This window comes from Brevibacillus laterosporus (assembly GCA_007833815.1).
In the GTDB taxonomy this organism is placed as follows: Bacteria; Bacillota; Bacilli; order Brevibacillales; family Brevibacillaceae; genus Brevibacillus_B; species Brevibacillus_B laterosporus_D.
The window spans coordinates 972,501-1,030,171 of the sequence record CP033464.1 but is presented as its reverse complement, the minus strand read 5'-3'; the positions used below and the strand labels follow the sequence as shown (position 1 = coordinate 1,030,171).

Sequence of the window (57,671 nt, the reverse complement as noted above, 5' to 3'; positions counted from 1 at the left end):
CATTTCATGGTGTTCCCACAAAACAGAAAAAGCCCCTCTGTACATCCACTAGTAACTGTAAACACAGTTCTTGGATTACATGAGGGGCTACACTGTCTTTATTTATTCGTTTCAGGAGCTGGTGCTTTTACCTCTGGTATAGATTTTTTTGTAATAATCTTGTCCAGATCTTTGGTAACATATTGCTCAAATTTTTGCTCCAATGCCTGTTGCTTCAACTGAGCTTTTGCTTCATCAAAAGTTTTCACTTTACGATCTTCTACTTTAACGATGTGATAACCATACTCAGTCTTCACTGCTGGTTCACTGAGTACTCCAATCTTTTGAGTTAGAGCGGCCTTCTTAAATTCTGGTACCCAGTTGTTTACGTCAGCATTTTCGTACAATCCACCGTTTGCTTTACTTCCCTCGTCCTCAGACACTTGTTTTGCAAGGGTAGCAAAGTCTTCTCCTTTTTTCAGACGGGCAAGATAATCTTTTGCCAACTTATCCGCTTCTTCTGGCTTACGGTTTTCGAATTTAACCAGAATATGTCGCACAGAAGCTGTTGTATACGCAGATTTATCTTCTGCATCGTATACTTTCTTCACTTCTGCATCGTTTACTTCACTTTCCATGACCTTCACAGAAGCATTGATACTCGTTAATTGTTTCACAATCGCTTCTTTTGTGAGATTATGATTCTTCAACAATTGGTTAAATTTATCTTCGCTACCAAGTACCTGAACGTACTGGCCTTTTAGCGATTCAAAAGCTTTATCCGCTTCTGTAACTGATGCTTTCTTGATTGCTTCATCAGCCTTTTCCGCTTTTAGCTTAGTAGCTAGATATTGACGAGCATAGTTGTCCACCATCTCTTGTGTGGAAACCCCAATCGCATAGGCTTGCGGAGGATTCATAAAGCCAAGTGCACGCAAGAAATCTTCAAACTCCTGACCTGTTAGCTTGCCACCTTGATATTCAAAAATAGAAGCATTCGGATCAATGGTAAATGGCAATTTAACCGGCGGGAATTGCGCTAGAGCATCTTCATTATCAGCAGGTTGTTCTGCCCCCGGTTTATCTGGTTGTGCTGTTTCAGCCTTATTAGTCGTTCCGCAACCACTCAGAATCGCTAGCGTTAATGCCGTGGTGGAAAGTAGGGCCAACACACGTTTACCCTTCTTAAATGTAGTTTTTTTCATGAAACAAAACTCCCTTCTCGGCACCTTTAGCACCTAGTGGATTTAATGTAATGAGGGATCAGGGTTCTTACTCTTTTCAACCAAATGGAACTCATCAATTAGGTCTATTACCATCTTGACCCCAGCCTCAATTTTTAACCCCTTAACTTTAACAGTTACGATGATCTGTTGTCCACCTGGGGTAGTAGAAAGACCGATACGGCGATCATATTTGCTAGATAGCCCAAATAGAGCCCCTCCATCAATATTGGAGGTTTGATGTTCTGCCAAAATGATTTTAATAACATCAGGATCTTTCTGATTAATCTCAACAATATGATGCTTCATCGCTTGAATACGTAGACGAGAGATCATTAGTAAATTTTCTACTGGATATGGGATATTACCGAAACGGTCGATCAACTCATCAGCAAGATCATCGAGCTCTTCTAACGTTGAGGTTGCTACAAATTTTTTGTACATTTCGATTTTTTGACGGCTATCTGTAATGTAATCAGAAGGTAGATACGCATCAATTTGAAGATTGATTTCGACTGGAGGAGCAGGAGCGATCTCTTCTGTCCTCACTTCACCACGTAAATCATCAATTGCTTCCTTCAGCATTTGTGTGTACAAATCAAACCCAACAGTATTGATGAAACCATGCTGCTCAGCTCCCAATAAATTACCCGCTCCACGAATGGATAAATCTCGCATGGCAATTTTAAAACCAGATCCGAGTTCCGTAAATTCCTTAATAGCCTGTAAACGTTTCTCAGCTACCTCTGTTAGCACCTTGTCACGTTGGTAGGTGAAGTAAGCATAAGCAATCCGATTGGAACGACCTACACGCCCTCGTAGCTGATACAACTGGGACAGACCCATTCGGTCTGCATTGTATATGATTAACGTATTTACGTTAGGAATATCAACACCAGTCTCAATAATTGTTGTACTCACCAACACATCATAATTCCCATCTAAGAAGTCGAGGATAATTCTTTCTAGTTCGCTCTCATTCATTTGTCCATGCGCAACAGCTACCCTTGCATCAGGAACCAAAGCTGAAATATGCTCAGCCATTTGTTCAATGCCCTGTACCTGATTGTAAAGGAAGAACACCTGTCCTTCACGAGCCAATTCGCGTTCAATCGCTTCTCGAACCAAAGCTGGACTATAATCTAAAACATAAGTTTGTACAGGGAAGCGATTCTCTGGCGGTGTCTCAATAACAGATAAATCACGTACTCCAAGCATTGACATATGAAGCGTACGAGGAATTGGAGTAGCTGTCAGCGTTAGTACATCTACATTGGTTTTTAGTTGCTTCAATTTTTCTTTATGGCTTACACCAAAACGCTGCTCCTCATCAACAATCAATAACCCTAGGTCACGGAATATAATATCTTTAGACAGCAATCGATGCGTACCGATTACCACATCTACCGTTCCTTCTTTTAAGCCCTTCATTGTTGCAGTTTGTTCCTTTCGAGAACGAAAGCGGCTCAAAACTTCCACTTTAATTGGGAAATCAGAAAAACGCTCTTTAAAAGTTTCAAAATGTTGTTGGGCCAAAATCGTGGTCGGTACAAGTAAAGCTACTTGTTTACCATCCATAACCGATTTAAAGGCGGCACGTATCGCTACTTCCGTCTTTCCATATCCTACATCCCCGCAAACCAAACGATCCATAGGGCGCTTGCTTTCCATGTCAGCTTTCACTTCTGCGATAGCCCGCAATTGATCCACAGTCTCCTGATACTGGAACATGGCCTCAAATTCTCTTTGCTCCAAGCTATCTTTGTTAAAACCATATCCTACTGCTTCTTCCCGTTGCGCATAAAGCTTGATTAAATCCTCGGCAATATCTTTTACCGACGTTTCTACCTTGCTCTTAACGCGCTTCCATTCATTACCGCCCAAATTATAGATCTTAGGCTGAGCTTCTTCACTTCCTACATACTTTTGTACATGATCGATTTGATCAATCGGTACAAACAAGCTATCGCCGCCTGCATATTGTACATGTAAATAATCCTTGTGGATGCCTAGAATTTCCTTTGTTTCAATCCCTAGATATTTACCAATCCCATGATTAATGTGTACAACATAATCGCCAGGCTTTAATTCCATGTAATTCTTGATGCGCTCCGCATTGCTCATGTTTTGATTTACTTTGCGAGCCTTGCGTTGCTTTGCTGTAAAAACTTCCCCTTCCGTAACGACAACCATTTTGCTTAATGGCATTTCAAAACCGCTTTGAATATTTCCAATAATAATAGTAGGTCGACCTGGAGGAATCACGCTTACTTCTTCTAACAGCAAATCAGCTTCCATCTCATAGTCATCTAAAACTCGTTCCAGACGCTTGGCCCGCTCCGCATCGGCAGCAGCAAAGATAATTTGATACTGGCCTTTTATCCATCGCTGTAACTCGCTTTTTAATACGTTCATTTGACCATGAAAATTTTGCATCGTGCGACAGTTACTATTGACGATATTTTGTGGATGAGTCTTCGGTGTTTGACGCAAAAATAACGACAAATAGACAATCTGTCTCTTCTGCCCATGAACTAACTCATCATACGACCGTGACAGAATTAAATTAGACATAAAATCGCCCTGCTCAATACGACTAGTGATCCATTCGGATTCGTCCTTTTGTAGTTGAACCGCAGTGTCAATTACACGGGACGGCTCGTCGACAATCATCAACGTATCGGCAGGCAGATAATCTATTATGGTTTCCATCTCAGGATATAGAACCGATAAATAGCTGTATAAATTAGCTGGTCGGCTACCTTGGCGCATGATTTCAATATCACGCCCAATTTGATCCATCAATCTTTCCTTTACTACATCATCCTTGGTGTTACCTAAGGTTTCACCCAGCTTCTTCTCTAAATAACTAGCACTCTCGACTAATTGGGACGAAAAGACGATCGTTTCTTTTACAGGACCGATCACATATTGTTCCAAATGTTCTTGAGAGCGCTGGGTACCCATATCAAATGTTCGAATGGAATCGATCTCTTCATCAAATAGCTCAATTCGAATCGGCCAGTCCGAATCAACGGGGAATAGGTCAACAATACCACCACGAATGCTTAAATCACCTTTGCGCTCAACCATCTCTACCCGTTCGTAGCCTAATTCAACCATTCTCTGTAAAAAGTCATGTAAATCTAAGGTTCCTCCACGATTTACGGTAATTTGGGCCTCTTTCCACACTCCGTGAGGTACAGTTAGGCGGCGAATACCTGCAAAAGGAACAACCAAAATACCCGTGAAGCCATTCGCTAAACGGTTAAATACTTGAATGCGTTGTGCTAACGTCTCTGGACTCGCAATCGCCATTTCTGAGCCAATTAGCTCATTCCCCGGATAAAGCATGACTTCCTCTGGGGAGAGTAGCTCTGCTACGTCCTCATAAACTTTTTGCGCTTGAAACATATTATGTGTCACGATACACAAGGGGCGTTTGCTCTCTTGATAGACAGCCGCCATAAAAATGTGACGCGCGGAACCAGATAGTCCCGCCATCAACTGTTCATGTAAACCTTGTGATAAACCAGCAAGAATGGTTCCGAAATTGGAATCTTCTTTTATACGATTAATGATGACTTGCATCCCTAATCTCCTCTCCAACCTTACTCTCCTATTACTACATAGGTTACAGCACTAAAACTGCGGCGCGGTTCAACCTTCCCACATCGCAGTTTGTACAAAAAAGTTATTTATTTATTCAATCGACAAAAATCCACTCAAGTAGCCTTAGCTACTCTAAAAGCTAAGGCTACCTAGTTCGCATGCCTTGTCATTTGTGAAAAAGTAAGAATGCGTGAGAAATACATTTGCTATTGCAGAGGATTTCCTACAACGGACAAATCAGGATTTTGATCGAGGGCTTCTTTACAATAATCACAAACCACACGAACAACTGTATTGCCTATCTCATCCTTGGATATTATATGTTGGCGCTCTTGTTGGGTCAAGAATTGAAAGCCTAGCTGCCATTCAGATACATCCGATTGATGGATTTCCCCCACCTTCATTCCACAACAACGACATACATAGCGGTAACTCATATCATTACCCCCTAAGTGAAAATATAGTACTTTCTTCCACTTAGTATGGGCATCTTATAGATATTCGATACTGTGGCTACCCACGTGTTGGATTATAGTGATTCATAACAGTCAGGAAGCTATCACCTTTAATCCAATCCTCACAGGCCTTTGTTGCCGATTGAATTGCATCCTGAATATGTGGCCAATCACTTTTTGGAAACGAGTGTAACACGTAGTCACTTACACTTCTGCCTGCTTCAGGACGATCAACACCAATTTTGATGCGACTAAAATCTTGTGTACCTAAATGTGCAATTAATGATTTAATTCCATTATGTCCACCTGCACTGCCTTTTTCCCGCAGTCTTAGCTTGCCTACCGGTAAGTCAAGATCATCATAAATGACAACTATATCTTTTGCTGTCAATTTATAAAAGGAAACAATCTGTCCAACCGTTTCTCCAGATAGGTTCATGTACGTTTGCGGTTTTACTAATAAAACCTTTTCTCCTTGTACATTTCCCTCCCCTATGATGCCACGGAATTTCATGGTGTTTAACGGGATTTGTAATTCTTTACTTAATGTATCTATTGCAAGAAACCCTACATTATGTCTGGTATCCTCATATTGTTTGCCAGGGTTTCCTAACCCAATGATGACTTTCAATGCAATTACCTCCAAAGCAAAATAACCTACTTACTCCATTGTACATGAATGTAAGCCTTTTAAAAAGGAAGGGAAGTCGACTTCTTCCGTCAAAAAACGGCATGTCCATACATAGAAAGAGCCTCCCAAAAGGTTTGGGAGGTCGTTGGTCACACTTTTTTCGCTTCGGCTATGGGTGCATTTGCTTGTTCTGCTACTTCCATTGCGCTTTGCTGAGCTTCAATTGATTCATCCGATTTTGCTTTTGGTGCAAGTACGCTGATCACTACTTCCAGCCCATCAAGATGTACTTCTACATTCGGAGGAATTTGTAAATCTTCAACAAGTATAACGTCTCCTATATGTAGCCCATCTGTATCTACAGATAATGTTGCTGGGATATCGGTAGGTAAGCAAGAAATTTCTACACTGTGTCGTACCAATGTAGCTACTCCTAATTCAGGATCTCCGGTCATAGTAACAGGCACCGATGTATGAATTTTTTCTTTCATATTGATCTGTTTAAAGTCAGCATGCAGAATCCTACCCTGGACCGGGTGTCTCTGAAGCTCATACACCATCACATCATACTTTTTTCCTTCTACTTGTAATGTAAAGGGGATGTTGGTGTTTTGCTCACGCAAGGCTTGATCTAACTCAAGCGCCAGCACCTTCACTTCCTTATTTCCCACATCTGTACCGTATAACACAGCAGGAACCCATCCAGCACGACGAATTGCTTTGGCTGTCATGTTATCTTGAGTGTTACGTACTTCTGCTTTAATCGCTACCATAGAAAAACCTCCTCTGACCAAGTAGATCTAAGACAGTTCTAGCTTGTCCAGAGGAGGTAATGATTATCAATTATACTGTAATTTTAATCAAACAATTTACTGATCGACAATTCCTCGTGAACGCGGATAATCGCTTCTCCAATTAATGGAGCCACAGATAATACCTTCACCTTATCAATCAATTTTTCTGTTTCTAAAGGAATCGTGTTGGTTACGATTAACTCCTTAATCATGGAATTCTGAATACGCTCCATGGCAGGGCCAGAGAGAACAGGGTGTGTGCAACATGCATACACTTCACGAGCACCTGCATCTACCAAGGCATTAGCAGCTAGAGTAATCGTTCCGGCTGTGTCAATGATATCGTCAATAATGATAGCAGTTTTACCTTCAATGTTACCAACAATATTCATAACCTCAGCTACGTTCGGTTCAGGACGGCGTTTATCAATGATGGCAATCGGTGCTTCTAATCGTTCAGCCAGTTTACGGGCACGTGTAACTCCCCCGTGATCTGGTGATACAACAACAACGTCTGAGAGCTTTTTCTCTTGGAAATATTTAGCCAAAATTGGAACTCCCAACAGATGATCTACAGGGATATCAAAGAAGCCTTGAATTTGCGTTGCGTGCAAGTCCATTGTAATCACACGCTGTGCTCCTGCTGTTTCGATCAGATTTGCAACTAATTTCGCTGTGATTGGATCACGAGAACGCGCTTTGCGATCTTGTCTTGCATATCCATAGTAAGGAATTACAACGTTAATGCTTTTGGCAGAAGCACGTTTTAGAGCGTCGACCATAACCAGTAACTCCATCAGGTGTTCGTTTACTGGTGCGCAAGTAGGTTGGATAATGAATACGTCTGATCCACGCACACTCTCATTTAGCTTGATTTGGCACTCACCGTCACTGAATCGTGCTGTCTCCATGTTGCCCACGTTTAAGCCGATATGTTCAGCAATCTCTTGAGCCAATTTAGGGTTGGCACTGCAAGTGAATACCTTCAGCTTCGGGTCACGATAATTAGCCATCTTGTTAAAAGCCTCCCGTTATTCTTATTCGCTTTGTTTACGTGGTAGTTTCACCGCGTAGTCCAGTTTATTGGTTTGGCGTTCACGCGCAATGGCAAACGCTCCATCTGGTACATCTTGATTAATGGTCGAACCAGCAGCTACATAAGCATCATGACCTACCGTAACAGGCGCAACTAGGTTAGAGTTGCATCCAATAAAGGATCGATCGCCTACTATCGTCTTATGCTTTTTCGCTCCATCATAGTTCACGGAGATTGTCCCACATCCAACGTTAACACCTTGGCCGATCTCAGCATCTCCTAGATAACTGAGATGAGGAACTTTACTTCCTGCACCAATTTTAGCATTTTTGAGCTCCACAAAATCTCCAATTTTTACCTTAGGACCAATATGGGTCTGCGGACGGACATACGCAAACGGACCAACTGTAGCCTGTTCATCCACTTGGCTGTCCACTAGTACGGAATAAGTGATACTTACACAATCCGCAACTTGCATATTAGTTAGTTCGGTCTGTGGGCCAATTTTGCAATCTGTGCCAATAACCGTTTTTCCACGCAAATAGGAATTCGGCTCAATTATTGTATCGGCTCCAATCACCACATCTGCTTCAATATAGGTAGAAGCTGGATCAATGATAGTAACACCGTTTCTCATGTGTTCAATAGCAATACGTTTACGCATATAAGCTTCTGCCTCGGACAGCTGAACGCGATCGTTAACCCCCATAGTCTCATCTGGATCTACGGCAGCGTAAGCCGACACTTTCTCGCCTGCTTCTCGTAGAATACCCACACAATCAGTGATATAGTATTCACTTTGAACATTATCATTCTTCACTTTGGATAATGTTTCCCAAAGCTTCTTATTGTCAAAGCAATAGATACCTGTGTTGATTTCAGCAATGTTACGTTCTACATCCGTCGCATCCTTATGCTCTACAATGCGTAACACTTCATTTGATTCATTCCGAACAATACGACCATATCCAGTTGGATCGGCCATCAAAGCGGTTAAAACTGTAGCAGCAGCGTTCTGCTCCTCATGGTAAGCCAATAATTTAGCAAGTGTTTCTTTCGACAGCAATGGCACGTCCCCATATAAAAGAAGGGTCGTTCCTTCCTGGCCTTGTAAGAAATCCTTGGCTTGTAAAGCTGCATGAGCTGTTCCTAATTGTTCTGCTTGCATCGCATATTGAACACGGTCTTGTAGCGTATCACGAACTTTATCAGCCCCGTGTCCTACTACTACAACCACATCGTTCACTTGCATGGAAGCCAAAGTATCCACCACATGCTGAACCATTGGCTTGCCGCATACAGGATGCAGTACCTTATATAATTTGGATTTCATCCGTGTTCCCTGACCAGCAGCAAGAATTACCGCATGTATAATAGACATGTTAACCCTCCAACATACTGAAGTTCCATCATGACTATATCTTAAAATAGGTGTTCATTTCAAGACATGACGAAACTTTTCCTATTTGATAACTCTCAACAAAACAATTACTATTTAGGTAACATACTCTATTTTATTCAAAACACAAGGAGGATGAAATGAGTACAGATGTATATATATTGACAGGTTATCTAGGGAGCGGGAAGACAACTCTTCTGCAACAACTACTAGCCTATCTGCGTGATCAAAGCAGCAATGTCGTTGTCATGATGAACGAAATGGGCGAAGAAGATGTAGATGGGGAGCAATTAGAGGGATTTGGCTTTCCGGTTAAAAAAATGCTAAATGGCTGCATCTGCTGCTCCATTCGAGGTGAGCTTACAGACAATTTAAAAGAAATGATGCAAAATATAAAACCGGAGCACCTGATCATTGAGACAACAGGAGTAGCCGATCCTATTGAAGTAGTTGATGCCATGACGCATCCCGAGCTTTATGACAAAATGAATTTAAAAGGGATTATTAGCGTTGTAGATGCTTCGAGATACCTAGAGCTCACTTCTTTTTTTCAAGCTGGCGGAGCTTTGGTCAAAACGATTCGTAATCAAGTAAAATATGCTGACCTATTAATCGTGAACAAAGTCGATTTAGTGGAAGAAGATATATTAACAAAAGTAAAAGCAAGGCTTCAGGAAGTAAATACCCATGCACCCATGCACGCGACGATACGTACAGAAATGGATTTAGAGAAGTTGCTACAAGTAAAACGGCTTGCCCAAAACAGTGAAATATCAAATGCAACCTCCACCATTCCTGTACAAAAAACCATTGGACGCTTTTCCCCATTAGATAAATTAAAACAATCACTTGGGCTGAAATCAAACCAACCTTCCCTTTTCCATACTATTGATACATTTTCTTATCATTTTAAGGGTCCAGTTGATGCTCAGGCCTTTGAAGACTTTTTATATGATCTTCCCAAAACGATCTATCGGGCAAAAGGCTACGTGCAATTTAATGGACAAGACGAGTTGATTTCTTTCCAGCAAACCCAAACTCAGGTACACTTATTCCCATTTACCAATTTTGGACCAAAAATGGTGGCTGTTTTTATTGGTGAGGGATTCGATAAAGACAATATTATAGAAAACCTAGAAAAATGCTATCGTAAGTAATCAATGAACAGTATACGCCGAAAAAATAAAAAAGCACCTACTGAACGGGTGCCTTTTTATTTCATTTTTCATTAATTTCAGAATTATGGCGAGTGTAAAATGCCTTGGCATTCACCATTTACAGGGCGAATGCCAGCTCTTCTTAATCATGCCCCCGCTTCGATCTGTGCTTCCTCTTCAATTCCGACACGTTCATATTCAGATAGGACTGCTGCCTGAATTTTTTCGCGGGTTGTTGAAGAAATTGGGTGGGCAATATCTCGGAATTCCCCGTCAGGAGTGCGTTTGCTAGGCATCGCCACAAACATTCCGTTGTTCCCATCAATTACGCGGATATCATGAACCACAAATTCGTGGTCGATGGTAATTGAGGCAATCGCTTTCATTCTACCGTCCGTATTAACACGGCGTAGTCTTACATCAGTTACTTCCATCATGTTCACTCCCTTTATCTATGTCGGATAGCCTATATTTTCAACGTGATGGTTAAATATTCCTGCTTTGTTTTCCGAAAAATTGTAAAAAATATTTTTATCTGTCTTTTCTTTATTTTGGTATAGAAAAGGATCCCATTTATAGCTAGGCTATAAGGACCCCCTCTTTTCTAGTGTATTATTCTTCTCTACTTGAAAAATAACTACCTAGCTCTATCATAATCTGTTTTTCTTTTACATCTACATCTTGTAGTTTAGCGAGTGAAATGTAATCTTCAATCAAGCGATCTTCATCATCTGCTGTTTCTACAAATACGCCACATCCCACTACCGTGGCCTTAAACTCCTGCAACAAATCCATCATACCTTGAATGGTTCCGCCTGCCTTCATGAAATCATCCACAATCAGGACACGAGACTGTTCTGGAAGTGCTCGTCTGGCAAGAGACATCGTCTGAATGCGTTTACTGGAACCTGAAACATAATTAATACTTACAACTGAGCCTTCTGTTACCATATTGTTTCTTCTTACTACAACCACAGGGACATTCAAAAAGCTTGCGGTCGCATAAGCAAGTGGAATACCTTTTGCTTCTACCGTCATTACCACGTCTACATCACTTTGACGGAACGCTGAAGCAAGTAATTTCCCAATATGATTTAGGGTTTTAGGGTCGCCAAGAATATCGGACATATACAAATATCCCCCTGGCAATAAACGCTCAGGTTTAGCCAATTCCATAATCAATGTTTCCATGAAAGCTACGGCATGTTCTTGAGTGGTTCGTGGGATGTATTTAACTCCCCCAGCCGCACCTGCTACCGTACGTAAGTCGCCGATTCCCTGAGACTCAAATGCTTCTTTGATAATGGACAAGTCTTCACTGATAGAGGACTTGGCCGAACCATATTCTTCTGAGAAATATGTCAGGGGAATCAATGTGTGTGGATGAGCTAACAGATGTTGTGTCATATCCACTAACCTCGCGCTTCTGCGCAATTTTCTCATCAATTCTTCCTCCAAACAAAAATCCGTATATTATTACCATAATGTAACATTAATGTACGTGTTTAATCAAGCATTTCCAACTCTGATTCGCCTAACATTCGGACTGCATACACATCTTTGACAAAACCTCGCAATGCATTATAGATCCGATGCACCTTAGCTTCTTTTTGTACCAATGCAAATACTGTGGGTCCACTACCTGACATTAATACACCATCTGCCCCTGATTCGAGCATGAGCTCTTTAATTTGACGGACTTGAGGATAACGATTGAGAGTTACCTCCTCCAACACATTACACAACGATCTTGCCATCAAAGAAAAATCCTGCTCACCTATAGCCTGTAGCATCTTTTCCGTCTTCGGATGTTTCTTAATCTGATCAACCCGCAAGTTTCCATACACATCTGCTGTGGAAACACCAATCGGTGGCTTGGCCAATATCACCCAGCAAGGGGTTGGACTTATCATATGTCTTAGTTTTTCTCCTCGGCCTTTAGCCAAGGCTGTACCCCCGTATACACAGAAAGGTACGTCAGAACCGATCTCTTCCCCAATCAAGGCTAATTCATCCAGACTTAGCCTCAAATTCCACAAACGGTTCAAGCCTCTTAGCGTAGCAGCTGCATCACTGCTTCCTCCTGCCAATCCTGCTGCAACAGGAATTTGTTTGTCTATATAGATATGGACACCTTTATTGACCGAATAACGCTCTTGTAATAGCTTGGCTGCCTTGTATGCATGATTTCGCATATCATTTGGAACAAAGCTTGCGGAACAATCGATTAGGATATCTCTTGACTCCAACAATGTCAGGTCAACGCGATCAGCCAAGTCAACCGTAGTCATAACCATCTCAACTTCATGGTAACCATCTGGTCGCTTGGAGAGTACGTCCAATGTAAGATTTATTTTTGCGGGAGCTTTGATTGAAATTCGCACCGTGTTCACCTCAGCTTATCCTAATCTCTTCTTCTGATTTTATCACAGGCAGAAATAAGCTTGCCACTTGCGCGAGTGAAAGTCAATAAGAAACCAAAAAGCCGAAGGGGATTCCCCTCCGGCTTTTCTTTGTCAGTAAGTTATTTTGACGATTGTCTAGCTAATGCTTCTTCGGCAATTTGAATTGCTCGTTTCACCATGTTACCAGCATCGCGGGTCGTGATGGCGCCCCATCCTTCGCTTTTGACGGTGTCGTAAAAGCCCAGTTCCTTGGCTAATTCATATTTGAACTCCTCGGACATGATGCCTCTTCTTCGACTCATTGCGCTTCAGCCTCCCTTACTTACTGACCATGTTAGTATGATCAATAAAGGGTAAAACAAAACAGTAGAACATAGGCTCTACTGTTGAATAAAGGTAATCTTTATGTGTGTATCGTCTCGACATACCATTAGTTCTACGGTTTCTGTCAAAATGTCAGCATAGCTGTAAGAAACACGTTCAAATAACTGGTCGTCATCAAGCTTAACTACAAATACTGAGGGGTATGTCTCTTCTAGGATGCCAGTCCGTTCGACGGTCTTACGTCGACCGCCATTGGCCTTCAGCATGATACGTTCTCCAATGTGTCCGTCCAAACTGCGCTTAATATCAACTAACGCGTTCCTAGCCATTCCAATTATCCACCTCGCTTAAGTACAAGTATAACAGTCTATGCTTAGTTTGTCAAACAAACGAAAAATTATATCAACCAAATGAGCTTTTTGTCAATGAATTTTTTAGGACATTTGTGTCATTTCTCATCGAAAAATATCTCGCTTCAAATAAAAAATACCCTATCCTTTTCGCGGAGGATAGGGCATACACTTATTTTACCTATAAACGGTGAATTGTATTAGCTAATGTAGCAAATTCTTGAATAGAAAGAGTCTCTCCACGTCTGCTTGGCAGGATGTTAGCTTCTTCCAACGCCTGCAACGCCTGTTCTTTCTTTTCTTTGCCAAAATAGTTGCTTACCAGGTTATTAAGCAATGTTTTGCGTCGTTGGGCAAAGGAGGCCCTTACAATCCGGAAGAAAAGCTCTTCATCTGCCACCTCTACGATTGGTTGCTTACGAATAGCCAGCTTAATGACCGCAGAGTCAACATTTGGTCTCGGAATGAATACGCTGGCCGGCACGATCATCTCTACGCTTGTTTCCGCATAGAATTGAGCTGCTACACTTAAAGAACCATAATCCTTCGTACCAGGTTTAGCAGCAATGCGCTCTGCTACTTCCTTTTGAATCATGACAACGATATGATCTAGCTGGATACCTGACTCCAACAACCCCATAAGAATTGGTGTCGTTACGTAATAAGGCAAGTTAGCTACCACACTTACACCGGTACACCCAGATAAGTGTTGTTCTATAAGGGCAGCCACGTCCAGCTTCAATACGTCACCGTGAACGACAGTGATGTTATCGTAAGGTGAAAGCGTCTCCTCCAAAATTGGCAAAAGTCGTTGGTCGATCTCAATCGCCATTACTTTCCCTGCCGCTCGACAAAGCTGTTCCGTCAAAGCTCCAATACCTGGTCCAATTTCAATAACAGCTTTATCTTTAGAGAGCTCCGCTGCATCTATTATGTTATGCAAAATGTTTATATCGGTTAAAAAGTTTTGTCCCAAGCTTTTTTTCAGGGAAAAGCCGTACTTCTCAATGACCTCCCGCGTTCTGGTTGGAGTTGCGATATCTTTGTGTCCAGCCGTCATCTACTAGCTTCCCCCTTGTTCTGAATCAATCTGATCCACAGCAGCATCAAATTCCGCCTTACTGATTTGAAACATGTTTAGTCGTTTACCCAGTTGTTTTGCATTAGAGTAACCGATACCCAGTATCTCGCCTAATCGAGTACGACGATGCTTAGTATCCAGACCGGCTACCATTCCCGCTTGTACGAGGTGCTCTAAGCTAATTTCTCCCTGCCCCTCTAGGAATTCTGTTTTCACATCAGCAAGAGCTTTTTGGATTACTTCTGGTGTTGCATGCTCCACACCCAGATTTCTTCCCTTTTTCCTAGCATCCTCTTTTTTTATAAAAGCATGCTTACATCCAGGCACATATTGACTAACAATTTTTCTGATGCGTTCACCTGGATAATCTGGATCAGTAAACACGATCACGCCGCGTTTTTGTTGTGCCATCTTTATTTTTCGAAGGGTTACCTCGTTGATTGCAGAACCACCCGTTTCGATGGTATCAGCATCGACTGCCCGCTTGATTGCGGCCGTATCGTCTCGTCCTTCCACCACGATAACCTCTTTGATTTTCATGCGTTAATCCATCCTTCGTTCTTGTGTACTTGCTTGTAAAAAAAGTTTTTTTATTTGTCCCAAAATAGGAAACGAAAGCAAGCCTACTTGCGTATAAGAAGTATAGAGATTCAAACAGCTTACCACATTTGTGAACAAAACAAAAGACAGGAGAGACTCCTGCCTTTTTCCTAAAGTAATCGTTACGGCAACTTTGGTCCGATTACATGTACTTTGTATCCTTTTTTTCTACCGAATTTCATTGCTTCTGATTCGCTACCGAGATATACATCCATCTTGTGTCCTTTGATGGCCCCCCCGGTATCTTCCGCACGACGATAACCGATGCCCTCAATATAGACCCACCAGCCTAATGGAACCAATTTTGGATCGACTGCCACTGTTTTTCCAACTGTAGCTTTTACACCCATTGCTGTTCTTCCGTAACCGCCGCCAGCGTTCGGAGCATAGGCTGTAAGAGTTACATTATTCAAGACGCGTTTTGAGCGGATATCTTTTCCACCACGCGAAGGCAGGGAAGCCGCCATAACTTCTTGTTTCTTCGTACCCACTGCCAAAACGCGGTCTTGTTTTTCTGTTACCACGTCGGTTTTGACCAATTTGCGGGATACTTCTTTACCATTCTCAAGCACTACACTATAGTGCAAAACTGCTTTCCCAGCTTGACCTTTTTTTAATTCACGCACTTCTCCTTTACTGAGGGAAGTGTCGTTTTGGCGTATTTCTCGAAAAGCGATATCTTTACTGACTTTAACCGCCTTTTCTTCTACCCTAATGACAGAAATTTCCGTATCTTTTGTCAGCTTTGAGTCTACAGATGGATTTATTTTATCCTTCTGGCTTACATTAACACCGGCGTCTTCCAAAACACCGGCTACTGTACGTTTTGCTGTATGAACCACAGTCTTCTGTCCGGCAATTTGGACAGGTATTGCCCAGCTCGTTTGCAAATCAACGGTCATGGCTTTTTCAACAGATGTCTCCAAGCCAGGTTGGATAATATCTTTATCTTTAAGTTGAATTTGTTTTTCCTGTAATAATTGTTCAACCGTTTTTGCCGTAGTCATGATTTCCTGTGGTACCCCATCAATGACAAACGTCACTTGCTTTGGCTGGGTAGATAGGTTAAAGAAGTAGATACCCACTGATAACAACACAAAGGTTGCAGCTCCTAATATTGAGAGGAACAATCGATTGTGCGGTACCCAGATTTTACCTAATTCCATTCCCCACACTCCTTTTTTAAGCCTGAGAAGGATATTATATCACTTTTTTTCTTTTGTCAAATTCTCCCCCTTTTCCTCTCCTGATTGTGCAGCTGATTTTTTTACGTAAAATCCAGCTATTTCTATGCCTCTCAACATGTCTAATACCTTACCAAATTCGCCACGGAGAATGAAAGCAGTTTTCTGTCGATCAATTCTGTCGATTCCTCTCTTTCGTTCGACAGGACACTAAACACACCTAAAAAAAGGTGTAAGAAAGAAAACCTATGAAAACATATTATGTCTAAATATAGATCGATAGAACGTATTTATCTTTTTCTCATCGCCTTGCTATCATGTGACAATCCTGTAACAAAAAAATAAAAGCACATTAAAAGTTTATATATAGTTATAATTTTTTAAATATTAATAAAATATCTTCTTTTATATGCCTGTTTAAATTTGGTCATCCTATGTTTTGTTTACCAATACTGGAAAATACAGATGAAGAAATCTCTTCGTTAATTTTAAATATATTAAAAATTCACCTATACTAATCAATCGATTTCATAACACTTTTTTTTACAAAAATAAGAGAATTTGTATGATATTTTTTTCCAAACATTCTATATAAAGCACTTACTAGAAAGCTATTTTCTGCCATCAAACATCACTCTTCATTAAAAAAAGCCCGACTGATTTCTAATTGAAATCAATCAGGCATACCTGTTCCTTCATTATAATATAATTTCCCTTATGTTGAACAAACGGCGCGCATTATCAGCCGTAATCTTTGCCAATTCCTCAAATGAAAGTCCATGAATCTGAGCCATCTCTTCTGCAACATATTTGACATAGGCAGACTCATTTCGTTTACCTCTAAATGGATGAGGAGTCAAATATGGACAGTCAGTCTCAATCAATATACGATCCATTGGAATCTGTGCTGCAACTTCTTTTGGTTTTTTAGCATTTTTAAAAGTGAGGGGTCCGCCAAAGGAAATGTAAAAATTCATATCCAATGCCATTTTTGCCAATTCATAGCTACCAGAGAAGCAATGCATAATGCCACCTACTTCTCCAGCTTTTTCTTCTCGTAATATGTCGATAATATCCTGATGTGCATCTCGGTCGTGAATAACTATAGGCATTTGTAATTTACGAGCCAGACGGATCTGTTTACGGAACACCTCTGCTTGTACATCACGTGGTGACGTGTCCCAGTAATAATCCAGGCCCATCTCACCTAATCCTACGACCTTAGGATGTTTAGTCAACTCTTCTAACCACTCCAGGTCCTGTTCCTTCATATTAATAGCATCTTGTGGATGCCAGCCGACAACCGCATAAATAAAGTCGTACTTCTCAGCAAGCTCTAGTGTAGTAGGGATTGTTTCGCGGTTAAAACCGACGTTCACAATCGTACTTACTCCATTTTCCCGCGCGCGAGCAATCACTTCATCTCGATCTTCATCAAATTGTTCTGCATTTAAATGTGCATGTGTATCAAACAGCATATGTTTCCCTCCTTTATTCCACAACCTGTGATGATACCATTTAGGGATCATGACTCAAAAAGGCAAGCAGTGCGAACGCCCAAAAAGGCTCCCGCACTGCTTTTAGACAGATACTCTTTTTATCTATCAGCGTAAAGACCTATTTTACAACAGCACCATTAGGCATGCTGGCATCAACAGTAGAAACTGTTAATTGATCCCCTTGAGAAGCTGCTAAAATCATACCTTGGGACATTTCACCACGTAATTTTACCGGCTTCAGGTTCGTTACTACGATGACCTTTTTACCAACCAAGTCTTCTGGTTTGTAGTATTTTGCAATTCCGGATACGATCTGGCGTTGTTCATCACCTAAATCAACTTGCAAAATTAATAATTTATCTGCATTTGGATGCGCAGCACATTCCTTTACTTCTGCTACACGCAATTCCACTTTAGCAAAATCATCAATGCCGATCAATTCTTTTGCTTCAGAAGCCTTTTCTTTTGTTTCAACCGTCTCTTTTTTCTCTTCGTTCACTTTGCCTTCCTCTTTCCAAGCATCCTGCTTCTTTTTATTTTCTTCTGCTTGCTTGCGAGCCTCCGCCGTGCTTGCATCTATAAAGGAGAGTTCCTGTTCAACATCAAGGCGTGGGAACAACAATTCTCCACCACGATTTACTTTTACCCCAACCGGTAGCTTACCCCATTCACCAGCTTGTTCCCAAGTCAGTACATCCTCTTGTTCTGCAATACCTAGCTGCGCCCAAATTTTAGCCGGAGTCTTGGTCATGAATGGTTGCAACATAATAGAAGTAATGCGGATACTTTCCGCTAAATTATACATAACAGTTGCTAAACGCTCTTTATTTTCTTCTGATTTAGCCAAAGCCCACGGTTGAGTTTCATCAATATATTTATTCGTACGGCTAACCAAATCCCAAAGATGGCTAAGTGCATTACTAAAGCGCATTTCGTCTAAATGTTCTTCCACATTCTTTTTCGTTTCAAGTGCTTGTTTTATTAATTGGTCATCAAATTCACCTGGTTGACTCGGAGCTGGAATGACGCCGTCGAAATATTTTTCAATCATGGCAATCGTACGACTAACCAAGTTACCTAGATCATTTGCCAAATCGTAATTTAAGCGTTGAATAAAGCTTTCTGGTGTAAATACTCCATCTTGGCCAAAGGCGATCTCACGAAGCAGGAAGTAACGAACACCATCAGAGCTATAACGATCTATTAAGAATTTAGGATCGATAACATTACCTTTAGATTTGGACATCTTACCATCCGGCATTAACAGCCAACCATGACCAAAAATTTGTTTAGGCAATGGTTGATCTAATGCCATCAAGATAATAGGCCAATAAATCGTGTGGAAACGTAGAATATCTTTTCCTACCAAATGAACATCGGCCGGCCAATAGCGTTGATATTTCTCATCGTTATCAGATAAGTAGCCAAGTCCTGTAATGTAGTTAGCAAGCGCATCAATCCATACATAAATCACATGTTCTGGATCGGTTGGTACCTTCACGCCCCAATCAAATGTACTGCGAGACACACTCAAATCCTGCAAGCCTGGTTTTAAAAAGTTATTTACCATCTCATTACGACGAGATTCAGGCTGGATAAAGTCAGGATTTGCCTCAATATGAGCAAGCAGTCTGTCTTGGTACTTGGACATACGGAAGAAATAATTCTTTTCCTTTACCATTTCAACAGGGCGTCCACAATCTGGGCAGAAGTAGCCTTTATCTGTTTTCGCTTGGGTCTCTGTCCAAAATGCCTCATCTGGCACACAGTAGTACCCTTCATATTCCCCTAGATAAATATCACCTTGGTCGACCAAGCGTTTAAAAATCTTTTGAACGATATCTTTGTGGCGATCCTCCGTTGTGCGGATAAAATCATCATAAGAAATGTCTAGTTTTGACCACAAATCTTTAATCCAATCAACTACCGGGTCAATAAACTGCAAAGGAGCTAGCCCTTCTACAGCAGCGCGTTCTTGCAATTTTTGACCATGCTCGTCTGTACCCGTCAAATAGTATACATCGTATCCGCGCAATCTTTTGTAACGCGCCATCGCATCTGCAGCAATTGTTGTGTATGCATTTCCAATATGTAGCTTATTGCTTGGATAGTAAATGGGCGTTGTAATATAAAATGTTGGCTTTTTCGTCATGTCATGCACCCTCCTAATTATGTTTTTTAGCATACAAAAAAGACTCCTCCCCTAATTGGGACGAGTCTATTACTCGCGGTACCACCCAAATGCTCCGTTTCCTCACAGAAACGGACTCGGCAAGTAGTCAACAGCTACTCTCCTATAACGCAGGAATACGTCGTCCCTTATCAGCCGTTTACTGCATTTGCTGTTCATGAACGAAACTCAAGGACCATCTTCCACTTCTTTTGCTTAACTGGCTTTCACCTTCCCCAGCTCTCTATGTAAGCTATGTAAGTGTACTCTTCCCATCAACGTTTACTATAAAAGTCATACTTCTATTGTATACTAAATTATCGGTTCATAAACGTAATGTCAAGGGCTTTCCGATTGCTTTCTTTTTCGCCAAAGATATGTCGAATATTTACACATAATTCGACATCTTTCTTTGTTAATATCCATTATTAGGTTAATTTGTCGGATGACATTTTCCATATTTTATGATGGGAAGATTTCTGACAGATTCATATACAAAGGGCTTTTTAGCCTCTAATTTAATAAAAATGTTACTGGAACTTCGTTATTATCACGTTTTATTCATGCTAATTGCAATAAATGTAAAAATGCCATTGACACCTTTGGGAATCACTGGTATTATAAGCTATAATAAATTGTCGAATATTGACGATTAATAGGTAAATATTCGGTATTCATCGATACAGGATCCACCCACTTTTTTAAGAGTTTGAGAGGAGCTTGAAGGGTATGAAATCAACTGGTATTGTAAGAAAAGTAGATGAATTGGGACGTGTAGTTATTCCAATTGAACTTCGTCGTACACTTGGGATTGCAGAAAAGGACGCATTAGAAATCTTTGTTGACGGCGAACGCATCATCCTTAAAAAATATGAACCTGCTTGTATCTTCACAGGAAACGCTGAAGACTTGGTTTACTATAAAGGGAAAATGATCAGCAAGTCATGTATTGAAGAGATGGCATCTTTGCTTGACGATAAATCCCAAGCGCAATCCTAATATAAAAAGGCTATTGCTCCCAACATGGTGAGTAATAGCCTTTTTCTTTATATAGAATTGTCTGTAGCAATCTCTATTAATTATTCTTGGTGATATTCATTATAGACTTCTCTGCGGGTCAGCTTTCGGTCTTCTGCTGTTTTTTTGCATGCCTCTTTAATCGACATTCCCTGTTCTGCATAATGATCTACATGTTCCTTGAGACTAAAAGTATTCCACCAAATCTCTAAATCTTCTTCAGCTAAAAATGTACCATCATAGCCAGAAACGATAACACAAAACTCTCCTCGGATCTCTTCTTGCTCTAACCACTCAATTAGCTCTGACATCGTCCCTCTGGCAAACTCCTCATATCTTTTTGTCAACTCTCTTGCCAGCACCGTCTCACGATCCCCCAATACTTCCTGCATAGCACCTAACGTTTTGGTAATACGATGGGGAGCTTCATAGAACAACAAAGTTTCTGGGTAAAGTGCTAAACGATCCAGTTCTACCTTACGTTGTTTTTTATCACGTGGTAAAAAACCGCAAAATACGAATTTTTCAGTGGGTAAGCCAGAAGCAATCAATCCTGTTAATGCTGCGTTAGCGCCAGGTATAGGTACTACCGTGCAACCAGCGTCAATTGCTTCTCGCACAAGATCAGCACCAGGATCTGAAATAGCAGGTAATCCCGCATCACTAACTAGAGCAATGCTTTTTCCATCTAACAACCAGTTAATCAATTCTGGTCCACTAGCTACTTTATTGTGTTCATGGTAGCTAAGTGTACGTTTTTCTATTTGAAAATGAGTAAGGAGCTTTCTGGTTTGGCGTGTATCTTCACAAGCAATAACATCCACTTCTCGCAGCGTCTGCAAGGAGCGAATCGTAATATCATCCAAATTCCCGATAGGTGTTGCCACCAGGTATAGGGTTCCTGCGCTTTTATCCTGAGCAAAACTCTTTTGTATGTTCATCTATCGTAACTCCTAAACGGTTATTTCATCAATCAAAGTAGATTGAACGGACGGATCGCCAAACATAATCAATCTTTCCTTAGTGGAACGTTGGAGGCGTTTAATTTGTTCCTCCCGTTTAAGTCCCCATGAACGATCTGCGCCTTCCTCCCAATACACCAATTCAATTGGACAACGACCTCTTGTATATTTGGCGCCCTTTCCTTCTCTATGCTGCTTGAGTCTACGCTTCATCTCCGTTGTATATCCCGTATACAAGGAGCCATCTGCACATTGCAGCATATATACATAATGACTTTTATGTGAGGGAATCTCGCTTTCCATAATATATTTCATATAATTCATCGCAGTACTCTTCCCCTTGCTTATAGACGATCAGTGGAGGTTGTATGCGCAGCTCCGGTTTTCCTCCTCGCATGCCTTCCACGAGTACCATATTAGGTTCGCTGTCTTGTCGGGAATGTACGAATCTCATACGCTTAGGCTCAATTCCATACTTTCTCATTCCCGTAACGATATCTATCAGACGAGTAGCACGATGCACCAATGCCAGCTTACCGCCGTTCTTAAGTAGCTTACTTCCAACCCTGAGGACATCATCTAACGTAAGATGAATTTCATGGCGAGCTATGGCACGATGATCATTTTTGCTTACTTCTCCTGTGATCGGAGGCATATATGGTGGGTTGCAGGTGATGAGATCATATTGACTATCTCCAAACCTCTCCACTGCCTCACGTACATCTCCATGATGCATGGTAATACGTGTTTCTAACCCATTCATGATCACATTACGCTCTGCCATGTGAAACAACCGCTCTTGTAGTTCAATGCCTTCAAACTCAGCAAACGGCGTCCTTGTAGTCATTAGCATTGGAATAACTCCATTGCCTGTGCAAAAATCTAGCACTTTTCCCCTCTTGGGTACCTGTGCAAAACGGGCAAGCAACACCGCATCCATAGAGAAACAAAACACTTCATGGCTTTGAATGATTTTTAATTCGTAGGTTAACAAATCGTCAATCCGTTCTGTATCATACAAGGGAACTTGCTGTTTTTCTGTCATATTGTATCCTCTCTTACCAGTCAACATGTAACATGTACTATACCATTTTATCAGTAAAAAGCGACCCGTCTGTGTAGACATCAGGTCGCTTTGTTTTTAGTATCACTTGTGTCCACCGCTTAAAAAAGATAAGCAGAACAGGCAATCGCCTTCTTTTCTTATGCTACCATAATGTACGTTGCAAATATGAAACCCTTCCGCATATAATCGCGCAAGGTTATCGTATCCTTCGCCCACTATTTTTTGATTGCCTACTATCTTTTGACTGGTCGCTACTCTTTTTTGTTGGCCAGCACTTTGCTTTTTCGAAGCAGACTGATCGGCTCTTTTCTGGAATCGGTTACGCAAGTGTTCATTTTCAATGAGAAGCTGAGCATTCTCTTCCAAAAGTTTGACGATCACGTCTTTTAGGCTGCCAATCTCTTGATAGAGTTCGCCCACTCTCTCTTCCATGCTCGCGATTTTAGCGAAGATTTCTTGTTTCTCCAACTTCATCACCTCTCGCTACCCGTCCTCTATCCGATCTCTGGTCGACTTGTTACGATTTCATCAAAAGTGAACTCCATGACTCTTCCCACTTCTAAGAGATCAACCTGAGCCACTCTGCCTAAAATATTCAAGCTTACAACCCTGCCATCTCCCATTGGTGTTTTCACCCATGAGCTTAGTTCAGGTATCTCTTCCTTAGTTGTTTCATAGTTATCATTTTCATACTTCAGACAGCACATGAGACGTCCACACAAACCGGAGATTTTAGCGGGATTGAGCGAGAGGTTCTGATCTTTCGCCATTTTAATGGATACCGGTTCAAAATCACCCAAAAAGGTGGAACAGCATAACATTCGACCACAAGGTCCTATACCGCCAAGCATCTTGGCTTCATCACGCACACCAATCTGTCGTAATTCAATGCGAGTACGAAACACTGCTGCCAAATCCTTGACTAATTCACGAAAATCAACGCGGCCGTCCGCCGTAAAATAAAAAATAATTTTATTTCGGTCGAATGTATATTCAACATCTACCAGCTTCATTTCCAGTTGATGTTCCCTAATTTTAGTTTGGCACACTTGAAATGCATTTTTTGCAGCAGAGCGGTTCTCATCAACTTGTTTAGCATCTGAGTCGTCGGCAATGCGGATGACTTTTTTTAAAGGAAGAACAACATCTGAATCTTCCACTGTCTTTTGGCCAATCACGACCTTACCGTACTCCACGCCCCGTGCTGTTTCAACAATCACATGACTGTCTTTGTCTATCTGTAATTCGTCAGGATCAAAGTAATATATCTTACCCGCCTTTTTGAAGCGGATTCCGACCACCTCGTACAAAATTTATCCCTCCTGGATATGAAGAACAAGTCGCTCTAACGCTAATTGTGGGTTAGCATTACGCTCTATCCGATTTCTTGTCTCCATGGCTACATCAATTCCCCGCAATATCTCAGTCTGAGCCCATTGCAAGGCCTGCTCTTCTAATGCATCCTGTTGGTCTATGTTGATGATGTTGGCCCTACGCCCTACTTGAATATAGAGGATATCTCGTAGCCAAAGGATGAGCAAATCCAGAAAGAGAGGAAGTTCTTCTTTTAATCTATCATTACGTTGAAATTGATCTTGAATCGTAAACATCGCTTGGGAATCACGTTGTTTCAAATCCCTTCCCAATTGTATCACCATAGCTTTAAGCTGTGCAAACCATTCTGATTGGCTTAACAGCCGGGCATCATCCAAATTTGTTGTAATTTGGGAAGCAACTTGGGCTAGACCTTTCGTAATTCCCTCGTTTACAAGCGATTGTACTATCATTCCAACCGGTAGAGGGTTGAATACAATTGTCTGGCATCTGGATAAAATTGTGGGTAGGATGGCATGGCTGTTTTCTGATAACAACACAGCAAGCACACCTACTGGTGGTTCTTCCAAAAATTTTAGCAAACTATTTGCGGCTTGCGTTGTCATTTTATCTACATGCTCTAGAATATAAACCTTATGCTTCGATTCAACGGCACGCATCTTCATTTCTTTTTGTAAGGCTCTTATTTGTTCTATTTTTACAGATGACCCATCTGGAGAAATTCGATACACATCAGGATGATTACCTGATTGAATACGTTGACAGTTCAAGCATGTCCCACAAGCATCACCAGGATGATCTAAACAAAAAATGGATTTGGTTAAATGCTCGGCAATCTCTTTTTTGCCTACTCCTTTTGGCCCTGTAAATAAATAAGCGTGCGCTAAGCGATCATGCTTCATGCTATTAGCTAAGATTTCTGCCACACGCTCTTGTTTCTTCGCTACGTTACTCCAGCTCATGTATAGTCACCTAAAAATATAGATTAATTAGCATACCTCTGATTTCACCAATCCGAGAGAGCATATCTATCAAAGGAGCCTGATCACTCAACAGATCATCTGCCAATGCCAACAATTCAGCATCAATCTCTTTGATAATTTTATGAATGCGACCTCTTCCTCGACGATTTGTTCCCTTGCGCTCATCTAGAGCAATCCCAAACCGAACGGCTTCCTCCATAAATCGCTTGATAAGATTACGATACGCATAGTAATCTCGTACATTGCGGGAGCGAGCCAAAACATCTCCGTGTTTATCTATTTCGGTAAGCAGAAGTTGCAGCCTTTCTTGGTTCATCTTCTGCCCTTCACCTTTAACCATATCTCGAAAGTTCATCTTTTCCACAGATACATCTCTGCGTTGACCAGGTCCTTTTACTTCGAATGTAGGTCTGATGCCATTATCAATTTTCACTTGGTCCTCACTCCCGCTCGCCTTTACCCGAAACTAAAAAGAATGGAAATGCTCTACATCCATCACAAATACAGCCGCGCCTCCCACTTGTACCTCAAGCGGATAGGATAAGAATGAATCAACTCCACTGCCAAGTGGCGACACAGGAGTCACCATCTGCTTGCGGGATTGGCAGTTCTGTTCAATGATGGTAATCAATTCTGTTACACGCCCATCATCGGTCCCTACAAGAAACGTTGTATTCCCAGCGCGGAGAAAGCTTCCTGTACTGGCTAATTTTGTAGCACGGAATCCTTTTTTCACGAGGGCTTGTGATAAACGCCCACTGTCTTTATCCTGCACAACAGCGATGACCATTTTCATAGCGATCTCATCCTTTCTGCTTCGCAATGTAGTGCTTAGCTCTCTTTCCAGTAACAGCATGTAATTACATTGGCTATAATTCGATTGAAGTGCGCCACTTTCCTTTAGAAAAGCGCATTCTTAATCGGAAAAATCAAATAAAATCTGGAAATTTGTGAATTTTAACAGGCTTACCTTATTGTTATGTCAAAATAGCCACTTGGTGTAATTTTTCTAGTTCATACAAGAAGGAATCTTCTTTAGCATTTCTTCCTATTATACAGCATGTACGACCTTTTTTTCATTCAAACAAATTTTTCTTACCAAAGAGATTGCAGAAAAAAAAAGAGCATCTCATGATAATTGCTTTTTCCCCTTATTTGGGAGGAAAAACACTGATCGTGAGTTTGCTCTTTGTTACAGGTTGGTCACCTATACCTTTTTCATTTTTTCTTGTATAGTAGCAATCATCTCGTCCACTACCTGCTCTATCGGTTGATCAGCATTAATGCGTACAATGCGTTCTGGGAATTTATTAATTAATAACTCGTATCCTTCTCGGACGCGATTGTGAAATGCCAATCCTTCCAAATCGAGGCGATTTATTTCCCGATGTGAATTAGCTTCAATACGAGCTAGCCCCACTTCTGGGGATACATCGAGATAAAAAGTAAGATCAGGCATACAATCCTGAATAGCAAACTGATTAATAGTAAATATCTCGTCTGTAGGTAGTCCGCGTGCCACACCCTGGTAGGCCAAGCTACTATCAATAAAGCGATCGCAAAGCACGATTTTACCTTGTTCTAAAGCTGGAATCACTTTTTCAACAAGATGCTGTCGACGAGCCGCGGCATATAATAACGCTTCTGTTCGTCCATCCATTCGTGTATTTTCTCGATTTAAAATAACTCCACGAATTTGTTCAGCGATCTCAACCCCACCCGGTTCCCGTGTGACTAACACGTCCAGACCTTGTTCTGTTACTCTTTTTTCTAAAAGTGCGATTGCAGTGGATTTTCCTGCACCTTCTCCACCTTCTAATGAAATAAACATGCCTTCGTTCACCATACCCCTTCGTTTAACGATGTTTATCTTTTTATGACTTGAATGGTTGTTATGGTAGCGTCCTTCACCCCATGAAAGCGGGCCTCTTTTATCTGCAAGTTTTGTAAAAGAGAAATCACCTGCTCATCTAGTATTTCACCCGGAACAATCATTGGTATACCTGGGGGATATGGGGTGACCATTTCAGCACAGATGCGCCCCTGTGCCTCTTCTAGTAGCAGAGACTCCGCTTCCTCTTCTACTGCTACATGCATACTCATGGCTACTTTACGTAAAAAGCAGGAAGAGACTAACCCCGTTTCAAAAGCGCGTAGACCCTCTCCCTTCGCTTGTTTCGAAAGCTCCTCCATAACAGTAAGTAGCCTTTTACAATCGGCTTCTGTCGTTCCTGTAGAACCTAGTAACAAGAGATGATGTAACCCTGCTAACTCTGTATAAATATATTCTTCTTCTAGTTTTGTTTGCAATTCAAACCCCGATAATTGGGATAATTGCAAATTGACTACGATTCTTAGCGGATCAAGTGTCTGATAACCAGTTTGTTTTTTCCAGCCGGCTACTGTTAACCAATCGAACTGGCTAAGGCGTTCTTTCGTCTTCTCAATAAGTTGAATAGCCTTTTCCAGCTCATGTTGCCCCTCCAGCACCATATGTCGCCGTGCTAAATCAAGGGATGCCATCAGCGGATAAGATGGGCTTGATGATTGCAACATTGTCAGATAACGATACAACCTGCTACGATCAATGAACTCTCCTTGAATATGGAGCATAGACCCCATCGTAAAAGCGGTTCCCATCTTATGAGTTGATTGGATAGAAATATCGGCTCCACTCTGCATAGCTGAAGCAGGTAAGTTTGGATGGAAACCATAGTGAGCACCATGTGCCTCATCAATGACTAAAGGAATCTGGTAGCGATGAACAACCGTAGCCATTTTTTCTAAATCAATACCCATCCCATAATAAGTAGGATTCGTGAGGAAAACAGCTTTGCAGTCAGGATGCTCAATTAAAAGTCGCTCTACATCTTCACGTCGCACCCCTGCGGCAATGCCGGTCTCAGCATCTACGGCAGGTACAACAAAAATCGGTTCCGCTTTCGCAAGCATCAATCCATGATAGACGGATTTATGACAATTACGTTGAACAATGATCTTATCTCCAGGTTGACAAATCGACATGATCGTAGCCAGATTCCCTACTGTTGTTCCACCTACCAAAAATCTGGTTTCCTCAGCTCCATATGCTTCCGCAGCCAACTGTTGCGCCTGAGCAATAATATCTTCTGGTTGGTGCAAATCATCTAATCCTGTGATCTCTGTCAAATCAACAGACAAATATTTTTCAAAAAACGGCTTTGCTTCCTTATCGAAGCTTCTCCCCATCTTATGCCCAGGTACATGAAAAGGATGGGGATTTTGTCTTGCATGCCTTTGTAACGCATCAAACAACGGAGCTTTGCGTTGTCTCTCCCAAAAATCTTCCTGATTTTGTATCATCTTTTCCACGTCCTTTTGTTTCGGTATCCCCTATTGTACCATGTTCAAAAGTCTAAAAGCCCATAAGAAAAGAGGCATTGTCCATTGACATGCCTCTTTTTCATGTTATTATGCATTCTTTTTAAACCAGATCTGCCGCATCTGTTTAATATAAAAGGGATAACGTTCATCGTGTACGTCGGTTTTGACCATTTCTTGCTCACAAGTATGACAAATAAATTGGTTACAAATGGCTATACCAACGGATTGTTCCCTGTTGCAGATAATGCAGCGATGAGAGTGGTCTTCCATATGGGACACCTACCTTTTCGCTAAGCTTATCAACCATTATATCCCATTATAATCTAATCCATTCCAAACGTTCGGCTTTTGACCAAGTGTTCTGTAGCATATTTTCTCAAGTTTTGCCTCATCTGGCGGATAACAATCCACTATATCCAAAACATAGGGCTTTGCCATTCTTTCGTATAAGTTGTCTAAACGTACACTTAGAATATCCTCATCGTGTCTTACAATAAGTAGAGCATCTGCCATCTCTGCTGCTTCAAGAGGGGTTTTGCAATAATGCCAATCTCTAGGTAGATTGTTCGTTTTTTGCTGACACGCTTGCAAGTAGCAGGAAACCTCGAAGCGGGTAATTTGCGCAAGCATATCAGGTGCAAAGATAGAAGAAAATCCCCAGATAGCTATACGCTTCACGCTCACTTGTTGCAACAAACGGTTCCATTCCTGCTCAAGCCATTCTTGTTCCAGCTGTAGAGTCTTCTCGTCATACACATTTGGAAATAACCACTTTTGTCCAATGCGTTTATCCATACCTAGACCTTGTCCTACGATATTTGCTCTAGCCCCTACCTCATCACATCGGAATGCTAGCATATGATAAAACCTTGCTTTTTGATTCAACAATATCTGTTGTGCCCAAGCGATTTCAACTGCTTCTTCATATCTGCATACGAATGAAATATAACAATGTACAGCAAACCCTCGCCGTAAACGATCGTGCCAATTCCTCGCTGTAAAGTCACTTGCAGCTAGGCATTCAAAAGCATTGCTGCCGATAATAGCCTTTTTTTGTTCCGTCCAGCACAGTAACCGAACGACTTCTACCGACTCCTTAAACGGTTGCAACCACTTTACAATCTCATACGCCACACTATCAGTAAGCTTATCTCCTGCTAGAAGTACAAGATAGCGCGTTTGGCTTGATTCCTTAGTATTAATGCACCTATTTATCTCACATGTAAACTGCTGCCACTGTATGAGTGACAGATTGTCAGTAAATAGCCAACCGGAAATTTCAGCTTTTGTCTGCTCCCATTCCTTTACAGAAATGATATTTATCTCGCATGCGCTTATTACCTCTAGACATTCCTGAGGTAACGATATGCGAGCTACCGAGTGCAGGTACACAAGCGTTGTCTGGCTCACGTAAGATCTGCTCCTTCCGCTTGCCTATCATATAATTTGTTCACACTTATCATTCCTTCTAACAGAACAGGTCCCTTCGCTTGTTTTGGATAGGGAACTGCTAAAAGATAAGCAATTGTAGCTGCAACAGACACTATCGAACGCTGTGTAGTAATGATCCGTCCTCTATGAATAGACGTTCCTTGCATGATAAGAGAAATAAAACGTTCCTTATGACTCAAATGTCCTTGCCCACCCATTCCCATAGCTTGTCCATGATCGGAACAAACAATAAACACTGCTTGATTTAGTTTCCCAAGCTTGTCTAGTTGATGATAGAACCAAGCGATCATTTGATCTGCTTCATTTATTTTTTTAACATACTCGTCACAATAAACTCCGCATGTACTCCCCGTCTGGTAAATATCCCTCATTTGCACAAGAAGAAAGTCTGGATTTTCTTCGTTTACAACTTGAATAGCTTGCTCCATGCGATAGACATCAGGCTGTTCAGCCCCCCATACATAATCACTAGGAACCTTCTTACCAAATAGACCACTTAACCTACCCTCAGCCAATATAGTTCCTTTTTTTCCTGCTTGTTGTAAAGCATCAAAGATAGTCTCTACCTTCAATGCCTTTCGATTACCAAGATGGATATCGATCTGATGTTCAGACGGATAGGTACCAGTCAACAGGGAGGTATAACAAGCTTTTGTGTCAGCTGGATATACACTCTCTACCTTCCTCCAATTCGTTCCTGTACGTTGTAACCAGTCAAGAAAAGGGGTGTGTGCTTCGTACAGTTGTTCTTTATTGCATCCATCCAATACCACCAAATAGACGCGTTCAACTGGAAAAACAAACTGTTTAGTAATTTTATTAGCGAAATTTTTCATCTCAACAGGCTTCCATGTAAAAAATAATTGATGAATAGCATAACTGTAAAAGAATAAAACAAAAACAAATACAAAGTGAGATAAGATGCTCTCACTCACAGTCCATTCTTGCCATGCCCCAAAGGCTTCCTGCATTGCTATTAGCAAAATCCACGTTTTGGGCAATTGTTCAAGTAAATTGCCACTACTTGAGTCATTAGCCATAGTAAGCAATTTAATAAAACGCATCACCTGAAAAGGATATCTGTTATGCTTACTTATATAAAAACGGGAGATTCCCCATAACGCGGTAGCCCAAACTAGATAAAGACATAGCGCATATAAAACCATGCTAAACATAAAAGATTTGTACCAGAGTATTCCTGCAAAAAACAGAGGGCCTAGTAAAAACCAGCGAATATGCAAGGGATAGTCGTAGAAAAACAGTAATAAGAAAATAGGAAAGCATAACAACAGAGATACAAAAAAACTTTGCCAAAACAAACCGTCTAACCATTCAGAGAAATGAAACCACAAAAAAGCCCCTACCACGAGCAGGGGAGTAAATATGTTTCCCTGACGGAAAATACTCCAGCAGTCCATGGCGATCCTTTCCTTATTGAAAGCCGTATTCATGGCATCTCCTCACCATCTTCCTGACATTACCAATTAGTTCCTATCATAATAACCCTATATTTACCTGTCAATTGAAGGATACAATTATCTATACAACCTACCGATAATACTATAGAACGAACAAAAAGGAGGCCTGTTGATGAAGGAACAGACCATTTACAGTTACCGCTTGCTATATCGTTTTCGTTGGGGAATAGGTGGTTATCTGTTGCAACTAATCGGGATCATTACGGCCACTTTTATACTTGACCTCTGGCGAACTCTGCCTTGGCATTCTTTGATTCTTTCCCTTTGTTTTCTTATTCTCATTCCACTTTTACATATAACCGCCTTTTGGGCGAATGCCTCTGTTCTATCCCGGCCATTTCGAGTATCGAACTTGCTCTGGCTCTCCTCTTGGTGGGGCGCTACTCATTCACTCATGGTTTCACTGGCAAGCTACAGACGGTTGGAGACAGTGACTTGTCTAGGTGTATTATTCGCTTGCCTAGCTCTTTTTCCATGGTTGTCGCCCCCCTATGGACATTTTCTAGTATGTGTAACCATATTTAGTTTACTTCCACGTCTGATTCCGTTGCTCTTTTCATTGCGTCATCCACAGGAAGCCTATGTGAAATATGAAAAAACAAGCCTGGCTTTTCTTATGACTGATGGAAAAAGTTAATGCTTAGCTCAACAGAAAAATGCGAATGACAACCAGCGCAAGTAAGCCAGGAATACGTAGAAATCCTGCTATAATCGCTGTTACTGGATTAATAGGTACATAAAAGCCAGCCATCTCACCAAAAAAATTGGAGAAATACAGGAGGATCGCTCCAATAATGACATTAAGCGCAATAGTTCCCGTCCAGCGTAGTGGACGGGAAACTGATCTACTGAGTGCCACCAAAACTAGGAATCCAATGATAATTCCAGCTATCATGATTTCCGTGTTCATTTGGGTCCTCCTCTATGCTTCTTTTTGTTGTTCAGTTTGGCGCCGTATTTGCTTAAGCAGGTACATATAACGCTTTTCAGCTAGTCGGAATTGATAAATAGAATGGTCAACCTGTTGAAACCCCTCCGAGCAATCCACATGACGCTGAGCATTTTGCCAGTGTTGTAAAGCACTAGCAATCGCTTCTTGCAAATGATAAGGCTGTACCTGCTGCTCTTTCACACCCTCATTTTTTTTCAACCATTTCATGAAAATCCCCCTTACTTCATGAAGTTTAGGAATGGTAAGAAAGACTTACGCTAACTACATTGTTGATTGAATGCAAAATAATCGAAGCCCACAGTGAATGAAAACGGTGTCGGACAATCCCTAGTGAGAGACCAATCATAAATAAAGGTAGAAACAAAGCTAAATCAATATGAATAATGGCAAACCAAAAGCTGGCGACAAGGATTCCGCACAGGGCACCCCACTTCTTTACTAGATAAGTCTGAAGAACTCCACGAAACATCATTTCTTCTGCGATTGGCACAAGCAGACCTGTTATAAAAAAAGAAAAGAACATAGTTAACATACTGTTTTGTTTTGCATCTTTAATTTCACGGGTTATGTCATCTTCACGTGCGGAGCTTAACGAAATTTGAAACAGGTCAGCCAATGGTGCCACCACATAACTTAATACGAATGTAATACCCAGATAAAAAACGATAATAGATAAAAACATTCTTCCTATGTCAGTTGGTTTTTCAAATCCTATGGACTCTAAACGGCCTCGAAACCAAATGAAACAAAAGATAAACAAGAACACTTGCAAAAAAGCCGATTCAAAAAGTCCCCCTATGCTTCCTACTGTAAAAACCGGATACGTCAAGATTCCCGTCCCATATAAAAAAATAGAGGTATTATAGAACACTTGCATAAACGCTACTGCATGAATAAAATCATTTCCGTTTACGTCAATACAAATAGACGAAGCAGAGACTCCCCGATCTCGAAACAAAGCAACTAAAAACAGGATACTCGTCAGTAATGTGAGACAAATATTCCCCCACAATAATAAAGCTTGTATCGTACCCATGTTGGCCAACATATGGATTTCCCAAGAACCGTCTGCCCCTTGCGATATTCTCGTTGCCGATAGTTGAATGACAATATACAAAACATATTGAAAGGTTAGTAGCCAAGCCCACTTTACAGAGTGCCTCCGTACAGTGGGCATCCATTGCATGTATGGTTGCATTCGTTCACTCTCCTACTCTCAGGTTATGCCTCGTCCACGTGAAAAAGCACTTTTTTATCATTTGAAACAGATATTTCCTGAACCATACTTATTTTTTTTGTTACTGTCAACACTCTCCCTGTATGACAAAATTTGGATATCTTCAAGTCTTTTACAACCTCTAACCCTTAGTGATTTATACTTATATCCATAAAACACCTTCTATTTCGATCGTATAACAAAAAGGCGCATGATTTCTCATGCACCTCCTATCATTATTTCATTATAACTCCCGGCGACCTTCTAATGCTTTGGTCAATGTTACTTCATCGGCATACTCTAAATCTCCACCTACAGGCAGACCATGAGCAATACGGGTGACGCGTATGCCAAAAGGTTTTACCAAACGTGAAATATACATCGCTGTAGCTTCCCCCTCAATGTTAGGGTTCGTAGCTAAAATCAGCTCTTGTACTTGTTCATCACCTAGGCGTTTGAGCAAATCTGGAATATGAATATCCTCGGGACCAATCCCATCCATAGGTGAGATAGCGCCATGTAACACATGATAGTACCCCGTGAATTCTCTAGTTCGTTCCATGGCAACCAAATCTTTTGGTTCTTGAACCACACAGATAGTAGAACCATCACGGCTTTTATCGCGGCAAATCTGACATGGGTCCGAATCGGTGATATTATTACAAACCGAGCAGTAGTGCAGTTGCCGTTTGGCGTTAACCAACGCTTTTGCTAAATCAAGTACGTCATCTTCCTTCATGCTTAGCACATGAAAAGCTAACCGACTTGCTGTTTTTGGTCCAATGCCCGGCAATTTCATAAAACCTTCTATTAACTTCGAGACGGGCTCTGGATAAAACACAATGACCTACTCCTTTACGGGAGCTTATGTTGGTAATATTAGAACAATCCAGGAATGTTCATGCCACCAGTAAAGCGTCCCATTTCTTTTCCAACTACTTCATCAACATTTTTCATGGCATCATTAATGGCAGCAAGAACTAGATCTTGTAACATTTCTACATCTTCTGGATCAACTACTTCTGGATTGATTGTTACATCAATGACTTGCTTATGTCCGTTTGCCTTTACAACTACAGCGCCACCGCCAGCTGTTCCTTCTACTACTCTTTCTTTTAATTGCTCTTGTGCCTTCTGCATATCATCTTGCATTTTTTTCACTTGTTTCATCATTTGTTGCATGTTTTTCATACCTAATTCCTCCCTTGAAAGTATGTTTTTCCTACTTTATTCCTTAATGTGAGTCAATCTTTCACCAGCAACCCGAATCGCCTCGGCAATAAACGGATCTTCTGGGGGCTGATCTGATCCAGTGGAATTTGAGTGCGTTTGCTCTCCCCGTACATTTTCCCACTCTTCTTCTGTTATGGATAGAAGCTGTAGCGGTTTACCTGATACAGTAAGAAACGCACGCTCTACAATGCCTCTTAGCTCTGGTTCCATGGTTTTTTCACAATGAATCGACCCTTTAAACGTAACAATTACAGCATCAGAGCTAGCTACAGCTGGCTGACCGCTTACGACCCATGCATGATATTTATAGTGAACCTTTTTCACTTCGGATAAAACTTGGCTCCAAGAACCACGAATTTTTTGAGAAAGTCCCTCATCTGTTTGGCGAACCGTTTCGCGCACCTTTGTCATAGAAGTCTTAGAACCGCCTGTAACCGGCAGAGCACGTCGTACCTCTCGTTGTTTCCCATCTTCTGAAGCAGACCTTCCTCCCTCTACAAGATTTCCCTGTAGGATTTGGTTCAGCTTCTCTTCTAGCACCTTTACACGATCTAAGAGGGGAGCTACATCTGAACTAGAAATCATGCCGGTCACTCCAGAAGCTATGTTGGTTTCAGATCCCACACTTGCTCCATGACCAGCCATCGACAAATCTTGCCCTGTAGATAACGGAACCCCTTTGGAAGCAGAAGTGGATAAGTGACATAAGCGGACTAATGTCATCTCCACCAAAACTCGTGCAAACGTTGACCACTTTAACTGGGTCAATGCCTGATTAAGCTGTTCAATTACCTCATACAAAACTGGCAGAGCAAAGCGGTTAGCTACATCTGGAAATTGTTCATCAATTAATGTTCGTTCCATGATTTCTTCCAGATTAGGGGCTGTTTTAAACAACAGCATATCCCTAAAATAGAACAGCAGATCTTGTAAAAACTGTTCAGGGTCTTTTCCCTGAGACATGATCTTCTCCAGCTCTTCCATTACGCCAGTTACATTTTGTTCAGAAATCATACGACCAAGTGTAGAAAAATAGGCTTGTGATACGGCCCCTGTAATCTTTAATACATCCGACGCACGTACTTGATTACCACTATAGCTAATAGCTTGATCTAAAAGACTAAGAGCATCCCGCATTCCACCCTCAGCCATTTTAGCAACCAACTGAAGAGCTTGTTCCTCAGCCTCAATCTGTTGCGCATCACAAATATGTTGCAAACGCAGGGCCATTTCAGCCAGAGAAATGCGGTGAAAATCAAAGCGCTGACAACGCGAAATAATTGTTGCTGGTAACTTATGTGGCTCGGTCGTGGCTAAAATAAATAGTACGTGCCCGGGCGGTTCTTCTAATGTTTTTAACAGGGCGTTAAACGCTTCTGTTGTCAACATGTGTACCTCATCAATAATGTACACTTTATATTTTACTTCGCTTGGTGCAAATTTGACCTTATCACGTATATCTCGAATTTCTTCAACACCGCGGTTTGATGCAGCGTCAATCTCTAAGACATCGGTCACTGAGCCTTCTGTAATTGCTATACATGCTGGGCATTGGTTACACGGTTCTCCATCCTGCGGATCCTGGCAGTTTACCGCTTTCGACATAATCTTGGCAGCACTAGTCTTTCCCGTTCCCCTTGGCCCATTAAACAGGTAAGCATGCGAAAGTCGCCCCTCGCGAAGAGCATTTTGCAAGGTTGTTGTGACATGAGCTTGCCCAATCACATCACCAAAGGTTTGAGGTCTATATACTCGATATAGAGCTGTATATGCCATCCTTGCTCACTCCTCCTCACCTGTCTGTCAAACCTTTTGATCTTATTTATTATACTATAAGCAATAGCCTTTTTCCAAAGTTGGTTACGGTAAACCATATTTGAACTCAAATAACATAGCGCTCGGTCGTTCTCTTATTCATGAGAACGCTCCGAACGCTATGTTTTTTTACATATATGATAATAAAATGTGAAAGGTCGTTCCAAATCCTTTAGAGGAGACACGAATTTGTCCTCCGATATCATGAATGATTTTTTGACAAACAGATAATCCTAGCCCAGTTCCTTCATCCTTTGTCGTAAAGAAGGGGTCAAAAATCTTGTCAATTAAATAACCAGGAATACCAGGTCCCGTATCTTGAATATTTAAACTAATTTTATCAGAGTCCACTTCATAGTGATACGATATCGTCAAGGTCCCTTCATTCCCCATGGCTTCCATTCCATTTTTACAGATATTTAGGAAAACTTGCTTTAATAACTCAGCATCACCGACAACCATTGGCAAAGCTTCTGTCCCTGTGTAACGAACCTCAATTCCATGTAACAAAGCTTCACTTTCTACAATAGGCATGATTTCTTCAAAGACCGTATGTAGACTGATCATCTGATATTGAACATCACGAGGCTTACTTAGGAGCAGAAATTCACTGACTAGTGAATTAATCCGATGTAATTCAGTTAGCATGATATCCGTAAATGCCTTCTCCTTATCCATCCCATTTTCCTTAAATGATTGCTGAAACATTTGCAAAAAGCCTTTGATAGAAGTAAGCGGATTTCTTATTTCGTGAGCTGTGCCTGCTGCGATCTGTCCAATCATCGCAAGTCGATCGCTTCGTTCAATCTTTTGCTCCAGCGAACGCATATTGGTCACATCTTTAAAAATAACGTAGGCTCCAACAATTTGACCTACTTCATTATGCAACGTATTAGAGTCTACCAAAAGCTCGTAACGCTGCTTTTGATTTGTCCAAGACATTGCCTTATTTTGAAATTTTACCCCTTCTAAAAGCTCTCGTTGCACTAATCGTTGTTCCTCTGGAATTCCCGCAAAAACCTGATCAATATGCTTATTTAAGATAAGCATACGCTCCACACCCAATACTTTACAAGCTACATGACTTATATCTACCAAACGAGCTTGAACATCTAGGACGACGACACCCAAATTTATTTCGGAAGTAAGCTGATCAGCCATACGTTGAGACAGAGATATGGACAAATCCTTAGTTAGCTGGAACAAATGGAAAAAATAAATCTGTTCCCCATTCTTATAAGATGTGGTAATCATGACAGGAGTCTTCGATTTTTGACCCTGAACATCTTGATAAATCATTTCTGTTGGTTTTAACATCTGTTTTTCCTTTTCTAATAAACTATCGTACAGATGACTAACAGAATTCATATAAGGTATGACTTTTTGAAATGGCGCAGAAATGACTTGTTCATAGCTAAACCCTGTTGCCTGTAACAATGCTTCACTCACTTCTAAAATTAAATCTTGTTCATCAACAATTATTAAAGCATGTTTGATATGCTGCGAGTATTGCTTCAGTCTTGAGAAAGCATGGCACTTCTGTGTCGTTATTATTTTCTCCACCTGTTGCCTCTCCCCCTTCTCCATTACTTTCAGTAAGCGCTTTTAAAGTTGAGTAGACTTCAAATAGAGATTCGGCAACAAAATGGTAAGCCCCTGCTTATGTGTAATAGTTTTCCTCCAAAATAAATCGCTACTCTTCGCCAGGGAACAACAAAAAACGCCACTTATCAAAAGTGACGTTCTAGTTATATGTATAGATGCCGTGCACCTACCATTGATACATTCCATCCGAGCGTTACTTATACAATCGACTCAGACCAGGCTACCCTACGGCACACGCAAGGTCCCACTTATGGCTGCTTCCTTCCGGATCTGACCAGGTTCATAGGTTCGCGTTGCATAGGACCCAATCCTCAACACCGACGGTATAAGGCAGGCCTCACATAAAATGACCGCTGATAGGAATTCAATCCTGCTATTGCGGATTGCAGGTTACAGGGCACCGCAACCTCCCCATCTAGCACGGCAAACTTTATAAACAAAGTACTGAAAACCTTTTGCTCACTTAGCATACCATAATAGAATTGGGATAAGCAAGCGATAAACAAATCCATCACAGGAAAAAGCAAGCAAGTGTATTTCCAGAGTGTCGCCTTGATTTTCGTTACCAGATCAGCCAATATAGGGAGAAAGGCAGAACAAAGTGAGGCTGAATAAATGAAACGCGAACGTCTAGATAAAGTATTAGCTAACACAGGCAAGGGAACACGTAAGGAAGTAAAACAGTTGGTCAAACAGCGCATCGTTACCGTTGATGGTGTTGTTGCTACCGATCCTGGCATGCACGTTATTCCAGAACAACAGCTTATAGAAATTAATGGTGAACCGCTTCTATTTAAGCGTTGGGTATTCGTTATGCTTAATAAACCAGCAGGTGTTATTTCAGCGACAGAAGATGCCCTACATGAAACCGTTGTCGACTTGTTGCCGGATGAATGGAGACACAAAGTACATCCTGTAGGTCGTCTCGATATCGACACAGAAGGACTACTCCTTTTAACCAATGATGGTCAACTCTCTCATAGCCTACTTACTCCTAAAAAGAAAGTGGACAAGGAATATTTTGCACGTATTGAAGGACGGGTTACAGATGAACACATCGCTGCCTTCAAACAAGGTGTGACATTGGATGACGGTTATGAAACCATGCCAGCTACACTTGAAATCCTCCAATCGGGGGACATCTCTGAAATTCATGTGACCATCATGGAAGGGAAATATCATCAGGTAAAGCGTATGTTTGCTGCCTTTGACCTGATGGTTGTTTATCTGAAGCGAGTACGCATGGGCCCTCTATTACTGGATGAATCACTTGAACTAGGTGAGTTCCGTGAACTAACAGAAGAAGAGTTAAATTCCTTACGTAGAGGTCATGAAAGCGAATAAGCTAAGCACTTAATCAGTCTGGATGAGGGAGATGCTCTTTGCATCTTCCTTCTTCTTTTTTCGCAGTTGTCGAAAAAAATCTTTAAGCATCATCTGGCATTCATCTTGTAATACACCTGCCCAAACAGGTAATTGATGATTAAATCGCGGTTCATTGCATAAATTCATTAATGTCCCTGCACAACCCGCTTTCGGATCAGTTGCCCCATAATAAACCTGTTCGATCCGACTTTGTACAATTGCGCCTGCGCACATAGGACAAGGCTCAAGGGTCACATATAGATCACATCCAATTAACCGCCAGCCACCTAAGTTCTTGCTTGCTTCGCGTATAGCAATCATTTCGGCATGCAAGGTCGGATCCTTTTGCGTTTCTCGTAGATTATATCCCCTCCCGACAATCTCTCCTTTTCGTACGATAACCGCTCCAATCGGAACCTCTCCTAATGCTGCCGCTTTTGCCGCTTCTTTCATTGCTTCTCTCATAAACATCTCGTGGTTTGGTTCCATCTACCATCACTACTTTCCGTACCCATTTCTATTATTCTTCAGTATAGCTCGGTGTTTACCGAACTTCAAACATCCTTCCGATAGATGCATGCTACTTCATTCTCTACTCGTTTCAGAATTTTCTTCTAGACTGTTATTCATTGATGAGCTTTTATGTATGTTACGATCCAACTAACTTCTTTTCATATTGCAACTTCTCCATTCCAATCTTTCTATTATTAATTTTGGTTGGTAGCATGAATATAACCGGGTACTCTTTTATTTGAAACACCATTCTTTTTTGAAAAAAGAAAAACTAGATCCTCTCCCTATCTGTTCGAACAAAAAAACACGCTATCAAATAACGTGTCTTCTCTATTTTTTCGAAGCAATATGCCCCGCTGATAAAATATCTCGCAACTTAGTTACCGCTCTTTTCTGAATACGGCATACACTCATCTGTGATATCCCCAATACATTAGCAATGGCTCGTTGAGATAGGCCATCTATGTATGCAGAATATATGACTTTTTGCTCTTCTTCTTTTAATTGTTCCATCGCTTCCTGCAAATCCAGTTTATTTTCAAGTGCTCCAAAATCATCTACTGAGGAACTGACTAAATCTCCAATCGTTGATCCACCCTCATCTGTACTGAGAGGCGCATCAAGAGACGTTAGTTGATAATACTCGCGGCCAGCTAATACTTCAATTGCTTCTTCTACAGACATCTCCATTTTATCAGCAATTTCTTGAACGTCTGGAGAACGCTCTAAAGTAATGGTTAGCTCATCAATAACCTGTTGAATACGTGCGCCCTTTTCTTTAATGCGGCGTGGCACTTGGACATACCAAGATTTATCTCTCAAATAATTCTTCATATGCCCAATTAAACTTTTCATCGCATAAGGTTCAAAAGCAAATCCTAAACTAGCATCAAATTGCTGTAATGAGCGCAGTAATGATATCTGCCCAATCTGATATAAATCCTCATAAAAATCCCGACAGTTACGAGAGATCTTTTTAGCTGCCATTTTAATCATAGATTCATATTTGATTAACAAATCTGTAGCTAGTTCTTGGCAACTAGTTTCCTGATACCTTCGTATCTTTTTCAGATCACTCTCTGCTATCCCGGGAGATGACGCTAACATTGGATTCTGCTGCATGCGTATTCCCTCCTAAACTTCCGCCAAGCCATTTAGTAAGTACCACCTCTGTACCATTCTCATTCGAAACCTCTACTTCATCCATCAATGCTTGCATCATATAAATTCCTAAACCACCAGCTTTTAAATCTGTCATTTCTTTATCATGTAAGGAACTAGCTTTTTCAGATGCCCCTTTGTAGTCAAAGCTCTCCCCATAGTCTTTAATAACAATACGCAAACCTTCAGGTGCTGTCTCGAATGCCACATCAATAAAGCCATCATCCACTCCTGCATAAGCATGAACAATAACATTATTACAAGCCTCCGAAACGGCAACCTTCATATCTTCAATATCTTCAAAAGAAAAACCCATTCTGGTTGCCAATCCATATAAAGAAAGCCGGACTACATCGATAAAGTCAGCATGAGCCGGTATGGTCATACGGACTAACTTATTTTGAGCAATCATGCCGTTCCTCCTGTCTTATCCATACGTGATTCCTTTTGTGGCATTAAAAACTTGGTAATACCAATCATATCGAACAGACGCTGGATTTTGGGGGAAACTTCCTCTACGTTCAAAGTTGTCCCCATTTCATTCCGCATTTTTAGAAAGGAAATAATAATGCCTATCCCTGTGCTATCGATATATCGTAAATCTCGTAGGTTTAAGGTTAATGTTTTATCTTGTTGTGTAGCGAGGGGCTCTAAAACCGATCGAAAATAGGGAGCCATGGATAAATCAAGTTGACCATGCAGAAATACAATTGTACCTGACTCTGTTTCCTGCTGTGTCACTTCAAAAACATTCGTTGGATTCATTCTCAATATCACCTCTGCGTTATTAAATGATCTTTTATTATGTAACCACATTCTTGTGTTATTGAATCAGAATCAAACAAAGAATAGGGAGAATCAACCCTAAAAACTATATTTATAGAAGAAATAAATCTGGATAAGCGTACCCTCCCCATCCAAATAGGTAAAGAGCAGGATTCCCGAAAAGGAACCTGCTCTTTTTCTATAACCAGTCATTTTTCTTGTTATCTCCTATCTACTAGCCGAGAATTGCTCTTCTTCCGTTGAACCATGCAATGCAGTCGTAGAAGAATTTCCGCCTGAAATCACTTGTGCTATTTCGTCAAAATACCCCGTTCCTACTTCACGTTGATGCCTTGTTGCTGTATAACCTTTTTGCTCACTAGCAAATTCTGCTTGCTGTAACTCCGAGTAAGCCGCCATTCCTCGTTCACGATAGCCTTGAGCTAATTCAAACATACTGTGGTTAAGTGCATGGAATCCGGCTAGGGTAACGAACTGGAACTTATACCCCATCTTGCCGATTTCTTGCTGGAATAAAGCGATAGTTTCCTCATCTAGTTTCTTTTTCCAATTAAATGATGGAGAGCAATTATAGGCTAACAATTTATTTGGATATTGCTCATGGATTGCTTCTGCAAAACGTCTAGCTTCTTCTAGATTAGGTTCCGATGTCTCGCACCAAATAAGATCAGCATAAGGAGCATACGCTAGTCCTCTGGCAATCGCTGCATCTAGTCCCCCACGTAGTTGATAGAAGCCTTCTGCTGTTCGATCCCCTGTCAAAAATTCCTGATCTCTTGGATCAATATCACTGGTAAGCAGGTAAGCCCCATTGGCATCTGTACGAGCTACCACTAAAGTTGATACTCCCATCACATCGGCAGCAAATCGAGCGGCGACCAAGTTTCGGACGGCTGCCTGAGTAGGAATTAAGACTTTCCCGCCCATATGACCACACTTTTTCTCAGAAGCTAATTGATCCTCAAAATGAACACCTGCCGCTCCAGCTTCAATCATGGCTTTCATTAATTCAAATACATTAAGTGGTCCACCGAATCCTGCTTCAGCATCAGCTATGATTGGTGCAAACCAATTCGTTTCTTCTTTTCCTTCTGAATGAGCAATTTGATCAGCCCGCTGGAGGGCCTGATTAATTCTTTTCACCACTTGTGGCACACTGTTAGCTGGATACAAGCTTTGATCGGGATACATGTGACCAGATAGATTGGCATCAGCAGCAACTTGCCATCCGCTCAAATAGATGGCTTTTAATCCGGCTTTCACTTGCTGGATCGCTTGATTTCCCGTTAAAGCTCCCAAGGCATGAACGTAATCCTCGGTATGAAGCAGATTCCAAAGTCGCTCTGCTCCCAATTTTGCCAATGTATGCTCAACCTGAATTGAACCACGTAATCGAACAACTTCTTCAGCAGAATATGGTCTTGTAATTCCTTCCCAACGTTTAGACTCCCAAGACTGTTCCAACTCTTTTATTTGCTTCAATTTAGTCATCTGATTCCCACTCCTATTCTCTTTTTAAATATGCTCATATGCTGGTAATGTAATAAAAGGTATAAACTCTTCCGCTTGAACTACTTCTTTAAACAAAGCAATAGCCAATGGAAATTCCCCTGCCTCAAAACGTTCTAAACCTATCTCCTGCTGTAAAGTAGCCATTTCTTCATGGATCATCCCCTCTACCAATTCCCATGTAATCCTACGTCCATCGGTAAAGACCCCATCTGGATGTCGAATCCATTGCCAGACCTGGGCACGCGATATCTCCGCGGTAGCTGCATCCTCCATGAGATTATTAATCGGTACTGCACCCATTCCTCTCAGCCAAGCCTCCACATATTGAATAGCTACACTTATATTCGTGCGTACACCCTGCTCTGTAATAGTACCTGCTGGAACAGCTAGTAAGTCTGCCGGAGATACGTGTACATCAGGTCTTTTTAGATGAATTTGATTAGCAGAAGGCATGGTTTTATCAAATACGCTCAATGCTACTGGCACAAGACCAGGATGAGCAACCCATGTACCATCATGACCGGCCAGAGCTTCTCTTTCTTTATCCAGCCTTACTTTCTCAAAAGCAGCTTCATTCGCTATCACATCATTTCGAACAGGGATTTGTGCCGCCATTCCTCCCATTGCATGAGCATTACGTTTATGACACGTCTGAATGGTTAGATCGGTATAAGCTTTCATAAAAGGAACAGTCATATTCACTTGAGCACGATCAGGCAATATAACACTTTTATTTTTACAGAATTTTTTGATAAAGCTAAAGATATAATCCCACCGTCCACAGTTAAGTCCAGCACTGTGATCACGTAGCTCATACAAAATTTCATCCATCTCAAAGCTAGCTAGAATAGTTTCTATGAGGACTGTCGCTTTGATCGTTCCTTGTTCAATTCCTAGCCTTTGTTGAGCAAATACAAAAACATCATTCCACAACCTTGCTTCTTCGTGCCCTTCTAGCTTCGGTAAATAAAAATAAGGACCTGAACCTATTTCCAGTAGCTTCTTAGCATTATGAAAAAAATAGAGCCCAAAATCCACAAAACTAGCTGATATTGGATGATTATCTACATAAATATGCTTCTCCTGCAAATGCCAGCCACGCGGTCTAGCTAACAATGTAGTGATTTTCTCATGTAATTGATAGGATTTTCCTTCTTTGCTGGTAAAAGAAATCGTACGGTTAATGGCATCTCTCATGTTGATTTGACCTTCTATCGTATTTCTCCATGAAGGCGAATTCGCATCTTCAAAATCAGCCATAAAAGCTTTGGCACCTGAATTACAAGCGTTTATTACCATTTTCCGATCAGAAGTAGGACCAGTAATTTCTACCCGACGATCCTGTAGATCATCAGGAATGGGGGCAATCGTCCAGTCTCCTTCTCTAATGCTTTTGGTTTCCTCTAAAAACTGGGGCATGATTCCCCGATCAATTTTCTGTTGTCGTTGTTCTCTCTTTACTAAAAGTTCCTGACGTCTTACTTCAAATGTTCTTGATAGATCAGCTAGAAAACCCAAGGCTCCTGGTGTCAATATTTCCTGATAACGTTCGTTCATCTCACCTGTAATCAGAACGCCAACTGGATACGGCTCTGTTTCAGTCAATATCTTTTCCATTTTCGCACTCTCCTCCGTGTAGTAACTACCTCCAAACTTATTCAACTAACCCTGACCCACTGCATGTACAGCAACTAATGCACCCATGTCCTTGGCATGAAGAACAATAGCCTCCCTCGTGCGTATGACCTTTCCCCTTACAATGTGGGCAATCATTTTCTCCATTTCCATTACATTTGTAGCAATCCATCTTTCATCCTCCTTATCCTGTTTCAAATCTGTATTATAACAATCATTATTTATATTAATTAATATATAACAGATGATTCGAAATTGACAATCTTTTTTAAAATATTTTCCAATAAATTCTTTTTTATCGAAAAATTCTTATAACGAATACCTTTCAAGCTGTTGAAACATAAAAAAACTGGTAGCTGTCTCTTGAATAGACTACTTACCAGTTTTACTTTTATCTATGAGGTTTTAGGAAACCACGATATAGCTACTTACCCTGTTTATTTCTTAGCTGTAATTCGTTCTATCCCACCCATGTAAGGACGCAATGCTTCTGGAATCACAACAGAACCATCTTCTTGTTGGAAGTTTTCCAGAATGGCAGCAACTGTACGACCTAATGCCAAGCCAGAACCGTTCATCGTATGCACGAATTCAGGTTTGCTTTTTGCATCGCGGCGAAAACGAATATTTGCACGGCGAGCTTGGAAATCCTCAAAATTAGAACAAGAAGAAATCTCACGGTAGGTGCTATAGCTTGCAAGCCATACTTCCAAATCGTATTTCTTCGCAGCTGTAAACCCAAGGTCACCTGTACACATACTCATGACACGATATGGCAGACCTAGCATTTGCAACACCGTTTCTGCGTTGTTCACCAGCTTTTCTAGCTCTTCATATGATTCTTCAGGTTTAACGAACTTCACAAGTTCAACCTTATTAAACTGATGCTGACGAATTAAACCACGTGTATCACGTCCCGCTGAACCTGCCTCAGAACGGAAACAAGCACTAAATGCATTATATTTAAGCGGAAGTTTAGTTACGTCAATAATTTCGTCACGGTACATATTTGTAACAGGTACTTCAGAAGTTGGAATCAAGAAGTAATCAACCCCATCTATCTTAAAAGCATCCTCTTCAAATTTAGGCAATTGACCTGTCCCCGTCATGCTAGCACGATTAACCATATATGGTGGCAACACTTCTTCATATCCATGCTTGTCTGCATGAAGATCCATCATGAAGTTCATTAATGCACGCTCTAAACGAGCACCCATGCCTTTATAGAAAACAAAACGGCTTCCTGTAACTTTGGACGCTGTTTCAAAATCAAGAATACCAAGAGCATCAGCTACTTCCCAATGTGGTTTTGGCTCAAAGTTGAATGTAGGAACTTCTCCCCACGTGCGATGCACTACATTGTCATCCTCTGTTGTACCGATTGGTGTGCTTTCATGCGGCAAATTCGGAAGACTTAACAAAATGATGTTTAGCTGCTCATCTAACTCACGAAGCTCTTCATCCAATGCTTTAATGCGCTCATTTACTTCCTTCATTTCAGAGATCAGATGATCTGCATTCTCTTTATTGCGCTTTAATACAGCTACTTGCTCTGATACTGTATTACGTTTATTTTTTAGCGTATCTCCTTCTTGAATAAGCTGTCTACGTTTTTCATCCACTTCTGCAAACTGATCCAATGCGGAGATCTCTTCGTTTCGATGCGTCAGTCGACGTCTTACTTCTTCAAGATCTTGACGCAGTACTTTTACGTCTAACATGTAAAACCCCTCCAAATTTTAGACAAAATAAAAAACACCCATCCCATCTAACAGGGACGAATGTTAACTCCGCGTTGCCACCCTCATTGATAAGCCTTATTGCCTTGCCTAAACCAAGCAAGTACGCTGGTCTTATCCTCTTCATTCCACGTAAATAACGGTACGCGCGACCGGGCAAAGTTATGTCCTTTACCACTCAAAGATGGATTCTTCTGCCCATTGGGTCGATTCACACCAACCATCGACTCTCTTGACCAATTGAAACAGAGTACTATTTCTTATCAACATGTTCTTTATGGGTGTTTCTTGTCATTTAAATGTACTACATGATGTAATCAATTGCAAACAGTGCTCTATGTTCATTTTACACGCTCTGTTTTATTTTGAAAAGAAGAAAGCACCCTATACGGATGCTTTCCCTGTTGTTTGATATTCTTTCACCATATCTAAAAAGTATTTATGCATTCGATAATCATCCGTTAGTTCTGGATGAAAAGATGCTGCCAAAAATTGCCCTTGGCGAGCCGCTACAATATTATCTTCATGTTTCGCTAACACTTCACCTTTATCGCTGACTTGCAGGATAAGAGGTGCGCGGATAAAGACCGCTGGAAAGTCAGGAGCTACGCCAGCAATCGGCATCTTGATTTCAAAGCTTTCCTTTTGACGCCCAAAAGCATTACGTGCCACTTTCATTTCCATTAAACCTAGATGAGCCTCTGGTGCATGTTCAATCTCATTTGCAATTAAAATGGCCCCTGCGCATGTTCCAAAAACGGGTTTTTTCTCAGACGCAAATTGACGAATAGCATCTATAAAGCCATATTTATGCATGAGCTTGCTGATGGTTGTACTCTCGCCACCCGGAATGACCAAACCATCTACTTCAGATAGCTCGTCCACCTTTTTAATTGCTACAGCTTCAGCACCTGCCAACTCAAGCATGCGCATATGTTCTGCAACCGCACCTTGTAAGGCGAGAACACCAATTCTTGGCTTGCTCATATTACCAACCGCGCTCTTGCATGCGCTCAGCTTGCGGCAACTTGGAGATTTCGATCCCTGTCATCGCAGAACCAAGATCTTTAGAAACGCGTGCAATCAGTTCATAATCAGTGTAGTGTGTTGTTGCTTCTACAATAGCACGAGCGAATTTTTCAGGATTCTCTGATTTAAAGATACCAGAACCTACAAATACGCCATCTGCGCCTAATTGCATCATCAAAGCAGCATCAGCTGGTGTTGCTACTCCACCTGCCGCGAAGTTTACAACCGGAAGCTTACCTGTTTTGTGAACTTGCTCTAACAATTCATACGGAGCTCCAAGATTTTTTGCTTCCGCCATTAATTCATCATAAGACATGCTTTGTACTTTACGCATTTGTGCTTGCATCGTACGCATATGGCGAACAGCTTCAACAATGTTTCCTGTTCCTGGTTCCCCTTTTGTACGAATCATAGATGCACCTTCTCCAAGACGACGAAGAGCTTCACCTAGATCACGTGCACCACAAACGAATGGTACTGTGAAATCTTTTTTATTAATATGGTACAAGTCATCAGCAGGAGTAAGTACTTCACTTTCATCAAGATAATCTACTCCCATAGATTCAAGGACACGTGCTTCTACAAAATGACCGATACGTGCTTTTGCCATTACAGGAATAGAAACGGATTTTAGTACTTCCTCTACAATTCCTAGATCGGCCATGCGCGCTACTCCACCAGCCGCACGAATATCAGATGGAACGCGTTCCAGTGCCATAACGGCTACTGCACCCGCAGCTTCCGCAATCTTAGCTTGCTCAGCATTGACAACGTCCATAATAACGCCGCCTTTTTGCATTTCTGCCATTCCACGTTTAACACGATCTGTACCTACCTGTACCATCAGTGAGCCTCCCCTATAAGTGAACATCCCTACAAAAGAATTAGATTTGAAACATTGTTTTCATTGTAAACCAATCAGAAAAAGTAGACAACATATCTTGACAGAATATTTGCCTTCTTTTAAAGTTCTGTTTTGTTCTATGCTATTCTCCTATACTACCCAACAATACTTTTAAACAGACTAGCAATAAACTCGAAGATACTTCTAAAGAACAAGCGAATCCAACTACCTTCTTCCACATCTTCAGTAGCTATAAGATCTACTCCGCCTTTTTGATTACTTGGCAACAAATAATCGCTTTTTCCTTCTGTATCAAGGTATACCTTTCCAATCACATCGCCTTTTTTAATAGGCGCTGTCAAATCTTTATACTCTACACGAGGCGTTACTTTGGCTTCTTCTCCGATTTTACCGATAACATTGACCGATTTAGCGGTAATAGCTGGCACTTCTAGCTGTACACCCTTTTTAATAGGTGCATTCTCAAATCCTGCTACAGGTACACCTTTACCCAGCTTCTCTGTGGCTTTGTAGGTAGAATATCCATAATTTAACAACTTTTTGGTTTCTTCAAAACGACTTGTTTTTGTTTTGGCTCCCATAACAACCGTAATTAAACGCATTCCATCACGATTAGCCGTTCCAGTAAAACAATATTCAGCTTCTTGTGTATAACCAGTTTTAAGTCCATCTACTCCAAGCGTCTCACTTGGCAATCCTGGAAGCATCCAGTTATTGTTTGCTAGCTTGCTCTCATCTTTTTGACCTTCCCGGAACACTAACCGCGGCATTTTAGAAATATCTAGTGCCTCTGGATAGTCAGTCACTAAATGATCTGCCAAAATAGCTGCATCACGTGCAGACATCACGTTATCTTTGCTTGTGTCAGCCGGTGAAAAAGGACCTAATTCATTAGCAGGCAAACCAGTCGATGTAACAAAAAACGTATTTTTCATCCCAAATTCTTGAGCTTTTTTATTCATCATGGCTACAAAGTTGGCTTCAGAACCGCCGACTTTTTCTGCTAAAAGAGCTGTAGCATCATTAGCTGAAGCAATAGCCATAGCTTTATATAATTCACTTACCTTGTGACTTTCTCCAGCATTTAAGTAAACGCCTGCTGAATCCTTAATTTTTGCAATAAAGAAAGCATAGTCACTAACAGGTACTAGTTCGTCCATTTTAATTTTGTTGGTCTTAACAGCTTCAAGTACCAGATATTCGGTCATCATTTTAGTCATACTAGCTGGTGGCAATGGTACGTCTGGATTTGTACTGTACAATATCTTTCCTGTAGAAGCCTCTACCAAGATTGCTGATTTCACCTTTAGATCAAGATTGGCAACTGTCCCAGCAGCAGAAGCCTGCATAGCTCCCCCCACAATGGATAGCATGCCAATCGCACCAGCTAATAAAAGTTTGTTTACTCTTGCTGTCCATTTGTGCATCATGTCTACAATCACTCCCCTACTTTTTGAAAATGTTCTTTTTCTTCTTTTTTCCTGTTGAACACAATCTTTAGTCTATCATACTAAAAGCCGTTGTTTGAAGAGCACTATATGCATCTCATCCAGAAAATTTGTTGGTAAAGCTAACCAGCATAAAAACCCTTCTTTTTACCTGACGTTCTAGTAGCATGTTTTGATACAGATTTTACTTTTTTTATTAGGAAATAAATTCAGTCTCTAGGGTCCGTAATCTTTAGTGAAGCGCAATACTCTATACCTACTATTACATTCACCTGTGATTCATAAAAAACAAAAGGACCTCCAAATGGAAAGCTGATATGCTCCCCTTGTGGTAGACAGTTGAAATAATATAACTGTTTCCTTACAAGGAGGAGCATTTTTATGTCCCATAAAGCAAAAATATCTGGGTCAGAAAAGATTGCAGCTATTGAAAAATATCTTCGTGGGGAAGATTCGCTTAATCATTTAGCAAATCTTCTAGATGTTTCCTTTCCATCTATTAAACAATGGCTTCAAACTTATCAATCATTAGGTCCAAACGGATTGCTCAATACATCCAAGAACTCCTCCTATTCCACAGAATTAAAGAAAACAGCTGTCGAGGATTATCTGGCTAGTCGTGGTTCTCACATGGATATATGTAAAAGATATGGCATCAAATCAACCCGCCAACTGCGTAACTGGATCCTGAAGTATAATGGTCATGAGAAGCCGAAAGCTTGCGGCACAGGAGGAACACCAATCATGACAAAAGGACGAGCAACTACTTACGATGAAAGAATTGAAATCGTCAGATTCTGTATAGAACATCAACACAATTACGCCCAAACCGCACAGAAATTTCAGGTATCCTATCAGCAAGTTTATTCTTGGACAAATAAATACATTAAATCTGGTGTAGATGCACTTCAGGATAAACGTGGAAAGCGAAAATCTGAAGATGAGATGTCCGAAGTGGAGAAGCTGAGGGCACAAAATAAGCTGCTTCAAGCTGAGAACAGAAGAAAGCAAATGGAGATTGATTTATTAAAAAAGCTGGACGAAATCCAAAGGAGGCGATTCTAAGCCAAGTCCGATATGAACCTGTATATCTTGCAATACGTGATCTTCATGAAAGTAAATCATATCCCATAAGTCTACTCTGTGAAAACATGGGAATTCAACGTTCTTCGTATTATAAATGGCTAAATAGGAAAGAAAGCCATAACGAGAAATTCAACAAAGAGTTGCTTCCCATGATTAAGGATGCCTATGAAGAAAGAAATGGGATCCTTGGATATCGTCAGATGACAATCAAACTAAACCGACAACACAATCTTACTGTTAACCATAAACGGATATACAGACTCATGAGAATCTTACAAATAAAATCAGTATGCCGCAGGAAGAAGAAAAGTTACATTCCGTCAACTCCTCAAATTACGACGGAAAATATTTTGAACAGAGATTTCGAATCCGACGGATTCGGTACAAAATGGCTCACTGACGTGACGGAAATGAAGTATGGCCTTCAAAGCAAGGCTTATTTGAGTGCAATCATGGATTTGTCAGATAAAAGTATTGTTTCTTTTGTGGTAGGGCATTCCAACAACAATGAACTTGTGTTTAGAACTTTTGATATCGCACATCAATCATATCCTAATGCTAAACCCATCTTTCATAGTGACCGAGGATTCCAATATACGAACAAAATGTTCAAAAAGAAACTGGACGACGCAGGAATGATACAAAGCATGTCGAGGGTATCTAGATGCATAGACAATGGACCGATGGAATCGTTTTGGGGAATGATAAAATCCGAGATGTATTATCTCAATAAATTTAATACATGAATCAATTTCATAAAGGCTTTTTCCAAAAATAATTAGACTATCCCTACGGGATTAATGCTGTTTTTTTGAAAAAATTAAGCTGCTACTTTCATCCTACTTGCCAGTTCCTACGAATTCGATCCACTGCTAACTTGGATGCATTATAAACAAGAGTAACCAAGTCAAAATGGACTTTTGCCCTCTTTCCTGTGCGATATCGGACATTGTTTAGCTGAAAGAACTCCTTCAAATAAGCATGTACTCGCTCTACGGCTGTTCTCTGGTCATATAGTTCTTCCCACGTTTTTGTTCCTCTGGCTGGCGCGGTGTACTTTCGAAGATCGGTTTCAGCCTTAATTTTATAGACTTTTTGACAGAGAGAATCCTGATTCAATGGACAGTCTTTACATTCTTTTGGCCGTACAAATTTCAACGTTTTGTACTTCTTATCATAACTGTCGTAACGATAAGAGCATTCTCGGACACAAGTTGGCGCAAAATGTGAATCGAATCCAACCATTTCTCCTTCATTCCGCTTGTTGTAAGCAATAATCGCTTGTGCGTTCATTCGTCCGATTTGTTGATAGATCGGGACATAGTCATATCCCGCATCCATGATTGCATATCGCATGTGATTGGGAAGGACAGTTTGAATTCCTTTCAACAAAGGAATCGCTGCTTTCCCATCGTTCATACTTCCAGAGGACATGAGGGAGCAAAGAATATATTGACTTTTCGTACTGACTGCAAGATGAGCTTTGTATCCAAACCAAAACATGTTCTTTCCATCACTATTTTTCTTTATTCCCCAAGCAGGTTTGATAGGAACTTGGTACCGTAGGTCCTCCAACGTCACATCCAGTTGAGCTGCAATGGTTTTTTCATATAAGGACTTCTGGGCTTCCTTTTCTTGCTTTTGCTTGTCGTAGATATCTTTTTCTGCTTTTGATTTACGTCCACGTTTTTTCAATTCTGGTTTCGTCTTTTTTTCTTTTGCCACACCTCGATCACGGGATTCAAAATGGGTTGCATCGATGGCAATTGCTTCATCGCCTATGAACCCTTCCTGTATCGCTTGCAACAGTAACTTGTCTTGGACTTTATTGAGGTGTGCTGTTTCAGAAAGCTTCTGAACGAGACGAGAGTACGATGCCTCGGAAGGAAGATTGTCAGAAAACAGAAAACCGCATTCCATTCGAAAGATAAAGTCATGTTTTAGTCGTTTTCGTAAATCTTTCACAGTGGGAATTCGTTCTACGATTCGAGCGACCAGAGAATATAGCATGGCAGCATAATTCAACTCGGTAGGAGCACCATAGATCGACTTTTTGGAAATAGAGAAAAGAAGCGGTTCAATGTCAAGAGTGGAGAAAATAGCCTCAAAACGTTTGGGAGGTTCTAAGTCGAATAATTCCTGTATATCAAATAGGCTTCCTTGTTTTATAATAGACATTGGGAGTCACCACCACCTCTTAAGTTTGGGTCGCACTTAACTTATTAGAGATTTGGGGAGGTACTCCTTTTTCTATGCTCAAAAACTCTTGGGCCCGTAGGGCTCTGATTTATGAAATTGATTCACATACAAAGAATTGGAAGTAGCAATTATGGAATACATAACTTACTACAATAACCATCGATACCAGAAAAGACTAAACTGTATGACGCCTTTGGAATACAGGCACTACCTTCAAAATTCAGCAGCATAAGAAAGACACCAACCCATGTGAAAATAGTTGGTGTCAGATTTTTTTGTTTTTCCGTTGTCTACTTGACTGGGGGCAGTTCAAGCCCTTTTGTCTTACCTTGCTATATTAGCTTGGCAAAGCTATAGTTGCCCTACTTTTATGATATAGAGTAGTTTGGAGATTCTTTTGTAATTTGAACATCATGTGGATGGCTTTCACGCAATCCTGCACCAGTAATGCGAACGAAAGTAGATTTGTCACGCAAATCCGCAATCGTTGCAGCACCGCAATAACCCATACCGGCACGAAGACCACCGATTAGCTGATAAACAACGTCAGCCAAAGGTCCTTTGTAAGCTACACGTCCTTCAATACCTTCAGGAACTAGCTTCTGTGCATTCTCTTGAAAGTAACGGTCTTTACTTCCTGCTTTCATAGCACCGATGGAACCCATTCCACGATACACTTTAAAACGGCGTCCTTGATAAATTTCAAATTCACCTGGGGATTCATCTGTACCTGCAAACAAGCTACCAATCATGATAACAGATGCACCGGCACCTACAGCTTTTGGTAGGTCCCCTGAGTATTTAATACCACCGTCAGCGATAACAGGAATATTATATTCACGTGCTACAGTCGCACACTCATAAATCGCTGTAATCTGTGGAACCCCAATTCCAGCAACAACACGAGTTGTACAAATCGAACCAGGACCAATTCCAACTTTAACAACGGAAGCCCCTGCCTCAATTAAATCCTTTGTAGCTTGTCCAGTAGCCACGTTACCAGCAATAATCGTTAATTCAGGGTAAAGGGTACGTACTTTCTTAACTGTCTCTAGAACCCCTTTAGAATGGCCATGTGCTGTATCGATAACTAATACATCAATTCCTGCTTGCACTAATGCTTCTGTTCGCTCAAATGTATCACTTGAGACCCCTACAGCTGCTCCGCAAAGTAAACGACCTTGCTCATCTTTCGCTGCATTAGGATATTGAATAAGTTTTTCGATGTCCTTAATGGTGATAAGCCCTTTTAAGACATTATTTTCATCTACCAAAGGTAGCTTTTCAATCTTATGCTTCTGTAAAATTTGTTCAGCTTCCAGCAATGTAGTACCTACAGCTGCTGTAACTAGATTTTCCTTTGTCATTACTTCTTTTACCAAGATGGAGAAGTCGTGTACAAAACGTAGATCTCGGTTTGTTAAAATACCAATCAATTGATTTTGATCGTTAACGATTGGTACACCGGAAATACGGTATTTACCCATGAGGGCATCTGCATCTGCAACAGTGTGGTTTTCACTTAAAGAGAATGGATTTGTAATAACACCACTCTCAGAACGCTTTACGCGATCTACCTCACTTGCTTGCTGCTCAATGGTCATATTTTTATGAATGATACCCAAACCGCCTTGACGAGCCATTGCAATAGCAAGTGCAGATTCTGTTACTGTATCCATACCGGCGCTGATTAATGGTATGTTGAGTTTCACCTTTTTGCTTAATACTGTGGATACATTAACGTCTTTTGGAAGCACTTCTGATTTAGCTGGTACCAATAATACATCATCAAAAGTTAAGCCTTCCTTAGCAAACTTATTTTCCCACACGGTTCAAGGACCCCTTTCAGCCGAAAAATCTTTTCATCAGTGTAGCAAACGGCTCAATTTAATGTCAAGGAATGCTTATATTGTTCGCTTTTATAGGAGAAAATATAAATGTTTCTTAGATTCCATAAGAAAATTATTTACAAAAATGAATATTCGAAATATAAAGGGGTAATCTTTTCCATGTCCTTTCAAAATGTCTGGCACCAGCTTTCCGTAGTGGAAACGGAGCCTACTTCACGTTCTTTTCTTACTACCTCTTACCACAGAATTGGCTTAGAAAATCCTGAAAAACATGCTTTTCAAAATAGCACACGTTTCCTATACACTTGGATGCAAGCTAGACATTTCTATGAGATGGCTGCAAAAAGCCCTTTATTAATCCAACCTCTCTTATTGTTTTATGGCTGTGTGCATTTGCTCAAGGGGCTAGTCTTATCCAAAGATCCTAGCTACCCTCAGAATAGTCGTATGCTACAGCATGGTGTTACTGCGAGAAAGGTTAAGAAAAGCCCCTATCATTTGTTGGATGACGAGATGAAGCCTCAAAAGGAAGGATTCTTTCCTCATTTGTGTCGACTCCTTTCGCTACATCCCATATCCAATCGTTATCGAATAGGTGACCTATTTCTATCACTTCCTGAACTTCGTGAGGAAATGAAGTATTTTCATTTATCGAGCCCTTGGATTCCTACGCCGATCATAACGGAGAAACCATTTGTTTTTGCCTTGTCCCAAGAAGATCAAGGAGCACTCTCTTATTCAGATGAAACCTTGCACCATTTTCTAAATCGTAGTTCTTCAAAAAAGGAAGTATCTACAAATTTCCCACCATTTTGTACTCATAGACTAAACATCGATAAGGATAAAGTTGAGTCGGCTCTTCCCTCAGCTTCTTCTAAGCACGTACGGTTTTTTGATTGTGAAGGTGGACGAGTATCTCTTTTAAACCATCCCCTGTTCTCGATGGATCAGAGTAAGAACTTTTATTTATGGAATGACACACAAAATCAGCCTATTCCCTTTTTGGCAAGTCATTATCTACTGCTTTATGGTCTAAGCATGCTTTGTCGTTATGAAAGTGAAACATGGGGAGATTTAGTTTTATCACATCAATATGCTGAAAAACTGTTAGTAGACAAATTTTGCAAGCATCATTTGGAGTTTTTTCCTTATATGGTAGGTCAGGAATTACACCTTCTTACGTAAAGTAATTAACATACCAAAAAAGCTAGTTACCGTAAAAGGTACCTAGCTTCTATCTTTATTCCCTGAAAACTGGATAATGAAAGTCAGCATAAAGGCAATGTGGATAAGTCCTCGACCGATTAGTATTCGTCAGCTCCATGCATTACTGCACTTCCACACCGAACCTATCAACCTCATCGTCTATGAGGGGTCTTACTAGCTTGCGCTATGGGAAGTCTCATCTTGAAGGGGGCTTCACGCTTAGATGCTTTCAGCGCTTATCCCGTCCGCACATAGCTACCCAGCTGTGCCACTGGCGTGACAACTGGTGCACCAGGGGTGCGTCCATCCCGGTCCTCTCGTACTAAGGACAGCTCTCCTCAAACTTCCTACGCCCGCGACAGATAGGGACCGAACTGTCTCACGACGTTCTGAACCCAGCTCGCGTACCGCTTTAATGGGCGAACAGCCCAACCCTTGGGACCTACTTCAGCCCCAGGATGCGATGAGCCGACATCGAGGTGCCAAACCTCCCCGTCGATGTGGACTCTTGGGGGAGATAAGCCTGTTATCCCCAGGGTAGCTTTTATCCGTTGAGCGATGGCCCTTCCATGCGGAACCACCGGATCACTAAGCCCGACTTTCGTCCCTGCTCGACTTGTAGGTCTCGCAGTCAAGCTCCCTTGTGCCTTTACACTCTACGAATGATTTCCGACCATTCTGAGGGAACCTTTGGGCGCCTCCGTTACTCTTTAGGAGGCGACCGCCCCAGTCAAACTGCCCACCTGGCATGGTCCTTCCACCCGATAAGGGCGGCAAGTTAGAAACTCCGTACATCAAGGGTGGTATCCCAACGACAGCTCCACGAAGGCTGGCGCCCTCGCTTCACAGCTTCCCACCTATTCTGTACATGATGCACAAAGTTTCAATACCAGGCTACAGT

At 41.1% G+C, this 57,671-nt stretch carries 58 protein-coding genes, 1 rRNA gene and 1 other RNA gene (1 of these 60 only partly in view); 9 read left to right on the top strand and 51 right to left on the bottom strand.

The window, feature by feature from the left end:
• Window positions 1-98 precede the first annotated feature (98 nt).
• The 7 genes from EEL30_06090 to glmU all read right to left on the bottom strand — a co-directional run bounded on the left by EEL30_06090 (window position 99) and on the right by glmU (window position 9,111).
• Window positions 99-1,184 carry a foldase gene (locus tag EEL30_06090; GenBank protein QDX91973.1) on the bottom strand — a complete coding sequence of 362 codons (1,086 nt, stop codon included), beginning with the start codon at window positions 1,182-1,184 and terminating at the stop codon, window positions 99-101.
• Between the two features lie 42 nt (window positions 1,185-1,226).
• Window positions 1,227-4,793, bottom strand: coding sequence for a transcription-repair coupling factor (mfd, locus tag EEL30_06085; GenBank protein QDX91972.1), 3,567 nt, complete (start codon window positions 4,791-4,793; stop codon window positions 1,227-1,229).
• A 227-nt stretch (window positions 4,794-5,020) separates the two neighbouring features.
• Window positions 5,021-5,251 carry an anti-sigma-F factor Fin family protein gene (locus tag EEL30_06080; GenBank protein QDX91971.1) on the bottom strand — a complete coding sequence of 77 codons (231 nt, stop codon included), beginning with the start codon at window positions 5,249-5,251 and terminating at the stop codon, window positions 5,021-5,023.
• Window positions 5,252-5,327: 76 nt separating this feature from the next.
• Window positions 5,328-5,900 carry an aminoacyl-tRNA hydrolase gene (locus EEL30_06075; GenBank protein ID QDX91970.1) on the bottom strand — a complete coding sequence of 191 codons (573 nt, stop codon included), beginning with the start codon at window positions 5,898-5,900 and terminating at the stop codon, window positions 5,328-5,330.
• A gap of 149 nt (window positions 5,901-6,049) precedes the next feature.
• Complete coding sequence (locus EEL30_06070) at window positions 6,050-6,673, bottom strand: 50S ribosomal protein L25 (GenBank protein QDX91969.1); 624 nt, start codon at window positions 6,671-6,673, stop codon at window positions 6,050-6,052.
• 83 nt (window positions 6,674-6,756) lie between these two features.
• Window positions 6,757-7,707 (bottom strand): ribose-phosphate diphosphokinase, encoded by a 951-nt coding sequence (locus EEL30_06065; protein QDX91968.1) that lies wholly within the window; start codon window positions 7,705-7,707, stop codon window positions 6,757-6,759.
• 24 nt (window positions 7,708-7,731) lie between these two features.
• Window positions 7,732-9,111, bottom strand: coding sequence for a bifunctional UDP-N-acetylglucosamine diphosphorylase/glucosamine-1-phosphate N-acetyltransferase GlmU (gene glmU, locus EEL30_06060; protein ID QDX91967.1), 1,380 nt, complete (start codon window positions 9,109-9,111; stop codon window positions 7,732-7,734).
• Window positions 9,112-9,269: 158 nt separating this feature from the next.
• Here glmU and EEL30_06055 point away from each other — a divergent pair, with 158 nt between their 5' ends.
• Window positions 9,270-10,286 carry a GTP-binding protein gene (locus EEL30_06055; protein QDX91966.1) on the top strand — a complete coding sequence of 339 codons (1,017 nt, stop codon included), beginning with the start codon at window positions 9,270-9,272 and terminating at the stop codon, window positions 10,284-10,286.
• A 146-nt stretch (window positions 10,287-10,432) separates the two neighbouring features.
• Here the strand turns inward: EEL30_06055 and EEL30_06050 are convergent, their stop codons facing one another.
• The 10 genes from EEL30_06050 to metG form a co-directional block, all read right to left on the bottom strand.
• Entirely contained in the window at window positions 10,433-10,720 is a 288-nt protein-coding gene (locus tag EEL30_06050; protein ID QDX91965.1) for a septation protein SpoVG, read from the bottom strand.
• Window positions 10,721-10,898: 178 nt separating this feature from the next.
• Window positions 10,899-11,729: a pur operon repressor gene (gene purR, locus EEL30_06045; GenBank protein ID QDX91964.1), complete on the bottom strand. Its 831-nt coding sequence runs from the start codon at window positions 11,727-11,729 to the stop codon at window positions 10,899-10,901.
• 62 nt (window positions 11,730-11,791) lie between these two features.
• Entirely contained in the window at window positions 11,792-12,670 is an 879-nt protein-coding gene (locus tag EEL30_06040; GenBank protein QDX91963.1) for a 4-(cytidine 5'-diphospho)-2-C-methyl-D-erythritol kinase, read from the bottom strand.
• 140 nt (window positions 12,671-12,810) lie between these two features.
• Window positions 12,811-12,993, bottom strand: coding sequence for a small, acid-soluble spore protein, alpha/beta type (locus tag EEL30_06035; GenBank protein QDX91962.1), 183 nt, complete (start codon window positions 12,991-12,993; stop codon window positions 12,811-12,813).
• Between the two features lie 78 nt (window positions 12,994-13,071).
• Window positions 13,072-13,344 carry a Veg protein gene (locus EEL30_06030; protein QDX91961.1) on the bottom strand — a complete coding sequence of 91 codons (273 nt, stop codon included), beginning with the start codon at window positions 13,342-13,344 and terminating at the stop codon, window positions 13,072-13,074.
• 202 nt (window positions 13,345-13,546) lie between these two features.
• On the bottom strand, window positions 13,547-14,425 hold the full coding sequence (gene rsmA, locus EEL30_06025; protein QDX91960.1) for a 16S rRNA (adenine(1518)-N(6)/adenine(1519)-N(6))-dimethyltransferase RsmA: 879 nt from the start codon (window positions 14,423-14,425) through the stop codon (window positions 13,547-13,549).
• A gap of 3 nt (window positions 14,426-14,428) precedes the next feature.
• The gene (gene rnmV, locus EEL30_06020; GenBank protein QDX91959.1) at window positions 14,429-14,986 is read right to left on the bottom strand and encodes a ribonuclease M5; all 558 of its coding nucleotides are present in this window, start codon (window positions 14,984-14,986) and stop codon (window positions 14,429-14,431) included.
• Window positions 14,987-15,168: 182 nt separating this feature from the next.
• On the bottom strand, window positions 15,169-16,212 hold the full coding sequence (locus EEL30_06015) for a DUF348 domain-containing protein (GenBank protein ID QDX91958.1): 1,044 nt from the start codon (window positions 16,210-16,212) through the stop codon (window positions 15,169-15,171).
• 716 nt (window positions 16,213-16,928) lie between these two features.
• A complete protein-coding gene (locus EEL30_06010) occupies window positions 16,929-17,708 on the bottom strand; it encodes a TatD family deoxyribonuclease (GenBank protein ID QDX91957.1) in 780 nt (259 codons plus the stop codon).
• Between the two features lie 139 nt (window positions 17,709-17,847).
• Window positions 17,848-19,881 (bottom strand): methionine--tRNA ligase, encoded by a 2,034-nt coding sequence (metG, locus tag EEL30_06005; GenBank protein ID QDX91956.1) that lies wholly within the window; start codon window positions 19,879-19,881, stop codon window positions 17,848-17,850.
• A gap of 747 nt (window positions 19,882-20,628) precedes the next feature.
• On the opposite strand from metG, the gene EEL30_06000 reads away from it, so the two are divergent.
• Complete coding sequence (locus EEL30_06000) at window positions 20,629-20,898, top strand: AbrB/MazE/SpoVT family DNA-binding domain-containing protein (GenBank protein QDX91955.1); 270 nt, start codon at window positions 20,629-20,631, stop codon at window positions 20,896-20,898.
• Between the two features lie 80 nt (window positions 20,899-20,978).
• On the opposite strand, the gene rsmI is transcribed toward EEL30_06000, so the two are convergent.
• The 8 genes from rsmI to EEL30_05960 form a co-directional block, all read right to left on the bottom strand.
• On the bottom strand, window positions 20,979-21,857 hold the full coding sequence (gene rsmI / locus EEL30_05995) for a 16S rRNA (cytidine(1402)-2'-O)-methyltransferase (GenBank protein QDX91954.1): 879 nt from the start codon (window positions 21,855-21,857) through the stop codon (window positions 20,979-20,981).
• Between the two features lie 12 nt (window positions 21,858-21,869).
• A complete protein-coding gene (locus tag EEL30_05990; protein ID QDX91953.1) occupies window positions 21,870-22,202 on the bottom strand; it encodes a GIY-YIG nuclease family protein in 333 nt (110 codons plus the stop codon).
• On the bottom strand, window positions 22,156-22,923 hold the full coding sequence (locus EEL30_05985; protein QDX91952.1) for a tRNA1(Val) (adenine(37)-N6)-methyltransferase: 768 nt from the start codon (window positions 22,921-22,923) through the stop codon (window positions 22,156-22,158). Before EEL30_05985 ends, EEL30_05990 begins: the two co-directional genes overlap by 47 nt.
• 102 nt (window positions 22,924-23,025) lie before the next feature.
• Window positions 23,026-23,412 (bottom strand): DNA replication initiation control protein YabA, encoded by a 387-nt coding sequence (gene yabA, locus EEL30_05980; protein QDX91951.1) that lies wholly within the window; start codon window positions 23,410-23,412, stop codon window positions 23,026-23,028.
• A 26-nt stretch (window positions 23,413-23,438) separates the two neighbouring features.
• The gene (locus EEL30_05975; GenBank protein QDX91950.1) at window positions 23,439-24,254 is read right to left on the bottom strand and encodes a stage 0 sporulation protein; all 816 of its coding nucleotides are present in this window, start codon (window positions 24,252-24,254) and stop codon (window positions 23,439-23,441) included.
• Between the two features lie 3 nt (window positions 24,255-24,257).
• Window positions 24,258-25,241 (bottom strand): DNA polymerase III subunit delta', encoded by a 984-nt coding sequence (holB, locus tag EEL30_05970; protein QDX91949.1) that lies wholly within the window; start codon window positions 25,239-25,241, stop codon window positions 24,258-24,260.
• A gap of 10 nt (window positions 25,242-25,251) precedes the next feature.
• Window positions 25,252-25,695, bottom strand: a complete 444-nt coding sequence (locus EEL30_05965) for a DUF327 family protein (protein QDX91948.1) — start codon at window positions 25,693-25,695, stop codon at window positions 25,252-25,254.
• 33 nt (window positions 25,696-25,728) lie between these two features.
• Entirely contained in the window at window positions 25,729-26,058 is a 330-nt protein-coding gene (locus EEL30_05960; GenBank protein ID QDX91947.1) for a hypothetical protein, read from the bottom strand.
• 191 nt (window positions 26,059-26,249) lie between these two features.
• On the opposite strand from EEL30_05960, the gene EEL30_05955 reads away from it, so the two are divergent.
• Window positions 26,250-26,498, top strand: coding sequence for a hypothetical protein (locus EEL30_05955; protein QDX91946.1), 249 nt, complete (start codon window positions 26,250-26,252; stop codon window positions 26,496-26,498).
• Here the strand turns inward: EEL30_05955 and EEL30_05950 are convergent.
• The 5 genes from EEL30_05950 to EEL30_05930 all read right to left on the bottom strand — a co-directional run bounded on the left by EEL30_05950 (window position 26,470) and on the right by EEL30_05930 (window position 31,528).
• Complete coding sequence (locus EEL30_05950; GenBank protein QDX95684.1) at window positions 26,470-27,105, bottom strand: dTMP kinase; 636 nt, start codon at window positions 27,103-27,105, stop codon at window positions 26,470-26,472. The genes EEL30_05955 and EEL30_05950 overlap by 29 nt on opposite strands.
• 23 nt (window positions 27,106-27,128) lie before the next feature.
• Window positions 27,129-28,604: an aminotransferase class I/II-fold pyridoxal phosphate-dependent enzyme gene (locus EEL30_05945; protein QDX91945.1), complete on the bottom strand. Its 1,476-nt coding sequence runs from the start codon at window positions 28,602-28,604 to the stop codon at window positions 27,129-27,131.
• Between the two features lie 108 nt (window positions 28,605-28,712).
• On the bottom strand, window positions 28,713-28,895 hold the full coding sequence (locus EEL30_05940; GenBank protein QDX91944.1) for an inhibitor of sigma-G Gin: 183 nt from the start codon (window positions 28,893-28,895) through the stop codon (window positions 28,713-28,715).
• A 36-nt stretch (window positions 28,896-28,931) separates the two neighbouring features.
• A complete protein-coding gene (locus EEL30_05935) occupies window positions 28,932-30,035 on the bottom strand; it encodes a hypothetical protein (GenBank protein QDX91943.1) in 1,104 nt (367 codons plus the stop codon).
• Window positions 30,032-31,528, bottom strand: a complete 1,497-nt coding sequence (locus EEL30_05930; GenBank protein ID QDX91942.1) for a phosphodiesterase — start codon at window positions 31,526-31,528, stop codon at window positions 30,032-30,034. The genes EEL30_05935 and EEL30_05930 overlap by 4 nt, the downstream gene beginning before the upstream one ends.
• Window positions 31,529-31,667: 139 nt before the next feature.
• Between EEL30_05930 and EEL30_05925 the strand changes: the two genes are divergently transcribed.
• Window positions 31,668-32,192 carry a hypothetical protein gene (locus EEL30_05925; protein QDX91941.1) on the top strand — a complete coding sequence of 175 codons (525 nt, stop codon included), beginning with the start codon at window positions 31,668-31,670 and terminating at the stop codon, window positions 32,190-32,192.
• Between the two features lie 3 nt (window positions 32,193-32,195).
• On the opposite strand, the gene bofA is transcribed toward EEL30_05925, so the two are convergent.
• The 8 genes from bofA to ffs all read right to left on the bottom strand — a co-directional run bounded on the left by bofA (window position 32,196) and on the right by ffs (window position 38,800).
• A complete protein-coding gene (gene bofA / locus EEL30_05920; GenBank protein ID QDX91940.1) occupies window positions 32,196-32,465 on the bottom strand; it encodes a pro-sigmaK processing inhibitor BofA in 270 nt (89 codons plus the stop codon).
• Window positions 32,466-32,477: 12 nt separating this feature from the next.
• Window positions 32,478-32,714 carry a DUF2508 family protein gene (locus EEL30_05915; GenBank protein QDX91939.1) on the bottom strand — a complete coding sequence of 79 codons (237 nt, stop codon included), beginning with the start codon at window positions 32,712-32,714 and terminating at the stop codon, window positions 32,478-32,480.
• Between the two features lie 25 nt (window positions 32,715-32,739).
• Entirely contained in the window at window positions 32,740-33,705 is a 966-nt protein-coding gene (locus tag EEL30_05910; protein ID QDX91938.1) for a CPBP family intramembrane metalloprotease, read from the bottom strand.
• 262 nt (window positions 33,706-33,967) lie between these two features.
• The gene (recR, locus tag EEL30_05905) at window positions 33,968-34,564 is read right to left on the bottom strand and encodes a recombination protein RecR (GenBank protein QDX91937.1); all 597 of its coding nucleotides are present in this window, start codon (window positions 34,562-34,564) and stop codon (window positions 33,968-33,970) included.
• A 38-nt stretch (window positions 34,565-34,602) separates the two neighbouring features.
• The gene (locus EEL30_05900; protein ID QDX91936.1) at window positions 34,603-34,914 is read right to left on the bottom strand and encodes a YbaB/EbfC family nucleoid-associated protein; all 312 of its coding nucleotides are present in this window, start codon (window positions 34,912-34,914) and stop codon (window positions 34,603-34,605) included.
• Between the two features lie 36 nt (window positions 34,915-34,950).
• On the bottom strand, window positions 34,951-36,732 hold the full coding sequence (gene dnaX, locus EEL30_05895) for a DNA polymerase III subunit gamma/tau (protein QDX91935.1): 1,782 nt from the start codon (window positions 36,730-36,732) through the stop codon (window positions 34,951-34,953).
• Window positions 36,733-36,900: 168 nt separating this feature from the next.
• Window positions 36,901-38,334: a PAS domain-containing sensor histidine kinase gene (locus EEL30_05890; GenBank protein QDX91934.1), complete on the bottom strand. Its 1,434-nt coding sequence runs from the start codon at window positions 38,332-38,334 to the stop codon at window positions 36,901-36,903.
• Window positions 38,335-38,534: 200 nt separating this feature from the next.
• An RNA gene (gene ffs / locus EEL30_05885) (signal recognition particle sRNA large type) lies at window positions 38,535-38,800 on the bottom strand.
• Between the two features lie 191 nt (window positions 38,801-38,991).
• Between ffs and EEL30_05880 the strand changes: the two genes are divergently transcribed.
• On the top strand, window positions 38,992-39,720 hold the full coding sequence (locus EEL30_05880) for an rRNA pseudouridine synthase (protein QDX91933.1): 729 nt from the start codon (window positions 38,992-38,994) through the stop codon (window positions 39,718-39,720).
• Between the two features lie 9 nt (window positions 39,721-39,729).
• Here the strand turns inward: EEL30_05880 and tadA are convergent, their stop codons facing one another.
• From tadA to EEL30_05830, 10 genes are all read right to left on the bottom strand, one after another.
• Window positions 39,730-40,230 (bottom strand): tRNA adenosine(34) deaminase TadA, encoded by a 501-nt coding sequence (tadA, locus tag EEL30_05875; GenBank protein ID QDX91932.1) that lies wholly within the window; start codon window positions 40,228-40,230, stop codon window positions 39,730-39,732.
• Window positions 40,231-40,584: 354 nt separating this feature from the next.
• Window positions 40,585-41,361 (bottom strand): sigma-70 family RNA polymerase sigma factor, encoded by a 777-nt coding sequence (locus tag EEL30_05870; protein QDX95683.1) that lies wholly within the window; start codon window positions 41,359-41,361, stop codon window positions 40,585-40,587.
• Window positions 41,327-41,827, bottom strand: coding sequence for an anti-sigma B factor RsbW (rsbW, locus tag EEL30_05865; GenBank protein QDX91931.1), 501 nt, complete (start codon window positions 41,825-41,827; stop codon window positions 41,327-41,329). The genes EEL30_05870 and rsbW overlap by 35 nt, the downstream gene beginning before the upstream one ends.
• On the bottom strand, window positions 41,824-42,180 hold the full coding sequence (locus EEL30_05860; protein QDX91930.1) for an anti-sigma factor antagonist: 357 nt from the start codon (window positions 42,178-42,180) through the stop codon (window positions 41,824-41,826). Before EEL30_05860 ends, rsbW begins: the two co-directional genes overlap by 4 nt.
• Window positions 42,181-42,408: 228 nt before the next feature.
• Window positions 42,409-43,692 carry an isocitrate lyase gene (gene aceA / locus EEL30_05855; protein QDX91929.1) on the bottom strand — a complete coding sequence of 428 codons (1,284 nt, stop codon included), beginning with the start codon at window positions 43,690-43,692 and terminating at the stop codon, window positions 42,409-42,411.
• 24 nt (window positions 43,693-43,716) lie between these two features.
• Window positions 43,717-45,330: a malate synthase A gene (gene aceB / locus EEL30_05850; GenBank protein QDX91928.1), complete on the bottom strand. Its 1,614-nt coding sequence runs from the start codon at window positions 45,328-45,330 to the stop codon at window positions 43,717-43,719.
• A gap of 455 nt (window positions 45,331-45,785) precedes the next feature.
• Window positions 45,786-47,069: a serine--tRNA ligase gene (locus EEL30_05845; protein QDX91927.1), complete on the bottom strand. Its 1,284-nt coding sequence runs from the start codon at window positions 47,067-47,069 to the stop codon at window positions 45,786-45,788.
• A gap of 402 nt (window positions 47,070-47,471) precedes the next feature.
• Window positions 47,472-48,074 carry a pyridoxal 5'-phosphate synthase glutaminase subunit PdxT gene (pdxT, locus tag EEL30_05840; protein ID QDX91926.1) on the bottom strand — a complete coding sequence of 201 codons (603 nt, stop codon included), beginning with the start codon at window positions 48,072-48,074 and terminating at the stop codon, window positions 47,472-47,474.
• Window position 48,075: 1 nt separating this feature from the next.
• Window positions 48,076-48,960, bottom strand: coding sequence for a pyridoxal 5'-phosphate synthase lyase subunit PdxS (gene pdxS, locus EEL30_05835; GenBank protein ID QDX91925.1), 885 nt, complete (start codon window positions 48,958-48,960; stop codon window positions 48,076-48,078).
• Window positions 48,961-49,115: 155 nt separating this feature from the next.
• The gene (locus tag EEL30_05830) at window positions 49,116-50,411 is read right to left on the bottom strand and encodes a D-alanyl-D-alanine carboxypeptidase (GenBank protein QDX91924.1); all 1,296 of its coding nucleotides are present in this window, start codon (window positions 50,409-50,411) and stop codon (window positions 49,116-49,118) included.
• Window positions 50,412-50,810: 399 nt separating this feature from the next.
• On the opposite strand from EEL30_05830, the gene EEL30_05825 reads away from it, so the two are divergent.
• Window positions 50,811-51,494 carry a transposase gene (locus EEL30_05825; GenBank protein ID QDX91923.1) on the top strand — a complete coding sequence of 228 codons (684 nt, stop codon included), beginning with the start codon at window positions 50,811-50,813 and terminating at the stop codon, window positions 51,492-51,494.
• Window positions 51,455-52,261: an IS3 family transposase gene (locus EEL30_05820; protein QDX91922.1), complete on the top strand. Its 807-nt coding sequence runs from the start codon at window positions 51,455-51,457 to the stop codon at window positions 52,259-52,261. Before EEL30_05825 ends, EEL30_05820 begins: the two co-directional genes overlap by 40 nt.
• Window positions 52,262-52,349: 88 nt before the next feature.
• On the opposite strand, the gene EEL30_05815 is transcribed toward EEL30_05820, so the two are convergent.
• Window positions 52,350-53,693 carry a transposase gene (locus EEL30_05815; protein ID QDX91921.1) on the bottom strand — a complete coding sequence of 448 codons (1,344 nt, stop codon included), beginning with the start codon at window positions 53,691-53,693 and terminating at the stop codon, window positions 52,350-52,352.
• A 151-nt stretch (window positions 53,694-53,844) separates the two neighbouring features.
• Between EEL30_05815 and EEL30_05810 the strand changes: the two genes are divergently transcribed.
• Window positions 53,845-53,946 carry a hypothetical protein gene (locus tag EEL30_05810; GenBank protein QDX91920.1) on the top strand — a complete coding sequence of 34 codons (102 nt, stop codon included), beginning with the start codon at window positions 53,845-53,847 and terminating at the stop codon, window positions 53,944-53,946.
• A gap of 136 nt (window positions 53,947-54,082) precedes the next feature.
• Here the strand turns inward: EEL30_05810 and guaB are convergent, their stop codons facing one another.
• Window positions 54,083-55,543 (bottom strand): IMP dehydrogenase, encoded by a 1,461-nt coding sequence (gene guaB / locus EEL30_05805; protein QDX91919.1) that lies wholly within the window; start codon window positions 55,541-55,543, stop codon window positions 54,083-54,085.
• Window positions 55,544-55,723: 180 nt separating this feature from the next.
• Here guaB and EEL30_05800 point away from each other — a divergent pair, with 180 nt between their 5' ends.
• Window positions 55,724-56,749 carry a hypothetical protein gene (locus EEL30_05800; protein ID QDX95682.1) on the top strand — a complete coding sequence of 342 codons (1,026 nt, stop codon included), beginning with the start codon at window positions 55,724-55,726 and terminating at the stop codon, window positions 56,747-56,749.
• Between the two features lie 98 nt (window positions 56,750-56,847).
• Here the strand turns inward: EEL30_05800 and EEL30_05795 are convergent.
• A 23S ribosomal RNA gene (locus EEL30_05795) occupies window positions 56,848-57,671 on the bottom strand; it runs 2,109 nt beyond the window's last position.

Excerpts from the sequence above, each read along its gene's own strand:
- EEL30_06055 (QDX91966.1), top strand. The coding sequence starts at position 9,270 with ATGAGTACAGATGTATATATATTGACAGGTTATCTAGGGAGCGGGAAG.
- pdxT (QDX91926.1), bottom strand. The coding sequence starts at position 48,074 with ATGAGCAAGCCAAGAATTGGTGTTCTCGCCTTACAAGGTGCGGTTGCA.
- EEL30_05800 (QDX95682.1), top strand. The coding sequence starts at position 55,724 with ATGTCCTTTCAAAATGTCTGGCACCAGCTTTCCGTAGTGGAAACGGAG.
- glmU (QDX91967.1), bottom strand. The coding sequence starts at position 9,111 with ATGTCTATTATACATGCGGTAATTCTTGCTGCTGGTCAGGGAACACGG.
- aceA (QDX91929.1), bottom strand. The coding sequence starts at position 43,692 with ATGACTAAATTGAAGCAAATAAAAGAGTTGGAACAGTCTTGGGAGTCT.
- bofA (QDX91940.1), bottom strand. The coding sequence starts at position 32,465 with ATGAACACGGAAATCATGATAGCTGGAATTATCATTGGATTCCTAGTT.
- rsmA (QDX91960.1), bottom strand. The coding sequence starts at position 14,425 with ATGACGGCTGGACACAAAGATATCGCAACTCCAACCAGAACGCGGGAG.
- EEL30_06065 (QDX91968.1), bottom strand. The coding sequence starts at position 7,707 with ATGGCTAATTATCGTGACCCGAAGCTGAAGGTATTCACTTGCAGTGCC.
- EEL30_06000 (QDX91955.1), top strand. The coding sequence starts at position 20,629 with ATGAAATCAACTGGTATTGTAAGAAAAGTAGATGAATTGGGACGTGTA.
- EEL30_05940 (QDX91944.1), bottom strand. The coding sequence starts at position 28,895 with ATGGAAGACCACTCTCATCGCTGCATTATCTGCAACAGGGAACAATCC.
- EEL30_06015 (QDX91958.1), bottom strand. The coding sequence starts at position 16,212 with ATGGAATTAGGTAAAATCTGGGTACCGCACAATCGATTGTTCCTCTCA.
- EEL30_05815 (QDX91921.1), bottom strand. The coding sequence starts at position 53,693 with ATGTCTATTATAAAACAAGGAAGCCTATTTGATATACAGGAATTATTC.
- mfd (QDX91972.1), bottom strand. The coding sequence starts at position 4,793 with ATGCAAGTCATCATTAATCGTATAAAAGAAGATTCCAATTTCGGAACC.
- EEL30_05930 (QDX91942.1), bottom strand. The coding sequence starts at position 31,528 with ATGAATACGGCTTTCAATAAGGAAAGGATCGCCATGGACTGCTGGAGT.
- EEL30_06030 (QDX91961.1), bottom strand. The coding sequence starts at position 13,344 with ATGGCTAGGAACGCGTTAGTTGATATTAAGCGCAGTTTGGACGGACAC.
- EEL30_05915 (QDX91939.1), bottom strand. The coding sequence starts at position 32,714 with ATGAAATGGTTGAAAAAAAATGAGGGTGTGAAAGAGCAGCAGGTACAG.
- EEL30_05845 (QDX91927.1), bottom strand. The coding sequence starts at position 47,069 with ATGTTAGACGTAAAAGTACTGCGTCAAGATCTTGAAGAAGTAAGACGT.
- EEL30_05925 (QDX91941.1), top strand. The coding sequence starts at position 31,668 with ATGAAGGAACAGACCATTTACAGTTACCGCTTGCTATATCGTTTTCGT.
- EEL30_05825 (QDX91923.1), top strand. The coding sequence starts at position 50,811 with ATGTCCCATAAAGCAAAAATATCTGGGTCAGAAAAGATTGCAGCTATT.
- EEL30_05880 (QDX91933.1), top strand. The coding sequence starts at position 38,992 with ATGAAACGCGAACGTCTAGATAAAGTATTAGCTAACACAGGCAAGGGA.
- holB (QDX91949.1), bottom strand. The coding sequence starts at position 25,241 with ATGAGCTGGAGTAACGTAGCGAAGAAACAAGAGCGTGTGGCAGAAATC.
- dnaX (QDX91935.1), bottom strand. The coding sequence starts at position 36,732 with ATGGCATATACAGCTCTATATCGAGTATATAGACCTCAAACCTTTGGT.
- EEL30_05945 (QDX91945.1), bottom strand. The coding sequence starts at position 28,604 with ATGATACAAAATCAGGAAGATTTTTGGGAGAGACAACGCAAAGCTCCG.
- EEL30_06070 (QDX91969.1), bottom strand. The coding sequence starts at position 6,673 with ATGGTAGCGATTAAAGCAGAAGTACGTAACACTCAAGATAACATGACA.
- EEL30_05910 (QDX91938.1), bottom strand. The coding sequence starts at position 33,705 with ATGCAACCATACATGCAATGGATGCCCACTGTACGGAGGCACTCTGTA.
- rsmI (QDX91954.1), bottom strand. The coding sequence starts at position 21,857 with ATGAACATACAAAAGAGTTTTGCTCAGGATAAAAGCGCAGGAACCCTA.
- EEL30_05860 (QDX91930.1), bottom strand. The coding sequence starts at position 42,180 with ATGAATCCAACGAATGTTTTTGAAGTGACACAGCAGGAAACAGAGTCA.
- tadA (QDX91932.1), bottom strand. The coding sequence starts at position 40,230 with ATGGAACCAAACCACGAGATGTTTATGAGAGAAGCAATGAAAGAAGCG.
- EEL30_05870 (QDX95683.1), bottom strand. The coding sequence starts at position 41,361 with ATGTTAGCGTCATCTCCCGGGATAGCAGAGAGTGATCTGAAAAAGATA.
- EEL30_05990 (QDX91953.1), bottom strand. The coding sequence starts at position 22,202 with ATGAATTATATGAAATATATTATGGAAAGCGAGATTCCCTCACATAAA.
- metG (QDX91956.1), bottom strand. The coding sequence starts at position 19,881 with ATGACGAAAAAGCCAACATTTTATATTACAACGCCCATTTACTATCCA.
- EEL30_06080 (QDX91971.1), bottom strand. The coding sequence starts at position 5,251 with ATGAGTTACCGCTATGTATGTCGTTGTTGTGGAATGAAGGTGGGGGAA.
- EEL30_05900 (QDX91936.1), bottom strand. The coding sequence starts at position 34,914 with ATGAAAAACATGCAACAAATGATGAAACAAGTGAAAAAAATGCAAGAT.
- EEL30_06090 (QDX91973.1), bottom strand. The coding sequence starts at position 1,184 with ATGAAAAAAACTACATTTAAGAAGGGTAAACGTGTGTTGGCCCTACTT.
- rsbW (QDX91931.1), bottom strand. The coding sequence starts at position 41,827 with ATGATTGCTCAAAATAAGTTAGTCCGTATGACCATACCGGCTCATGCT.
- EEL30_05960 (QDX91947.1), bottom strand. The coding sequence starts at position 26,058 with ATGAAAATGGTCATCGCTGTTGTGCAGGATAAAGACAGTGGGCGTTTA.
- EEL30_05985 (QDX91952.1), bottom strand. The coding sequence starts at position 22,923 with ATGACAGAAAAACAGCAAGTTCCCTTGTATGATACAGAACGGATTGAC.
- pdxS (QDX91925.1), bottom strand. The coding sequence starts at position 48,960 with ATGGTACAGGTAGGTACAGATCGTGTTAAACGTGGAATGGCAGAAATG.
- EEL30_06050 (QDX91965.1), bottom strand. The coding sequence starts at position 10,720 with ATGGAAGTAACTGATGTAAGACTACGCCGTGTTAATACGGACGGTAGA.
- aceB (QDX91928.1), bottom strand. The coding sequence starts at position 45,330 with ATGGAAAAGATATTGACTGAAACAGAGCCGTATCCAGTTGGCGTTCTG.
- purR (QDX91964.1), bottom strand. The coding sequence starts at position 11,729 with ATGAGAAAATTGCGCAGAAGCGCGAGGTTAGTGGATATGACACAACAT.
- rnmV (QDX91959.1), bottom strand. The coding sequence starts at position 14,986 with ATGAAAATCAAAGAGGTTATCGTGGTGGAAGGACGAGACGATACGGCC.
- EEL30_05830 (QDX91924.1), bottom strand. The coding sequence starts at position 50,411 with ATGATGCACAAATGGACAGCAAGAGTAAACAAACTTTTATTAGCTGGT.
- EEL30_06035 (QDX91962.1), bottom strand. The coding sequence starts at position 12,993 with ATGAGTCGAAGAAGAGGCATCATGTCCGAGGAGTTCAAATATGAATTA.
- EEL30_06010 (QDX91957.1), bottom strand. The coding sequence starts at position 17,708 with ATGCTGTTTGATACACATGCACATTTAAATGCAGAACAATTTGATGAA.
- EEL30_05810 (QDX91920.1), top strand. The coding sequence starts at position 53,845 with ATGGAATACATAACTTACTACAATAACCATCGATACCAGAAAAGACTA.